The sequence below is a fragment of the Pseudomonas sp. ZL2 genome (genome assembly GCF_054788455.1).
On the sequence record NZ_JBGOGX010000011.1, the window covers coordinates 168,582 to 209,169 of the forward strand.

The window sequence follows — 40,588 nt, forward strand, 5'->3', positions numbered from 1 at the left end:
CGGCTGATCTGCAGGGTCAGCGGTTCACCCCAGGCGTCCTTGCTGGTCCATTTTCCGAGCAGAGCCTTGGGCGCGGGCTTGTTGGCCGGGATCGGCTCATTGAAGGTGACCAGACAACCGCCAAGCAGCAAGAACGACAATGCCAACAGCAGGGTTCTGGCTTTCATCAACCTCTCCTTGAAATAGGTTCGCGCCTTACACCGACGCCAATACCAGATGCAGGTACCGGGTAAGGATAGCGAGCATCGGCGCTTCAGCCTGGGCCTGTTCGCCGTCGAGCAGGCCCTGATATTCCATCTGCTCGATAATCGCCGTCAACACCAGAGCATCCTGTTGCGGCTGACGCGAGCCTACCACTTGCAGCATCTGTACGGCGCCGCGCAGAAGAATCTGCTCGTGCAGCTTGACCAGTTCGGCCAGGCGCGGGCACAACAGCGCCTCCTGGCGGAAGGCCTGCTCGGCCATGAGAAAGTCGCGGCGGTTGTGCAACTGGCGCTGTACATAGTCAGTGGTCATCTTCGCCACTTCATCGGCCAGGCGCGCCCGCCACTGCGGGCTGCCATCGCCCTGGGAGAGCAACTGGCGCAGCAGCACCTCGGTGTTCTCCCAGAGTTTGGCCATGTAGGCCGCACTGCGTTCCACGTACTGGGCGAAGGTGTCGGTGAGCAGGTCTTCGATGTCCTTGAAGTAATAGGTGGTCGCCGACAGCGGCACCCCGGCCTCGGCCGCCACCGCACGGTGACGCACGCCGCGCACACCGTCACGCACGACAATGCGCATGGCCGCATCGAGGATCTGCTGACGGCGCTGCTCGCTGCCTTCACGGCTGGCCTTGCGGCCCTGGTACTGCACGCTTTCGGCCACCGCTGTAGCCACGCCGGCGGCGCCTTGTTGAGTCATAGCGGGAGTCACTGCTGGTCTACCCCAAACGTTGGATCCGATCGATGAATTTCTTGCAGGCATGAAAAAGCCGCCCCGGAAGGCGGCTTGTTCAGTTCGCTCAGGCCTGTGGGCGCATGTGCGGGAACAGGATCACATCGCGAATCGATGGTGAGTTGGTCAGCAGCATCACCAGGCGGTCGATGCCGATGCCTTCACCAGCGGTTGGCGGCATGCCGTATTCCAGGGCGCGGACGAAGTCGGCGTCGTAGTGCATGGCCTCGTCGTCACCGGCGTCCTTCTCGGCCACCTGGGCCATGAAGCGCTCGGCCTGGTCCTCGGCATCGTTGAGCTCGGAGTAGGCGTTGGCGATTTCGCGGCCACCGATGAACAGCTCGAAGCGGTCGGTGACGTTCGGGTTGTCGTCGTTGCGGCGGGCCAGCGGCGAGACCTCAAACGGGTACTGGGTGATGAAGTGCGGCTGCTCCAGCTTGTGCTCGACCAGTTCTTCGAAAATCATCACCTGCAGTTTGCCCAGGCCTTCGAAGCCCAGCACCTTGGCACCGGCTTTCTTGGCGATCTCGCGGGCCTTGTCGATGTCCTGCAGGTCGGCGGCGGTGAGTTCCGGGTTGTACTTGAGGATCGAGTCGAACACCGACAGGCGTACGAACGGCTCGCCGAAGTGGAACACCTTGTCGCCGTACGGCACGTCGGTGCTGCCCAGAACCAGCTGGGCCAGTTCGCGGAACAGCTCCTCGGTCAGGTCCATGTTGTCTTCGTAGTCAGCGTGGGCCTGGTAGAACTCGAGCATGGTGAACTCGGGGTTGTGCCGGGTCGATACGCCTTCGTTACGGAAGTTGCGGTTGATCTCGAAGACTTTCTCGAAACCACCCACCACCAGGCGCTTGAGGTACAGCTCCGGGGCGATACGCAGGAACATCTGCATGTCCAGGGCGTTGTGGTGGGTTTCGAACGGCTTGGCCGCGGCACCACCGGGAATGGTCTGCAGCATCGGCGTCTCGACTTCGAGGAAGTCGCGGGCCATCAGGAAGTTGCGGATGTGGGCGATGACCTGCGAGCGGACGCGGAAGGTGTGACGGGTTTCTTCGTTGACCATCAGGTCGACGTAGCGCTGGCGATAGCGCTGCTCGGTGTCGGTCAGGCCGTGGTGCTTGTCCGGCAGCGGGCGCAGCGACTTGGTCAGCAGGCGCACGCTGGTCATTTCGACGTACAGGTCGCCCTTGCCGGAACGCGCCAGGGTACCTTCGGCGGCGATGATGTCGCCCAGGTCCCAGGTCTTGACCGCGGCCAGGGTTTCTTCCGGCAGGGTCTTGCGATTGACGTAGACCTGGATGCGCCCGGTCATGTCCTGGATCACCATGAACGAGCCACGGTTGAGCATGATGCGCCCGGCAACCTTGACCGGAATCGCTGCAGCTTCCAGCTCTTCCTTGGTCTTGTCGACATACTGTTTCTGCAGGTCGTTGCAGTAGCTGTCACGGCGGAAGTCGTTGGGGAAGGCATTACCCTTGGCGCGCTCGGCAGCAAGTTTTTCCTTGCGCAGCGCGATCAGGTTGTTTTCTTCCTGTTGCAGGTCTTGCGGGTCGAGTTGTAAGTCGCTCATGTCGTCACATTTTCCATCACGGGTTCATTGTCCCTCGCCTTGGGCAAGGGATCGCGGGGCAAGCCCGCTCCTTCAGGGAGCAGGCCGGGGCCGCGCGGTTACAGCCCTTGCTTGAGGCTGGCTTCCAGGTATTCGTCGATATCGCCATCGAGCACCTTGTCGCAGTCGCTGCGCTCGATGTTGGTGCGCAGGTCCTTGATCCGCGAGGCGTCGAGCACATACGAACGGATCTGGTGACCCCAGCCGATGTCCGACTTGCTGTCTTCCAGGGCCTGGGAAGCGGCGTTGCGCTTCTGCATCTCCTGCTCGTACAACTTGGCCCGCAGCATTTTCATGGCGGTGTCCTTGTTGGCGTGCTGGGAACGTTCGTTCTGGCAGCTGACCACGGTGTTGCTCGGTACGTGGGTGATACGCACGGCCGAGTCGGTGGTGTTTACGTGCTGACCACCGGCGCCCGAGGAGCGGTAGGTGTCGATGCGCAGGTCGGCCGGGTTGATCTCGATCTCGACCTTGTCGTCGATCTCGGGCGAGACGAACACCGCCGAGAACGAGGTGTGGCGACGGGCGCCGGAGTCGAACGGGCTCTTGCGCACCAGGCGGTGCACGCCGATCTCGGTACGCAGCCAGCCAAAGGCGTACTCGCCCTTGATGTGCACGGTGGCACCCTTGATGCCGGCGACTTCACCCTCGGACAGCTCCATGATGGTGGCGTCGAAGCCACGCTTGGCGGCCCAGCGCAGGTACATGCGCAGGAGGATGTTGGCCCAGTCCTGGGCTTCGGTGCCGCCGGAACCGGCCTGGATGTCCAGGTAGGCGTTGTTCATGTCCATCTCGCCGCTGAACATGCGACGGAACTCGAGCTTGGCCAGGGATTCTTCCAGGCCCTGGAGCACTTCGACAACGTCGTTGACGGCAGCTTCGTCGTTCTCTTCGACGGCCATGTCGAGCAGCTCGCGGGAGTCGACCAGGCCGCCGGACAATTCGTCCAGGGTATCGACGATCTGCGCCAGCATGGCGCGCTCGCGGCCCAGTTCCTGGGCGTACTCGGGCTTGTTCCAGACGTTCGGGTCTTCGAGCTCGCGGTTGACTTCGATCAGGCGGTCATGCTTGTGATCGTAGTCAAAGATACCCCCGAATGGACTCGGAGCGCTCGGTCAGGTCCTTGATGGTGTTCAGGATCGGTTGGATTTCCATGGGCGGGCAGCTCTCGTGCGTATTCTGTAGAAAAGCCGGAGAGTATAGCTGAGTTACAGCTTCAAGCGGCAAGCTACAAGCGACAAGAGGCCGGAGAAATGCCGGGCGCTGCGGTTTTTCTTGCCGCTTGAAGCTTGCCGCTTGTGGCTGCTGTCAATCCACCCCAACCTGGTTGCGGCCATTGTTCTTGGCCAGGTACAGGCCCTTGTCCGCCGCCGAGATCAGCTGCCGGCAATGACTGCCGATGCCCGGGGTCAGGGTCGCCAGGCCGATGCTCACGGTCAGGACCGAATCGGGGTTGGGCATGGTGTGGGCGATGTTCATGGACGCTACGGTCTGGCGCAGTTTTTCTGCGACCAGGCGCGCGCCGCCGGGCGAGGTGTTGGGCAGCACCAGGGCGAATTCCTCGCCGCCGTAACGGGCCGGCAGATCGCTGGGGCGGGCGCAGGAAGCACGTATGGCCTCGGCCACCTTGCGCAGCGCTTCATCCCCGGCCAAATGGCCGAAAGTGTCGTTGAACGACTTGAAATAGTCGACATCGATCATCAGCAGCGACAACTGCGCCTGTTCACGCATGGCCCGGCGCCATTCCAGCTCCAGGTATTCGTCGAAATGGCGGCGGTTGGAAAGCCCGGTGAGGCCGTCGGAGTGCATCAAGCGCTGCAGCACCAGATTGGTGTCGAGCAGTTGCTGCTGGCTGACGCGCAGGGCCCGGTAGGCCTCGTCGCGTTGCAGCAAGGTCAGGTAGGAGCGCGAGTGGTAGCGGATGCGCGCCACCAGCTCGATGGTGTCCGGCAGTTTCACCAGGTAGTCGTTGGCTCCGGCGGCAAAGGCCGCGCTCTTGACCAGTGGGTCTTCCTTGGTCGACAGGACGATGATCGGGATGTCCTGGGTGGCCGGGTTGTTGCGGTATTCGCGCACCAGGGTCAGGCCGTCCAGGCCAGGCATGATCAGGTCCTGGAGGATTACCGTGGGCTTGATCTGCACCGCCTGGGCCACCGCCTGGTGCGGGTCGGCACAAAAGTGGAAGTCGATGTTCTCTTCGTGAGCCAGGCCACGCCGCACCGCTTCGCCGATCATTGCCTGATCGTCGACCAAGAGGACCATCGCCGAATTTTCATTCATGGTCGGAAAACCGTCGAGCGGTAAATCATTCATGCGCTGTCACCTGGTCACTGCCGGCCAGCCGGCGTGGCTCAATACATATCGTCATTTTGGAAAAATTTCCATCAATCGCGAGGCGATTCGCTCCAGCGGGCGAACCTCCACGGCGGCGTCTATCGCGGCGGCTGCCTTGGGCATGCCATACACCGCGCTGCTCTGCTGATCCTGGGCGATGGTCAAAAAGCCCTGTTGGCGCATCAGCTTCAAGCCCTGGGCGCCGTCGCGGCCCATGCCGGTGAGCAATACGCCGACCGCGTCGCCGCGCCAGTAGCGGGCCACGCTTTCAAAAAACACATCGATGGAGGGCCGGTAGATCTCGTTCACCGGCTCCGCGGTGTAGGCCAGGTTGCCGTTCTTGAGCAGGCGGATGTGGTGATTGGTCCCGGCCAGCAACACCTGCCCCGGCTGCGGCGGCTCGCCTTCGCTGGCCAGGCGCACCGCCAGCCCCGAGGCGCTGCTGAGCCACTCGGCCATGCCGGCGGCGAACACCTGGTCAACGTGCTGGACCAGCACAATGGCCGCCGGAAAGCTCGTTGGCAAGGCCTTGAGCAGCACCTCCAGCGCTGCCGGGCCACCGGCCGAGGAACCGATGGCAACCAGGCCCTGACGTTGGGCGGCCTCACGCACCGGTGCGGCCATGGCCCGGGTCGGGCTGCTACGCTGCTGGCCGATCAGCCAGCCGATATTGAGGATCTTGCGCAGCAGCGGCGCTGCCGCCTCACGCGGATCGCCAGCGCCCAGCGCCGGGGTGTCGACCACGTCGAGGGCGCCGTGGCCCATGGCCTCGAACACCCGGTGGACGTTCTGCTGCCGGTCGACCGTGACGATCACGATGGCACAAGGGGTTTCGGCCATGATCCGCCGGGTGGCCTCGATGCCATCCATGATCGGCATGATCAGGTCCATGAGAATCAGGTCCGGCAATTGCTCGGCGCACAGTTTGACCGCTTCGGCGCCATTGCTGGCGACCCAGATCACCTGATGGGCCGGTTCAAAGGCCAACGCCCGGCGCAAAGCCTCTACGGCCATGGGCATGTCGTTGACGATGGCGATTTTCATCCCTGCGCTCCCCCGATCAACTCGACGACAGCGTCGAGCAAGGCATCATCGTGAAAACTGGCCTTTGCCAAATAGTAGTCGGCCCCGGCGTCCAGTCCACGGCGACGATCTTCTTCGCGGTCTTTGTACGAGACCACCATCACCGGCAGCGATTGCAGGCGGCTGTCGCGGCGCAGCAGGGTGACCAGTTCGATACCGTCCATGCGCGGCATGTCGATATCGGTGATCAACAGGTCGAAATCCTCGCTGCGCAAGGCGTTCCAGCCGTCCATGCCGTCCACCGCGACGGCCACTTCATAGCCTTTATTGCTCAGTAGCTTGCGTTGCAGTTCGCGCACGGTCAGCGAGTCGTCGACCACCAGCACGCGCTTGCGCGCCGCCTCGCGCACACTGCGCTGACCGCGCTCGATGCGCTCCAGGCGGCCGGTGCTGAGGAGCTTTTCCACCGAGCGCAGCAGGTCTTCGACGTCAATGATCAGCACCACCGCACCGTCGTCGAGCAAGGCCCCGGCAGAAATATCCTGGACCTTGCCCAGGCGCGCATCCAGCGGCATCACCACCAGCACCCGCTCGCCGATCAGGCGTTCGACCGCCACGCCGTAGAGCATCTCGCGCTCGCGAATCACCACGACCTTGATGCTCTGCCCGTCCGCCTGACTTGGCGGGCGATTGAGCAGCTGGCTGGCCGAGACCAGGCCGATATGCCGGCCCTCGTGCCAGAAATGCTGGCGGCCTTCGATCTGCACGATGGCTTCGGCCGGCAGCTCCAGGGTGCGTTCGATATGCGCCAGGGGGAAAGCATAGGCTTCAGCGCCGACCTCGACCACCAGACTGCGCACCACCGACAGGGTCAGCGGCACTTCGAGGTGGAAGCAACTGCCCTGGCCGCTGGTCTGGGTCAGCTCGATCGAGCCGCGCAGCTGGCGGACCATATGCTGCACCGCGTCCAGGCCGACACCGCGCCCCGACACTTCGGTCACCCGGTCGCGCAGGCTGAATCCGGGCAGGAAGAGGAAGGTCAGCAGCTCGGCTTCGCTCATCTGCTCCACAGTCTCGGCGGGCGACAGCTGGCGCTCGACAATGCTCTGGCGCAAGTGCGCCAGATCGACGCCGCCGCCATCGTCGCTGATCTCCAGCACCAGCAACCCGGCCTGATGCGAGGCACGCAGGCGGATCTGCCCTTCCATCGGCTTGCCGGCCAGCAGTCGTCGCTCCGGCAGTTCGATGCCGTGATCGACTGCGTTGCGCAGCAGGTGGGTCAGCGGCGCTTCGAGTTTTTCCAGCACGTCGCGGTCGACCTGGGTCTTCTCGCCTTCGATTTCCAGGCGTACCTGCTTGCCCAGCGAGCGGCCAAGATCACGGACCATTCGGCTTTGCCCGGTCAGCACATCGGCGAACGGGCGCATCCGGCAGGCCAGCGCGGTGTCGTAGAGAAGCTGCGCACGCTGGCTGGCCTGCCAACCGAATTCATCCAGGTCAGACGCCTGCTGCAAAAGGATCTGCTGGGTTTCCCCCAGCAAACGCTGGGCCAGGGCCAAGGCGTCCTGGACTTCCGGGCTCTGGCCAGTGCTTTCGAGTTGATGCTTGAGGCCATCCAGGGCACGGATACTCTGCCCGTGCATGCGCTTGAGGCGCTGCAGGGTGGCCAGGTAGGGCTTGAGCCGCTGGGTTTCGACCAGCGATTTGCTCGACAGGTCGAGCAGGCTGTTCAGGCGCTCGGCAGTAACCCGCAGGACCCGCTCGCCACCTTCGCCTGCGCGTTTGCCGCTGCGCACGGGCGCCGCTTCGACTTCAGGCTCAGGGTCGGCGGCTATGGGGTCAACCGGCAGCGGCTCGGGCAGCTGCATCGGCGGCGGCGCAAACGCAGGTGCCGGTACGGCGCTCGGGTCGAGCAGCGCAGCCATTTGCACCAGAAACCCCTCGACCGCGGCGTCGATGCTGACATCACCGGGCGTGGCGATGCGCATCAGCAGGTCAGTGCCCTGCAACAAGGCATCGATATGTTCCGGACGTAGCAGCAGCCGGCCTTCCTGAGCGCCGACCAGGCAGTCTTCCATCACATGGGCGACACTGACCCCGGCATCGACGCCGACAATCCGCGCCGCCCCCTTGAGTGAGTGAGCCGCACGCATGCAGGCTTCAAGCTGGTCGGCCTGGGTCGGGTTGCGCTCCAGCGCCAGCAGCCCGGCACTGAGCACCTGGGTCTGGGCTTCGGCCTCCAGGCTGAACAGCTCGAGCAACGAGGCGTCGCGCATTTGCTCTGGGGTCATGACAGGCTCCGGTTCACGGCAGACAGCACTTGATCTTCATCCAGCACACGGACACTGCGCCCGCGCCATTGCAGCACCGCTGCGGTAAAACGGGTTTCGCCCTGCTCTGCCGTCAGGCGGCCGGGGTCCAGGCCATGGATACCATCCACTTCGTCGACCTGGACCACCACCGAGCCGCCCGCAGCGGCAATGATCAACATGCGCGGCATGACCCGCGCCGAGGTCGAGGCCGGCGCCTGGGATTCAAGGCCGAGCAGATCGCCCAGTGACAGGCACGGCACCAGCGCACCCCGTACATTGGCCACGCCATGCAGCACCCGCGAGCGCTGGTGCGGCAAGGAATGCACCTGCTGCAGCGGCGCGACTTCGACCAGGCAGCGGGTGGCCAGTGCCAACCACTCCTCGCCCAGGCGAAACAGCAACAACGAGCGGCCGCTGCTGGCTTGCTCAGGCGCCTCGCTCTGCTCGTGGGCTTCCTGGGACAGCGAGTAACGGTCCAGCAGGCGCGTCGCTGCTGCCGCATAGACCTCGCAATTGCGGCAGTGAATATGTTCGTCGAGCAGCTGGCAACTCTTGTCGCCATGCACACCGATACGGTTCCAGCAGTCGTCGATGCTGGCGGCGTCACTGGCGACCAGTTGCACGTCGTTTTCACCCATCATTGTTCAGACTCCCGGTCGGCGCGCCGTGCGGCCCGCTCCTGCAGGCGCCTGGCACCTGCGACATCACCTTGAGAAGCCAGCAACGCGGCCAGATGCACCAGCGCCTCCGGATGCTGGGGATCGAGGTACAACGCCTTGCGGTAGTGGCCCAGGGCATCGCTGCTGTCGCCAGCAGTGTCACTGAGCAGGCCCAGCCAGTAGAACACCTGGGCGCTGGGCGGGTACTGCTGCAAATAGCGGGCGCAGGCGGCCTGGGCCTGAGCGCTGCTGCCTGCATTGGCCAGTTGGGCGATCTGCGCCAGCAATTCGCCTGCCGACTCCGGCTCGGCGGGCCTGGCAGGCGGCGGGGCAATCGGCTTGATCCTGCGCACCACGGCAGGCGCCGGACGCGGCACGCTGGCCGCCGACACCGGCACCGTCAACGGCAAAGGAATGGCTAACGGCTTGCTCGGCGGCGCCGGCTCCATTTCAGCCTGGCGTACATAGGCGAACGACTGAGCTATACCTACCGGGCGCATACCCATGCGCGCCAGCAAGCTGCCTTCGGCCGGGCCGATAAACAGCACGCCCTGCTCATGGATCAGACTTTTGAGCACCTCGAACACCCGCTGCTGGGTGGGTACGTCGAAGTAAATCAGCAGGTTGCGGCAGAAAACGAAATCGTAGCTGCCTTCTCGCGCCTTGAGCGCCGGATCCAGCACGTTGCCCGCCTGCAGCTTGACCTGCTGGCGGACCCGCTCGTCGAGGCTGTGGCCGTCACCGGTCTCGCTGAAATGCCGCTCACGAAAGTCCAGGTGCGAACCGCGGAACGAGTTGCGGCCATACAGCGCCTGTTCGGCACGGCTGATGGAATTGGGGCTGATGTCCATGGCGTCGACGCGAAAGCTGTGGCCAGCAATGCCGCCGTCGAGCAGGGCCATGGCGATCGAGTACGGCTCCTCGCCGGTGGAGCACGGCAGGCTGAGGATGCGCAGTGGGCGCAAGCCGCCCAGTTCGCTCAGACGCTTGCGCGCCAGGGTCACCAGGGCGTTGAAGGACTCCGGGTAGCGGAAGAACCAGGTTTCCGGGACGATCACCGCTTCAATCAGCGCCTGCTGTTCCTGGTTCGACTGCTGCAGCCGCAGCCAGTAGTCATCCAGGTCCCGGGCTTCCAGGGTCGCACAGCGCAGGCGCAAGGCGCGCTCGACCATTGGCGCGCCGACCGAAGCCACGTCCAGGCCGATGCGATCCTGCAAAAAGCGAAAGAACCGCTGTTCGCCACTCATGCCAGCCCCTCGCCACTTGCCGCAAGCTCAGGCGGGAACAACAACTGGCGCACCTCGGCGCTGAGCAAGTCCTGCACCCCGATTCGCTGCAGCAAACCCTGGGCATCCTCACGTACCGGTCCCAGGTAAGGCGCCTGCTGGTTGTCCAGGCCATAGGGCTGGAACTCGGCGGGGTCGCAACGCAGGGTATCGGTGGCCTGTTCGAGGATCAGCCCCAGCAGCAATTGCGGGCGCAAGGGGTCGACGCGGTAGTGCACCAGCACCAGGCGCGTGCTGGTGCGCACCGGCGCCGGCAGGCCGAAACTCAAGGCGCCGACGTCGATCACCGGCACCAGCGCACCGCGATGGGCGAGCACCCCGGCGACCCATGCCGGGGTCTGGGCGATCGGTTTGAGCGGCAGGCGCGGCAGCACTTCGGCGACCTCATGGGCGTCCAGGGCAAAGCGCTGGTCGCCGATGCGGAACACCAGGTACAGGGTGCCGTGGGAGGCCGCATCCTGATTGCGGCGAGGCTGAAGGTCGTTCATCGGCAGGTCAGACTTTGAACCGCGACACGCCGCCACGCAGGCCGGTGGCCACCTGGCTCAGTTCGTCGATGGCAAAGCTGGCCTGACGCAGCGACTCGACGGTCTGGCTGCTGGCATCGCCCAGCTGCGCCAGAGCGTGGTTGATCTGTTCGGCACCGGTGGCCTGGGCCTGCATGCCTTCGTTGACCATCAGCACCCGCGGCGCCAGGGCCTGGACCTGATGAATGATCTGGGTCAGTTGCTCGCCAACCTGCTGCACCTCGAACATGCCGCGGCGCACTTCCTCGGAGAACTTGTCCATGCCCATGACCCCGGCCGACACCGCCGACTGGATCTCGCGAACCATCTGCTCGATGTCATAGGTAGCGACGGCGGTCTGGTCGGCCAGGCGCCGTACTTCGGTGGCGACCACGGCAAAACCACGGCCGTACTCACCGGCCTTTTCCGCCTCGATGGCGGCGTTGAGCGACAGCAGGTTGGTCTGGTCGGCGACCTTGACGATGGTCACCACCACCTGGTTGATGTTGCCGGCCTTCTCGTTGAGGATCGCCAGCTTGTTGTTGACCAGATCGGCCGCGCCCATCACCTGGTGCATGGTCTCTTCCATGCGCGCCAGGCCCTGCTGGCCGGAGCCTGCGAGGATCGAGGCCTGGTCGGCGGCCGAGGTGACTTCGGTCATGGTCCGCACCAGGTCGCGGGAAGTCGCGGCGATTTCCCGCGAAGTTGCGCCAATTTCGGTGGTAGTGGCAGCGGTTTCGGTGGCGGTCGCCTGTTGCTGCTTGGAGGTGGCGGCGATTTCGGTCACCGAGGTGGTCACCTGCACCGACGAGCGCTGGGCCTGGGACACCAGGTTGGTCAGTTCGCCCATCATCTCGTTGAAGCCGCTTTCCACCGCGCCGAACTCGTCCTTGCGGTCCAGGTTCAGGCGCACGCTGAGGTCGCCGCCGCTGAGTTTGTCCAGGGCATGGACGATACGCTGCATCGGTGCGGTGATGGCACGCATCAGCACCAGCCCGCAGAGGGTCGCGGCAACAATGGCCAGCAGCAGCGAAACGATCATGCTGAACTTGGCCGTGGCCACGGCACTGACGATGGAGTCGGTGGCGCTCTCGGCGGAAAGTCGATTGCGCTCGATCACCCCGTTCAGGTGCTTGCGGCCATTGACCCAGGCCGGGGTCAACACCTCGGCGAGCAGGCGCTGGGCTTCGGGGTAATCTTTCTTGCGATAGGCCCCCAGCACGGTATCCACTGCTTTGAGGTAATCGGCCTCAAGCTGGCCGAACTGGTCAAAGCTGGTCTGATCGTCCTTCTCGCGAATGGTCGACTGGTAGCTGGCCATGTGCTGCTTGAGGCGCTCTTCAAAGCCCTTGTACAGTTCCATGTCGGCCGAGGTGATCTCGCGATGGTCGCTCAGGCCCACCAGCTGCTGGGTCAGCACATAGCTGTCGACCCAGGCGCTGCGGATCATGGAGCTGTAGTAGACCCCGGGGATGCTATCGGTTCGCACCGCTTCTTCACCGGACTCTATGGCCACCAGTCGCGAATAGGCGGCGACCACCATCAGCGACATGATGGCGATAATCACGGCGAAGCTCGCCAGGATCCGTTGGCGCAAGGTCCAGTTTTTCACAGTCAGCCCTCAAGTGTTCTACGCGAGCAGGAAAAATGGGCAGAGTATAGCCCAGCGGCTGCGCGCTTTTGAGGCTGACTTAAAAGCTGGATCGGGCCAAACGGGCTAGATACTGGCCATTAGCCCGATTTCATTGACTGGCGGCAAGTTTCACCTGGTTTTCCAGCTCGCTCTTGAGTGCAGGATCGAGCTTGAGCTGGCGCGCCAGTTCATCCAGGTAGGCACGCTCCATGAAATGCTCCTCGTCCACCAGCATGACGCTGGCGATATACATCTCGGCGGCCATTTCCGGGGTGCTGGCGGCGCGGGCGACATCGGCCGGGTCCAGCGGTTTGTTCAGTTCGGCGTGCAGCCAGTGTTGCAGCTCCTGGTCGCTGGACAGCTTGACGAACTCGCCTTCGATCAGCGCCCGCTCGCGCTCATCGACGTGGCCATCGGACTTGGCCGCCGCCACCAGCGCCTTGAGGATCGCCTGGCTGTGCTGCTCGACCTGGGCCGGCGGCAGGCGGTCAAGCGTTTGTGGCTCGCCCTGCACGGCAGCCCCCTGCTTGGCCTGCCAGTTGCCGTAGGCCTTGTAGGCGATGACCCCAAGGGCAGCCAGGCCACCATAGGTCAGGGCCTTGCCGCCGTACTTGCGGGCCTTCTTGTTACCCAGCAGCAAACCCATCGCACCTGCCGCCAGGGCACCGCCGCCAGCACCGGAGAGCAGGCTGCCAAGGCCACCGCCGCCCTTGCCGCCAAGCAGGTCGCCAAGACCGCCGGTTTTGCCGGCGAAGCCTTTGCCGGCCTGGTTCTGCAACAGGTCCTGGCCGGATTTGAGCAGTTGATCGAGCAAGCCACGGGTGTTCATTGGGCATCTCCATGGAGAGGAAAGAAAGCCGAAGAGTACTGCCCCAGGCTGAAGTGAAGCTGAATGCATTTGCTTCCAGATGTTGCCCAGAACCGGGCCACTCTGGACCCACGCAACAGCAACTACGCTTAAACCAGCTATACCTGCACTTTCACTGCCCCGACATAATTTGAACAAGAGGGAACACCATGTTCGTGCACAAGACCGCCACGCTCTGCGCCCTGAGCACCGCCCTGCTGGCCAGCGCCAGCCTGCAGGCCGCCGAACCCTTGAAAGCCGTGGGCGCCGGCGAAGGCCAGTTGGATATCGTTGCCTGGCCGGGTTACATCGAGCGCGGTGAAAGCGACAAGGCCTACGACTGGGTGACCGGCTTCGAGAAGGAAACCGGTTGCAAGGTCAGCGTCAAGACCGCCGCCACCTCCGACGAGATGGTCAGCCTGATGACCAAGGGCGGTTACGACCTGGTCACCGCCTCCGGCGATGCCTCGCTGCGGCTGATCGCCGGCAAGCGCGTACAGCCGATCAACACTGCGCTGATTCCCAACTGGAAGAACCTCGACCCACGGCTCAAGGACGGTGCCTGGTACGTGGTCAACAAGCAGGTGTACGGCACGCCCTACCAGTGGGGCCCGAACGTGCTGCTGTACAACACCAACGTGTTCAAGCAGGCGCCCACCAGTTGGGGCGTGGTCTTCGAGCCCCAGGACCTGCCGGACGGCAAGCCGAACAAGGGCCGGGTCCAGGCCTACGACGGGCCGATCTACATCGCCGATGCCGCGCTGTACCTGAAATCGACCAAGCCCGAACTCGGCATTCAGAACCCCTATGAACTGAATGAAGCCCAGTACAAGGCGGTGCTCGACCTGCTGCGCCAGCAACAGCCGCTGATCCACCGCTACTGGCACGATGCCACGGTGCAGATGAGTGACGTCAAGAACGAAGGCGTGGTCGCCTCCAGCTCCTGGGGCTACATGGTCAATGGCCTGCAAGCCGACAAGCAGCCGGTGGCTTCGACCATCCCCAAGGAAGGCGCCACTGGCTGGGCCGACACCACCATGCTGCACAGCGAGGCCAAGCACCCCAACTGCGCCTACAAGTGGATGGACTGGTCGCTGCAGCCCAGGGTCCAGGGCGACGTGGCGGCCTGGTTCGGTTCGTTGCCGGCGGTACCGGCGGCCTGCACCGGCAGCGAATTGCTCGGCGCCGAAGGCTGCAAGACCAATGGTTTCGACCAGTTCGACAAGATCGCCTTCTGGAAAACCCCGCAGGCTGAAGGGGGCAGGTTCGTGCCGTATAGCCGCTGGACCCAGGACTATATTGCGATCATGGGGGGCCGCTAGGGCCCTATCGCGGGGCAAGCCCGCTCCCACCTCAAGACGCGGGCTTGCTCCCATTTGCTGGAGCTTCGCACCATGACCCTTGCAGTGCAGTTCACCAATGTCTCGCGGGCCTTTGGCGAGGTCAGGGCCGTTGACCAGGTGTCGATCGACATCCACGACGGCGAGTTCTTCTCGATGCTCGGCCCCTCGGGCTCGGGCAAGACCACCTGCCTGCGCCTGATCGCCGGCTTCGAGCAACCCAGTGCCGGTTCGATCCGCATTCACGGCGAAGAGGCTGCGGGCCTGCCGCCCTACCAGCGCGACGTCAACACAGTGTTCCAGGATTACGCCCTGTTCCCGCACATGAACGTGCGCGACAACGTCGCCTATGGCCTGAAGGTCAAGGGCGTGGCCAAGGCCGAGCGCTACACCCGCGCCGAAGAAGCCCTGGCCATGGTCGCACTGGGCGGATATGGCCAGCGCAAGCCGGTACAGCTCTCCGGCGGCCAGCGCCAGCGCGTGGCCCTGGCCCGGGCCCTGGTCAACCGCCCACGGGTGCTGCTGCTGGATGAACCACTGGGGGCGCTGGACCTGAAACTGCGCGAGCAGATGCAGGGCGAGCTGAAAAAGCTGCAACGCCAGCTGGGCATTACCTTCATCTTCGTTACCCACGACCAGACCGAGGCGCTGTCGATGTCGGACCGGGTCGCGGTGTTCAACCGGGGTCGCATCGAGCAGGTCGACACCCCGCGCAACCTGTACATGAAGCCGGCGACGACCTTTGTCGCCGAGTTCGTCGGTACCTCGAACGTGCTGCGCGGCGAACTGGCACAGCAGCTCAATGGCAGCCAGCTGCCCTTCTCGATTCGCCCGGAACATATCCGCCTTGGCGACCAGCCGGCCGCCAGCAACGAAATCCAGGTCAGCGGCCTGCTCCACGACATCCAGTACCAGGGCAGCGCCACCCGCTACGAGCTGCAGCTGGACAACGGCCAACTGCTCAGTATCAGCCAGGCCAACAACCAGTGGCAGGAACACACCGTGCCCTGGCAGCCCGGCCAACGCCTGCAGGCGCGCTGGGCCCGCGAGGCGATGACCGCGCTGCAGGAAATCGTGCCCGACGAGGGCCGCTGAGATGAGCCTGACCGTGGAAAAAGCCGCGCCGGCCCCCATGCGGCGTTTCTCCAACCTGCTCTACCGGCGACCGAACCTGTACCTGGCGCTACTGTTGATACCGCCGCTGATCTGGTTCGGTGCAATCTACCTCGGCTCGTTGCTGAGTTTGCTGTGGCAGGGCTTCTACACCTTCGACGACTTCACCATGGCGGTCACCCCGGAGCTGACCCTGGCCAACTTCGCCGCGCTGTTCAACCCGTCGAACTTCGACATCATCCTGCGTACCCTGGGCATGGCCATCGCCGTGTCGATCGCCAGTGCCACCCTGGCTTTCCCGATCGCCTACTACATGGCGCGCTACACCAGCGGCAAGACCAAGGCGTTCTTCTATATCGCGGTGATGTTGCCGATGTGGGCCAGCTACATCGTCAAGGCCTATGCCTGGACCTTGCTGCTGGCCAAGGGTGGCGTGGCCCAGTGGTTCGTCCAGCAACTGAACCTGGGGCCAGTGCTGCAGTTCATCCTCGGTATTCCGGGGGTGGGCGGCAGCACCCTGTCGACCTCGCACCTGGGGCGTTTCCTGGTGTTCGTGTACATCTGGCTGCCGTTCATGATCCTGCCGATCCAGGCCTCGCTGGAGCGCCTGCCGCCGTCATTGCTGCAAGCCTCGGCGGACCTTGGCGCCAGGCCGTGGCAGACCTTCACGCAGGTGATCCTGCCGCTCTCGGTACCGGGCATCGCCGCAGGCTCCATCTTCACCTTTTCGCTGACACTGGGCGACTTCATCGTCCCGCAACTGGTCGGCCCGCCCGGCTACTTCATCGGCAGCATGGTCTACGCCCAGCAGGGCGCCATCGGCAACATGCCCATGGCCGCCGCCTTTACCCTGGTGCCAATCGTGCTGATCGCCGTGTACCTGTCCATCGTCAAACGCCTGGGAGCCTTCGATGCACTCTGAACGCGCCTCGATCGGCCTGCGCCTGGCGGCCTGGGGCGGGCTGGTGTTCCTGCACTTCCCGATCCTGATCATCTTCCTCTATGCCTTCAACACCGAGGACGCCGCCTTCAGTTTTCCGCCCCAGGGCTTCACCCTGAAGTGGTTCAGCGTGGCCTTCTCGCGCCCGGATGTGCTGGAGTCGATCACGCTGTCGCTGCAGGTCGCCTGCCTGGCCACGCTGCTCGCCCTGGTGCTCGGCACCCTAGCCTCGGCGGCGCTGTACCGGCGCAGTTTTTTCGGCAAAGAGAGCATTTCGCTGATGCTGATACTGCCCATCGCCCTGCCCGGGATCATCACCGGCATCGCCCTGCTCTCGGCGTTCAAGACCCTAGGCATAGAGCCCGGGATTTTCACCATCGTCGTCGGCCACGCCACCTTCTGCGTGGTGATCGTCTACAACAACGTCATCGCCCGCCTGCGGCGTACCTCGCAGAGCCTGATCGAGGCGTCGATGGATCTCGGGGCCGACGGCTGGCAGACCTTTCGCTACATCGTTCTGCCCAACCTCGGCTCGGCTCTATTGGCCGGCGGCATGCTGGCCTTTGCCTTGTCGTTCGACGAAATCATCGTCACCACCTTCACCGCTGGCCACGAACGCACCCTGCCGATCTGGCTGCTCAACCAGTTGAGCCGGCCGCGCGATGTGCCGGTTACCAACGTGGTGGCCATGCTGGTGATGCTGGTGACCATGCTGCCGATCCTCGGCGCCTACTACCTGACCCGCGGCGGCGAAAGCGTTGCCGGCAGCGGCAAATAACTCCTGGAGGACTGGAACCATGCAAACCCGACTGTTGATCAACGGCCAACTGGTTGAAGGCGAAGGCGCAGGCTACGCAGTGCTCAACCCGGCGCTGGGCACTGTGCTGGTGGAGGTCAATGAAGCCAGCGAAGCCCAGGTCGACGCCGCCGTGCGCGCCGCCGACCGCGCCTTCGAGAGCTGGTCGCAGACCACGCCCAAGGACCGCTCGCGGTTGCTGCTCAAACTCGCGGACACTATCGAGGCCCACGGCGAGGAACTGGCGCGGCTGGAATCGGACAACTGCGGCAAGCCCTATGCCGCCGCGCTCAACGACGAGATCCCGGCCATCGCCGACGTGTTTCGTTTTTTCGCCGGTGCCACCCGCTGCCTGGGCGGCTCGGCCGCAGGTGAGTACCTGCCGGGACATACCTCGATGGTGCGCCGCGACCCGCTGGGCGTGGTCGCCTCGATCGCACCGTGGAACTACCCGCTGATGATGGTGGCCTGGAAGATTGCCCCGGCCCTGGCCGCCGGCAACACCGTGGTGCTCAAACCGTCGGAGCAGACGCCGCTGACGGCCTTGCGCCTGGCGGAACTGGCCAGCGAAATATTCCCGGCCGGCGTGCTGAATATCCTCTTCGGCCGCGGCCCGAGTGTCGGCACGCCGCTGGTGAGCCACCCGAAAGTGCGCATGGTGTCGCTGACCGGCTCGATCGCAACCGGCGCCAACATCATCGCCAGCACCGCCGACAGCGTCAAACGCATGCACATGGAACTGGGCGGCAAGGCACCGGTGATCATTTTCGATGATGCCGATATCGACGCCGCGGTCGACGGCATCCGCACCTTCGGCTTCTATAATGCCGGCCAGGACTGCACCGCCGCTTGCCGTATCTATGCCCAGAGCGGCATCTACGAGCAGTTCGTCGAAAAACTCGGCAAGGCCGTCGCCAGTATCAAGCATGGTCTGCAGAACGACCCGGACACCGAGCTCGGCCCACTGATCACCGCCCAGCACCGCGACCGGGTAGCGGCCATGGTCGAACGGGCGCTTGCCCAACCGCATATCCGCCTGATAACCGGTGGCAAGGCGGTGGCCGGTGACGGTTTCTTCTTTGAACCGACGGTGCTGGCCGATGCCCAGCAGGATGACGAGATCGTCCGCCGCGAAGTGTTCGGGCCGGTGGTCTCGGTGACCCGCTTTGAGGATGAAGAGCAGGCCCTGGCCTGGGCCAACGATTCCGACTACGGCCTGGCGTCATCGCTGTGGACCGCTGACGTCGGCCGTGCCCATCGCGTCTCGGCGCGCCTGCAGTACGGCTGTACCTGGGTCAACACGCACTTTATGCTGGTCAGCGAAATGCCCCATGGCGGTCAGAAACTGTCCGGCTATGGCAAGGATATGTCCATGTACGGGCTGGAGGACTACACCTGCGTCCGGCATGTGATGTTCAAACATTAAGGTAAGGACACCCATGGAAATCACCCGACGCGACTTCATCAACGGAGTCGCCATCGGCGTTGCAGCGGGCCTGACCCCGCTGCAACTGCTTCAGGCTGCCCCCGGCGGGCGCTACTACCCACCGGCCCTGACCGGTTTGCGCGGCAGTCACCCCGGCGCTTTCGACGTTGCGCACCAGATGGGCTGGGAGAAAAAAACCTTCGTCACCGACGCCCTGCCGATCAGCGAAGAGTATGACCTGGTGGTGGTCGGCGGCGGCATCAGCGGCCTGTCGGCAGCGTTCTTCTACCGCGAGAAACACCCGGCTGCGAAGATTCTGATCCTCGAGAACCACGACGACTTCGGCGGCCATGCCAAGCGCAACGAGTTCAGCGCCGGCGGGCGGATGATCCTCGGCTACGGCGGCAGCGAAGCCTTCCAGTCGCCCAATCACCTGTACAGCAAAGAGGTCAACGGCCTGCTGAAAAAGCTCGGGGTGGACATCAAGCGTTTCGAGACCGCCTTTGACCGCAGCTTCTATCCCGACCTGGGCCTGTCGCGCGCAGTGTTCTTCGACCAGGAGACCTTCGGCGAAGACAAGCTGGTCACCGGCGACCCGACGCCGATGGTCGGCGATGACATCGCCCCTACGCAGCTCAACGCCCGTTCGATCGGCGATTTCATCAACGATTTCCCCCTGCCCGAAAGCGACCGCAAGGCCCTGATCGACCTGCACCAGGCCCCCAGGGATTACCTGGCCGGCAAGTCGCTGGAAGACAAGACCGCGTACCTCGAGCGCACCAGCTACCGTGATTTCCTGCTCAAGGACGTCGGCCTGTCGGCCAAGGCGGTCAAGTACTTTCAGGGCCGCAGCAATGATTTCATGGCCCTGAGCATCGATACCGTGGCCGCTGCCGACGCCTACTATGTCGGCTTCCCCGGTTTTGCCGCGATGAACCTGGAGCCGGTCAGCGAGGAAGCCAAGGCGGAGATGGAAGAGCCCTACATCTACCACTTCCCCGACGGCAACGCGTCGCTGGCGCGCCTGCTGGTGCGCAGCCTGATACCGACGGTGGCGCCGGGCCAGAACATGGAGGACATCGTCCTCGCCAATTTCGACTACAGCCAGCTCGACCGCGCCGGGCAGCCGGTGCGCCTGCGTCTGAACAGCACGGCGGTCAGCGTGCGCAACGTCGACGGAGGCGTCAATGTCGGCTACAGCCGCGCCGGGCAACTGGCCCAGGTGCGCGGCAAGCACTGCATCCTGGCCTGCTACAACATGATGATCCCCTACCTGCTGTGCGACCTGTCGGCCGAACAGGCCCATGCCCTGAGCCAGAACGTCAAGTTTCCGCTGGTGTACACCAAGGTCATCGTGCGCAACTGGCAGGCGTTCCAGAAGCTTGGCGTGCACGAGATCTACGCCGCCACCCAACCCTACAGCCGGATCAAGCTCGACTACCCGGTGAGCCTCGGCGGCTACGAGCATCCACGCGACCCGGCGCAGCCCATCGGTCTGCACCTGGTCTACGTGCCGACCAGCCCCGACAGCGGCATGAACAGCCGCGACCAGGCCCGTGCCGGACGCGGGCGCCTGTATGGCACTTCATTCGAAGTGCTGGAAAGCCAGCTGCGCGAACAGTTGCAACGCATGCTTGGCCCCGGCGGCTTTGACCACGACAAGGACATCCTGGCGATCACCGTCAACCGCTGGCCCCACGGCTACGCCTGCTTCAGCAACACCCTCTACGACGATCCCGAGCAGACCGAAAAGTGGATAGCACTGGCGCGCCAACCCGTGGGCAAGGTCAGCATCGCCAACTCGGACGCGGCCTGGAGCGCCTATGCCCACGCGGCGATTGATGAGGCATGGCGGGCGGTGGGGGAGCTGGGCTGAATCCAGGAAACCTCCTTCATCCGCAAAGTCCTCGTCCTACGGTCGTCCCATTGCTGCATGGATGACGGTATCATAATCTGATACCATGAATAATCATCAGCGCGGCACGTTGAAGTCGGTCTTCAGCAAACCGATACCCAACAATCTGGAATGGGCTCGCATCGAATCGTTGCTGGTCGGTGCGGGGGCCCGGGTAATCGAAGGCAGAGGTTCACGCGTGCGCTTCGAACTCAATGGTGTGATCGCGACGTTCCATCGCCCTCATCCGGATAAAGATGCCAAGCCTTATCAGATCCGCGATGCGCGGTTGTTTCTGGAACAGGCCGGAGTGACCCCATGAATGTCATGCACTACAAAGGCTATGCCGCCCGTATTGAATACAGCGATGAAGATCAATTGTTGATTGGCCACGTCGCAGGTATACGCGATGTGATCGGTTTTCACGCGCAATCGGTCGCGCAACTGCGCATCGCCTTCGAAGAAGCCGTGGATGACTACCTCGATACTTGTGCGCGCTTGGGGCGTGAGCCGCAGAAAGCTTATTCGGGGAAATTGAGCTTGCGCCTGGAGCCGACGCTGCATGCCAGCGTCGCGCAAAAGGCTGAGCTGGCAGACAAGAGCATCAATCAGTGGGTCAGTGATGTGTTGAGCCAGGCGGCACATGCCTGAGGCCCGCTCCCACAGAGGGTTTATGTACGCCGAACCTGTGGGAGCTGGCTTGCCTGCGATCGAGCGCGAAGCGCTCGCCATTCAGTCAATCGCGCAAATCAGACTCGTGTATCGGCTGGTCACGACTGGTAGCCCGTTGGTACTGCGCCGGCCACACTGCCTTGTTGCCCCCCAGGTCGTCGTCGGCGTGCAGCGGCCAGTACGGGTCGCGCAGTAGCTCGCGGGCGAGGAAAATGATATCGGCCTGCGCCGTACGCAAGATGGTTTCAGCCTGCATCGGGTCGGTAATCATGCCGACCGTCCCGGTGGCGATCCCCGCCTCCTCCCGCACCTTGGCCGCAAACTGGGTTTGATAGCCCGGCCCTGTGGGGATCTCGGCTTTTACCGAGGTGCCGCCGGACGACACATCGATCAGGTCCACTCCCAACTTTCTCAAGCGCTTGGCCAACTCCACGGTCTCATCCGGATTCCAGCCATCTTCCACCCAATCGGTGGCCGACAGACGCACGAACACCGGCAGCTCAGCCGGCCAGACCTCACGCACCGCTTCGGTCACTTGCAGGGTCAGGCGGATACGGTTTTCGAAGCAGCTGCCGTACTGGTCACGGCGCTGGTTGCTCAAGGGCGAGAGGAACTGGTGCAGCAGGTAGCCATGGGCGGCATGCACTTCGGCCACCTTGAAGCCGGCCTCCAGGGCACGCCGGGCGGCAGCGACAAAGGCCTGGATGATGTCAGCGATCTGCGCTTCGGTCAGTTCGGCAGGTGCGGTGTGCTCCGGGTCGAAGGCAATCTTCGAGGGCCCCACCGGCACCCAGCCACCATCGTCCACCTTGACGCTGCCATGCTTGCCCAGCCAGGGCCGATGGGTGCTGGCCTTGCGCCCGGCATGGGCCAGCTGGATGCCTGGCACCGCGCCCTGGGCGGTGATGAAACGGGTGATGCGTTGCAGCGCCGGGATCTGCGCGTCGTCCCACAAGCCCAGGTCCTGCGCGGTAATGCGCCCATCGGCAGTCACGGCAGTGGCTTCGGTGAAAATCAGGCCGGCGCCACCCACCGCGCGGCTGCCCAGGTGCACCAGGTGCCAGTCATTGGCCAGGCCGTCGACACTGGAATACTGGCACATGGGTGACACGGCAATGCGGTTGGGCAGGATCAGCTGGCGCAGGGTGTACGGCTCAAGCAGCAGGCTCATGGGGCACCTCTCAAATCAAGTGGTAAGGCTCCAGATGGTTGACCGGCCGACTACAGAATCTTCCCCGCAGGTTCTTCGACCCATCATCCGAAGCCTAGACCACTTTGCCCCGTCAGTTCAGCGCGGCTCGATATGGGCGATCATCAGTTGCACGCTTTCCTGCCCGCGGAACTCGTTGACGTCGAGCTTGTAGGCCAACTCCACCCAGCGCACCGTCGGGTTGGGCCAGACCTCGCGGTCGATGCCAAAGGCGATGCCATCGAGCTTGAGCGAACCGCATTCGCTCTTGAGCACCACCTTCAGGTGCCGCTCACCGACGACGCGCTGCTCGACCAGCTGGAACACCCCGTGGAACAGCGGCTCGGGAAAGTGCTGGCCCCAGGGCCCGGCATGGCGCAGGGCGCGGGCCAGCTCCAGGTGAAATTCCTCGACCGCCAGGGTGCCGTCGGACAGCAGACGGCCGGTCAGGTCCTCTTCGTGCAACTGGCGCCGGGTTTCTTCGTCAAACGCCTGGGCAAAGGCCGGGAAGTTGTCGGCGGGCAGCGATAGGCCGGCAGCCATGGCGTGACCACCAAACTTGCTGATCAACTGCGGGTGACGCGCCGCCACGGCATCCAGTGCATCGCGAATATGGAAGCCCGGCACCGAACGCGCCGAGCCCTTGAGCATGCCCTCGCCAGCATCGGCAAAGGCGATGGTCGGGCGGTGATAACGCTCTTTCAGGCGCGAGGCGAGGATGCCGATCACGCCCTGGTGCCAGTCCGGCTCGAACAGGCACAGGCCGAACGGCATCGACTCCAGCGCCAGGTCCTTGAGCTGGGCCAGGGCTTCGCGCTGCATGCCCTGCTCGATGGACTTGCGGTCCTGGTTCAGCTCGTCGAGCTGACCGGCGATTTCCCGTGCCAGGTTGGCATCGTCACTGAGCAGGCACTCGATGCCCAGGCTCATGTCGTCCAGGCGCCCGGCGGCATTGAGCCGAGGGCCGAGGATAAAGCCAAGGTCGGTGGAGGTGATGCGCGCATGATCGCGCCGGGCCACTTCAAGGATGGCCTTGAGCCCCGGCCGGGCCCGCCCGGCACGGATGCGTTCCAGGCCCTGATGGACCAGGATACGATTGTTGGCATCCAGCGGCACCACGTCAGCCACGCTGCCCAGGGCCACCAGATCGAGCAGCTCGCCGATGTTCGGTTGCGGCGCGTTGTCGTAATGACCGAGGCTGCGCAAACGCGCGCGCAAGGCCATCAGCACATAGAAGATCACCCCGACCCCGGCCAGCGCCTTGCTGGGAAACTCGCAGCCCGGCTGGTTGGGATTGACGATGGCGTCTGCCGCCGGCAATTCATGGCCCGGCAGGTGGTGATCGGTCACCAGTACTTTCAAGCCCGCAGCCTTGGCGGCTGCCACGCCTTCGACGCTGGAGATGCCGTTGTCGACGGTGATCAGCAACTGCGGCTGGCGTTGCAAGGCCACCTCGACGATCTCCGGGGTCAGGCCATAGCCGTACTCGAAGCGGTTGGGCACCAGGTAATCGACATGGGCGGCACCGAGCAGACGCAGGCCGAGTACACCGACGGTACTGGCCGTGGCGCCGTCAGCGTCGAAGTCGCCGACGATGAGGATGCGCTGGCGTTCTGCCAGTGCCGCCACCAGCAGGTCGACCGCCGCCTCGATGCCCTTGAGCTGCTGGTAAGGCAGCAAGCGCGCCAGGCTTTTATCCAGCTCGGCTGCCGACTGCACGCCGCGGGCGGCATACAGGCGGGTCAGCAACGGTGGCAGGTCGCCAAGGAATGGCAGCGTGGACGGCAACGGGCGGGGATCGATACGCATGGGGCGATTGGGGCTTCTCGTGAATCAGGAATGTTCGACCGGAACGGGCGCGCGATCAGCGCTCGCCCATCAGCCATTGAAGCTGGACTTCGTGCTGGCCGCGATCGTCGGTGACGAACACCGTGCCTTCGCTGATCATCACGTCCCACTTGATCGCCCGCGGCATGTCCTTGGCCAGGGTTTCCAGAACCTCCTGGGGCACGGCGGCGATGTTCAGGTTTTTCAGGTTCTTGACCGCTGGCACCACCTTGGTTTCCCACACGCGCAGGCTGCCATAGGCCAGCAGGCTGGTGCGCTCGGTGCGGCGCGAGCACCAGGTCAGGCGATCGGCATCCGGCTGGCCAACTTCGATCCAGTGCAGGATGCGGTCGTCCAGGCTCTTTTCCCACACTGCTGCTTCGTCCACATCCGACAGACCGCGGCCAAAGGCCAGTTGCTCGTTGTACCACAGGGCGTAGGCCAGCAGGCGCACGGCCATGCGCTCCTCGGTTTCCGACGGGTGACGGGCGATGGTCTGCTTGACGCTTTCGTACACGCCGCGGTCAAGGTCGGTGAGGTTCAGTTCAAACTTGTAGGTGGTGGACGGCTGGGCCATGGACGGGCTTCTTGCGGCAAGGAAAGTCGCCCAGTCTAACCGATCCGCATGTTCCTTGCGCCGCGGCAGTATCTGGGCGCGCCCAGCTATGATAAAAACGGGGGCCCTGACCAGCTGCCACGGACGCCTCATGCCTACGCCCAGCAAACCCCTCGCCGGCCTCAAAGTCATCGAACTCGGCACCCTGATTGCCGGTCCGTTCGCTTCGCGCATCTGCGCCGAGTTTGGCGCCGAGGTGATCAAGGTCGAGTCGCCCGATGGCGGTGATCCGCTGCGCAAGTGGCGCAAGCTGTACGAAGGCACGTCACTTTGGTGGTTCGTCCAGGCCCGCAACAAGCAGTCGCTGACCCTCAACCTCAAGCACGCCGAAGGGCTGGATATCCTCAAGAAGCTGCTGGCCGAAGCCGACATCCTGATCGAGAACTTCCGCCCCGGGGTACTGGAAAAACTCGGCCTGGGCTGGGACGTGCTGCACGCCCTCAATCCGAAGCTGGTGATGGTGCGCCTGTCCGGCTTCGGCCAGACCGGGCCGATGAAAGACCAGCCGGGGTTCGGCGCCGTCGGCGAATCCATGGGCGGGCTGCGCTACATCACCGGTTTCGAGGACCGCCCGCCGGTGCGTACCGGCATCTCCATCGGTGACTCGATTGCAGCGTTGTGGGGCGTAATCGGCGCATTGATGGCCCTGCGTCATCGCGAGGTCAACGGCGGCCAGGGCCAGGTGGTGGACGTGGCCCTGTACGAAGCGATCTTCGCCATGATGGAAAGCATGGTGCCGGAGTTCGACGTGTTCGGTTTTATTCGCGAGCGTACCGGCAACATCATGCCCGGCATCACCCCCTCCTCCATTCACACCAGCGCCGATGGCAAGCATGTGCAGATTGGCGCCAATGGCGATGCGATCTTCAAGCGCTTCATGCAGGCCATCGGCCGCGATGACCTGGCCGACGATCCGGCCCTGGCCAGCAATGACGGCCGAGACCTGCGCCGCGATGAACTGTACGGGGTGATCGACCGCTGGGCCCGGACCCTGCCGCTGGATGCGCTGATGCAGGTGCTCAATGACGCCCAGGTACCGGCCAGCCGCATCTACAGCGCCGAGGACATGTTCAGCGATCCGCAGTTCCTTGCCCGCGAGATGTTCCTCCAGGCCAAACTGCCCGACGGCAAGCCGTTCAAGATGCCGGGTATCGTGCCCAAACTCTCGGACACGCCGGGCTCCAGCGAATGGGTTGGCCCGGAACTGGGCGCGCACACCGATCAGTTGCTGACCGGGTTGGGCTACGACGCGGCGGCGATTGCCCGGCTACGCGCGCAAGGAGCGGTCTGAACGGCACATTGCTTGAATTCCGTGGCAACGGTGGAGACCCGAACATGACCTATCACTGGCAAGCGAGCGTGCGTCGTGGATTGCCGTTGTTGTTGGGTCTGCTGCTGAGCTTTGGCCTGCCGGCCTCGGCCTGGGCCAAGGAGCGTTTGTTCTGGCTATTGCGCGATTTGCCGCCGCTGACCATTTTTGAAGGCACGGGCAAAGGCCAGGGGGTGATCGACCGGTTGCTGCCGCTGCTGATCGACCAGATGCCCGAGTACGATCACAGCATTGTCCGGGTCAATCGGGCCCGGGGCATCCAGATGCTTCAGGAATCCACCTTCACCTGCGACCCCACATTGCTGTGGACGCCCGAACGAGCGCGCTACGTGCACTTCTCGATACCCAGCCTTGGCGTGTTGAGCAGTGGCCTGGTGGTGCGGCGCAAAGACCAGCGCCTGCTCGAACCCTATCTCCAGAACAATCAGGTCGACCTGCACGCGCTGCTCGGCAACACGTCGCTGAAGCTCGGAGTAGTCGCCCAGCGCAGCTACAGCGCAGCCGTTGATGAACTGCTCAAGACCCTGCCCGACACTACCCTCAGCCGTCATTACGGCAATGATGCGGTGACCAGCCTGTTGCAGATGCAGCAGCATGACCGCCTGCAACTGGTGCTTGGCTACTGGCCGGAGGTGCGCTACCTGTTACAGCAACAGGGCTGGCCGACGGATGACTATGCCTTCTACCCGATCCAGGGAGTCGAGCAGTACCAGTTGCTGCGGGTCGGCTGCTCCGACACGCCCCTCGGGCGCGAAGCCATCAGCCATATCAACAAGCTGTTGCTGCCCCTGCGCGACGACACCTTGCCCGACCTGTACGCCCAGTGGCTGGCCCCGGAAATGCGCGAGCAGTACCTGCACGACAGCCTGCGTCTGTTTGGCGAGCACCCTTGAGCCCTGATCCGCAGGCAAAAAGAAACCCCGAGCGGTGGGGAGGCCGCCCGGGGCTAAACAGAAGCCCATAGGGGCTTCGCACGACAGCTTCACGACATCGGAGCAAAATCCCGATCAGCTGTCCTTATAAGGTCTGATTGCCCCCACCGGCAAAGGTTCCATCACACCCCGGCGCTGATCGAGCGGCCTTGCTGCAGGTGACGCTGGGCAGCGATCACACAGGGCTGCAGGCGACCTTCGACGATCAGCAGGTCGCGCTGCAGACCATCGACCAGGTCGACCAGCAGGCGCTGGTCCTGCAGCTGGCTGGGTTTGACGGTGCGCCGGAGGACGGTGCGCGACGCCTCATCGGTCAGGCGCAGATCAAAATCACACCCCGCGCTCAAGCGCACCAGCCTGACCTGGTAAGGCGCCAATGCTTCGCCAAGCAGCAATCTGATACATTCCATCTCATTCATTGTTCATCTACCTGTCGAGAAGGGGTCTTTCACTGACCCTGAGGCAGCCGGAAAAGTTCTATCAGTGCGATTTCCTCGACCCAGCATGCCCGGTAAAAATGACAGATTGAAATCCAGCGGATTGATCGGAGCTTGCCTGTGACAGACCCTACCCCGGGTGAGCTGCGCATCATCCTTGCCGATGACCACCCGATCTTTCGCATTGGCCTGCGTGCCGTGCTGGAGCAGATTCCAGGCATTCGCGTGGTGGGCGAAGCTGGCGGTCCACTGGAGCTCACGACACTGTTGCAAGACGTGGAATGCGACGTGCTGGTGACCGACTTCATGATGCCGCTAGAGCAGCAGAACGACGGCCTGAAGCTGCTGGAACAGTTGCGTCGGCACCACCCTCAATTGCCGATCCTGGTGGTGACCATGATCAACAACGCCGGGCTGTTTCGGGCGATGCTGGCCCTGGGGGTCAATGGCCTGCTGAGCAAAGCCAGCCTGGCCGACGAGTTGCCCCAGGCCATCGTTCGCCTGCAGCGCGGCAAGATCTACCTGGCCGATTCTGTGCAGCAGTTACTGTTGCAGGAGGGTGCCGTGCGCGAAGACCTGGCCCGTGACCAGGCGGCCTTGTCGCCACGGGAACTGGAAGTTGCCCGCCTGCTTGCGGCAGGCCATACAGTCGGTCGGATCGCCGCCCTGCTCAACCGTAGCAAACAGACAGTGAGCAGCCAGAAGGTCAGTGCCATGCGCAAGCTGGGCCTGGCCAATGATGCTGCGCTGTATCTCTACCTGCAGGAACATGGCCTGGGCTAACGGTAGTTCAAGCCCTGCGCCGCTGTCTGGATTCGTCCGACTCACGCTCCAGCATCCACTGGCAAAGGTCTTCCCCTGCCATCGGCCGGGCAATGAAATAGCCCTGCATCACCGGGCTGCCCAGGGCCTTGATCGCCATCAGGTCATCAACCGTCTCGACCCCTTCGACCACCACCTTCAGATCCATGCGTCGGGCCATGATCAGGGCACCGGCCACCACCGCCGCCTTGCGGCCATCGTCGGCCATGCCACGGACAAACTCGCTGGGCAGTTTCAATTCGCTGAACGGCAGCTCCAGCAGGCGCTGCAGGTTGGACACCCCCATGCCGAAGTCATCGATCGACAGCTGGCAGCCAAGAATGCGCAGGTGCAGCAGCCCTTCGAGCTGGGTACTGTCGAGCTGGCAGCCATGGGTTTCGATGACTTCCAGGGTCAGGGCACTGGCCGGCACGTCATGGCGCTGGAGGGCAGCGATGACCTGCGCAGCGAAATCGTCGCGCACCAACATCTGCGGTGCGATGTTCACCGCCACCGGCAATGGCTGACCCTTGTGCTCCCTGAAGCGGACGCTGAAGGCCAGGGCCTGGTCGAGCACATGCCAGCTCAGCGTCTCCAGCAAGCCGGCGCCCTCGACCAGCGGGAAGAACTGCCCGGGGCCGAGCAAGCCAAGGCTCGGATGCTGCCAGCGTACCAGCGCCTCGACGCCTGCCAGAGTGCCGTCGAAACCGACCTTGGGCTGATAGTGGACCACCCATTGCGCCTTGCTCTGCGCTACTTCATCCGCTGAAAGGGCCAATAACTCGGCATGTACCGGTACCGCGACGGCCGGGGGCGTATCGCCGGGCTCATCCAGGTAGCGGCGCAACAACTTGTGCAGGGAAACGCTGCAGGCCGGCTTCTGCAGGCTGCCGAGGACCCTCAGGCCCAGTTGCCGGGCAAGGTCGGCAACGCTGTCGAGCACCCCACGTTCGGCACTGCTGAGGATGATCAGTGCCGCGGCAAGCCCGCTGTCGGCCAGGTGACGGATCAGTTCCAGGCCGTCCTGGCCGTCCATGTGCAGGTCGCAGATGGCGATATCGACCCGCCCACGCCGGGACAGGGTCTGCCGGGCCCCCTCGACCGACTCAGCCGTCAGCACATCGAAGACGCCATTGGCGTTGAGCATCTGATGCAAGGCCATCAGTTGGAAAGGATGATCCTCGAGAATCAGAACCTTCAGTGAGCGCATGAATATTTCCCCGCAGTAGCCGATCTGTACGACAGCACCCTGCAACTTTAGGAAAATCGGCCTAGGACGCCCATAGGACATGTCCTAAAGTTCAGGCGACATTTTCCACAGCTCTTGTTGAATGTCCTGCTGCAACTGGTCTATCGCAGCCTTCAGCGTTGTCCATGCCGATGTCGCCAATGCCGTGGAACGCCCTTGGCGGGCGCTTTCCAGCTGCGCACAAGCCTGCGCCAGGGGCAGCGCATCAATCAGGCAGGCAACGCCTTTGAGGCGATGCAACGCCACGCCGATGCGCTCCCAGTCCTGCGCCTCGACGGCAGATGCCAGCAAGGCGGACTCCTCGCACAGGTTTTTCAGCAACTCTTCCAGCATGCGTTGCAGCACGGCGGTATTGGCCTGGGTCATCTTCTGCAGGGTCTGCATCCTGAAGCTGTGCCGGGGAGCCAACTGCTCGATCACCGCGACCAGCTGGGCAAGTGCGACCGGCTTGACCAGGCATTCATCCATGCCGGCCTCAAGGCAGCGGGCGCGCTCTTCCTGCATGGCGTTGGCGGTGTAACCGACGATGGCGATGGCTGGGCTCTGGCTGCCGCGCTCCAGGCGGCGGATGCCGCGGGCCAGCGCATAACCGTTCATTACCGGCATGTTGCAGTCGCTGAGCACCAGGTCGAACTCGCCGCCCTGCCAGGCCTGCAGAGCGCTCTGACCGTTTTCCACGGCCACCACCTCATGGCCGAGAAACTCCAGTTGCTGGCTGAGCACCAGGCGACTGGCCGACAGGTCGTCGACCACCAGGATCCGTCGCGCCGGGCCGCTGGGCAACCTTGGCGCGGGGTCTTGCGGCGCAGGTTCGGCGGCCACGGCTTCGAGGGTAAGTTCGACACTGACTTCGGTGCCTTTGCCCAGCACGCTGCGCAAGGCAATGCTGCCGCCCATCAACTCGACCAACTGCCGGCAGATGCTCAGGCCCAGGCCCGAGCCACCATATTCGGCGCCGGCGCCTGCCTGAGCAAACGGCTGGAATAGCTCGCTTTGCTGTTGCGCGCTGATACCGATGCCGGTGTCGCGCACACACAGCCTGAGGCCAACGCCATGCAAGCTGTCGTGCCCACTGCGGCTAACCTGCAGTTCGACCAGGCCCAGGTGGGTGAACTTCAGGGCGTTGCCCAGCAGGTTGAGCAGCACCTGACGCAAGCGCAGCGGGTCGAACCAGTACACCCCTTGCGCCTCGCTGGCCAGTTGCAGGCGCAGGTCCAGCCCCTGACCGAGGGCCTGGGCGTGGAACTGCTCGACAATGGCGTTGAGGAATGGCTTGAGCGCCCGCGCCTGCGGTTCCAGTTGCAGGCTGCCGGCCTCGATGCGGGCAAGATCGAGGCTGTCACCGATCAGGGCGATCAGCTCGCGGGCTGACTGATGAGCCGTTTCCAGGCCTTGCGAAGGTACCTGGCCATGCGCCAGGGTCGTCTCCCGCTCAAGTTCAAGCAGGCCAATGATGACGGCCATGGGGGTACGGATTTCATGGCTCATGGTCGCCAGGAATGCACTTTTGGCCTGGTTGGCCTGCTCGGCCTGCTGGCGGGCTTCAACCAGCGCTGCTTCCAGCTGCTTGCGCTCGGTAATGTCGATCCAGCCGCCCAGCAGGCCCTGCAGTTGGCCGTCGGCACTGTAGAACGGCACGGTCCACTGGTAGGCGTCGGTGCGCTGGCCCTGGAATTCGATGCGCCGGTCAACGAATACCGGCTTGGGGTCCTCGAGCAGGCTCAGGTAATCGGCGTGCAGCTGTCTGGCCAGTGCCTCGGGAATGACTTCGATGTCCGTCAGGCGCCGGCCCTTGACGTCTTCCAGGCGCAACGAGAAGGCTTGCTCATAGCTTTTGTTGCAGGTGATCAATCGCCCTTCCAGATCACGTACGTAGATCGGATTGGGGATACCGTCGAGCAACGCGCGCTTGAAGGCCAACTGGTCGTTGAGGGCTTGCTCGGCCCTTTGCCGCTGACGGATCTGCACCCGCAGGCGGCTGCTCCAGACCAACGACACCAGCCCAAACAGCACCGCTGCAGCCACAGTCCAGTAGATCCACGGCGCAATCCGCTGCCAGGCCGGCGCTGGCGGCGCCAACGCGCCCAGCCACTTCATGCGTACGGCGCGCAACTCGGCGACCGGGAAGGCTTCCAGAGCCTTGTTCAGAATGCTTTCCAGCTCCGGAGCGCTGCGCCGCACCGAGAACCTGTCCGGTGCCCACTTGCCCTCAACCCCGCGCCCGACCTTGAGCACAGGGTCGTTGCCGATCACGCTGTAGGCACCGATTTCGCTGTCGATAGTCGCCAATGCTTCGCCGCTGCGCACCTTTTCCCGGGCTTGCTCCAGCGAGTCCACCAACAGCAGGCGAACACCGGGGTGGTCCTGGCGAATGGTGCCTTCCAGTGCGTGCTGCGCCGGCAACGCCAAGGTCTGCCCGGCCAGTTCATCCAGGGACGCCAGGCCCAATTGCGCCTGGCGAACGATGAACACCCAGCTTTGCCCGCCAATGGAATGGGTAAAGTCGAGAAACTCGCGGCGCTCCGGGGTTTCGCTCAAGGTGGTGCTCATGTCGGCCTGGCCGCTCCTGAGCATCTCCAGGCTCTGGGCTATCGATTCAGACGGCGCATAGACGAATTTCAGCCCGGTCATTTGCGCGACGGTCGCCAGTACATCGCTGTTAAGGCCAACCCAGGCGCCCTGACGATTGCGGAACAGATAGGGTGGGTACTGGCTGCCGACCACGGTGACCGCCGGGTGGCTGGCAATCCACTCACGTTCGGCCAGGGTCAACTCGACCCGGTGATGCGCCACGTCCGAGCCCAGCCCGGAGGTCCAGCGACCGAGAATCTCGCGCCGCACCGACTCATCGAGGCTGGCCAGGGCGTCGTTGAACATGTCCTGCAGCAGCCGATCCTCGGCGCGCACGGCAAAGGCGAAGCCGATCGGCGGCAAAGCGCTGGGGCCGACCACCTGCAAGCCCAGATACGGGCGCAAGGCATTGAAGGCGCGGATGATGATCTCGTTGCCGATAAACACATCCACCTCACCCTGGTTCAGCGCCTCCAGGGCACTGCTCAGGTTAGGCGCCAAAAGCACCTGACTGTCGGGGTAGACCCGATGCATGACCCGGGTGTCGGCGTAGCCATCGAGCAGCACCACTTTCATCCCGGCCAACGACGGTGGCGGCACTGGCGCGCCACCGCGTACCACGACCATCGAGCGATCGGGAATGTAGTCGTCGGAAAACGCCAGGCCCGCCACACTGCGCTCGAAGCCATTGGCGCTGGTCAGCACATCGATATCGCCATGGCGCAGCGCCTCGATGGCTTCCTCGCGTTTGGCGAAGGCCAGTACCTGGGTTTTCACCCCGAGGCGTTCAGACACCAGGCTCAGGTAGTCGGCGCTGATGCCCTGGTAGCGATTGCGGTCGATGGTGATGTCCACCGGCTCGTAATCGGCAAACGAGATGCCCACCCGCAACACCCGCGACGGCCCCAGCCACTGTTGCTGCGCGCGGCTCAAGGCCAGCGGCTCAAGCTCGGTGAACGGCGGCGCCAGGGTAAAGGACAGACTCTGCGCGGCCTGCACCATGTGCCCCATACCTAGCCCGAACAGGCAGACCAATACCAGCCCTGCTGCGCGACGACGTCCTGTGCTCATTGATACCCCTGATTCGTTGCTGCAAACCAATGCCAGTGTAGAAATAAAAAAGCCCGTCAGAGACGGGCTTTTCATGTGCCGATCAGTCGATCAGAGCGGCTTGCCGCGATTACCGTGCTGGCTGACGAAGGCCTGAACGGCTTTCAGGTCATTGGCCAGTACCGTGCATTTTTCTTCGCGGGCGAACAGGTCGCTCAGGTGCGCAGGCAATTCCAGGGCCTTGCCGACCCCGGCCTTCTCCACCGCTTCCGGGAACTTGACCGGGTGCGCGGTGCCCAGTACCACCATTGGCGTATCCAGGCTGCGGCGGCACTCGCGACCGGCCTTGACGCCGATCGCGGTGTGCGGGTCGAGCACTTCGCCAGTCTGGGCAAAGACTTCGGCGATGGTTTCGCAAGTCTGCGCGTCATCGACGGCCAGCGAATCGAACAGCTTGCGCGCTTCGGTCCAGCGGTCTTCTTCGACGCTGAAGCCGCCACCCTGCTTGAAGTTGTCCATCAGGCCGGCAATGGCCGCGCCGTTGCGCCCGTGCAGGTCGAACAGCAGGCGTTCGAAGTTCGACGAAACCATGATGTCCATGGACGGCGACAGGGTCGCGTGCAGGGTTTCCTTGACGTACTGGTTGCCGCTCATGAAGCGGTGCAGGATGTCATTGCGGTTGGTGGCGACGATCAGCTGGCTGATCGGCAGGCCCATGTTGCGCGCCAGGTAGCCGGCAAAGATGTCGCCGAAGTTGCCGGTCGGTACCGAGAACGCCACCGAACGCGCCGGGCCGCCCAACTGCAGGGCTGCGTGGAAGTAGTAAACGATCTGGGCCATGATCCGTGCCCAGTTGATCGAGTTCACCGCCACCAGGCGAGTGCCCTTGAGGAAGCCCTGGTCAGCAAAGCTGGCCTTGACCATTTCCTGGCAGTCGTCGAAGTTGCCTTCGATGGCGATGTTGTGGATGTTCTCGCCGAAGATGGTGGTCATCTGCCGGCGCTGAACTTCCGACACGCGCTGGTGCGGATGGAGGATGAAGATGTCGACGTTGTCGCAACGGCGGCAACCTTCGATGGCCGCAGAGCCGGTGTCACCGCTGGTGGCGCCGATGATCACCACGCGCTCGCCACGCTTGGCCAGCACATGGTCGAGCAGGCGGCCGAGCAGTTGCAGGGCGAAGTCCTTGAACGCCAGGGTCGGGCCGTGGAACAGTTCCAGCACCCATTCGTTGCTGTTCAGCTGACGCAGCGGCGCGACCGCGGCGTGGGCGAACTCGCCGTAGGTTTCTTCGAGAATCTTCTTGAAATCGGCATCGGCGATGCTGCCGGTGACGAACGGGCGCATCACCCGGAAGGCCAGTTCGTGGTACGGCAGGCCGGCCCAGGAAGCGATTTCTTCCTGGGTGAAACGCGGCAGGTTTTCTGGCACGTACAGGCCGCCGTCGCTGGCAAGGCCTGCCAGCAGCACGTCTTCAAAGTTCAGGGCCGGTGCCTGGCCGCGGGTACTGATGTAGCGCATTTTTGCAAACCTTCGGTTTGAGCTTCAAGCTTCAAGCTTCAAGCTGCAAGTCACCGCAGTCCCGCTGTGATCTTGCAGCTTGTAGCTTGCCGCTTGCCGCTGTTGTCAGTTGAGTTGTTCGACGCGGATACGCACCACGTTGCCGACCACATCCTGCAGGGCTTCCAGGGCGGTGATGGCATCATTCATGCGCTGTTCGACCACTCGATGAGTGAGCAGGATCATGGGCACCAGGCCGTCCTGTTCCTCGACTTCCTTCTGCATGATCGATTCGATGTTGATGCCGCGCTCGGAGAGGATGCTCGCCACCTGGGCCAGCACGCCCGGATGATCCTTGGCCTGGATGCGCAGGTAGTAGGCGCTTTCGCAAGCTTCGATCGGCAGGATCGGGTGGGCCGACAGCGAGTCTGGCTGGAAGGCCAGGTGCGGTACACGGTTCTCCGGGTCGGAGGTCATGGCGCGAACCACGTCGACCAGGTCAGCCACCACCGACGAAGCGGTCGGTTCCATGCCGGCGCCGGCGCCGTAGAACAAGGTGGAACCGGCAGCGTCACCGTTGACCATCACTGCGTTCATCACGCCATTGACGTTGGCGATCAGGCGATCGGCCGGGATCAGCGTCGGGTGCACGCGCAGTTCGATGCCGTTGGCAGTGCTGCGGGCCACGCCCAGGTGCTTGATGCGGTAGCCCAGCGCTTCGGCGTAGTTCACGTCAGCGGTGGTCAGCTGGGTGATGCCTTCGGTGTAGGCCTTGTCGAACTGCAGCGGGATACCAAAGGCGATGGACGCCAGGATGGTCAGCTTGTGCGCGGCATCGATGCCTTCGACGTCGAAGGTCGGATCGGCTTCGGCGTAACCCAGGGCCTGGGCTTCGGCCAGCACGTCGGGGAACGCACGGCCTTTTTCACGCATTTCGGTGAGGATGAAGTTGCCGGTGCCGTTGATGATCCCGGCCACCCAGTTGATACGGTTGGCCGAGAGACCTTCGCGGATCGCCTTGATCACCGGGATACCGCCGGCTACGGCCGCTTCGAAAGCGACGATGACGCCCTTCTCGCGAGCCTTGGCGAAAATCTCGTTGCCGTGCACGGCAATCAGCGCCTTGTTGGCGGTGACCACGTGCTTGCCGTTGTCGATGGCCTTGAGCACCAGTTCGCGGGCGATGGTGTAGCCGCCGATCAGCTCGATGACAATGTCGATTTCCGGGTTCGTTGCGACCTCGAACACATCAGCGGTAATGGGGGTACCGGTAATCTGGCAATTCGGGTTTGGCGAACGCATGGCAATCTGTGCCACTTCAATACCACGCCCGGCACGGCGGGCGATCTCCTCGGCGTTACGCTGAAGTACATTGAAGGTACCGCCACCGACGGTCCCCAACCCACAGATGCCTACTTTGACCGGTTTCACTGTGAACTCCCCATGAAACGACCGGCTGGCAGCCGATCGTGAAACTGCCGCCACCCCAAGGTGACGGCTTCAGATTGAATTACTTGGCCAGGGCCAGCTTGGCCACTTGCGGTGCCGGCTGGTAGCCCGGAATCACCTGGCCGTTTTCCAGGACGATGGCCGGCGTACCGTTGACGCCGATCGACTGGCCCAGGGCGAACTGCTTGCCGACCGGGTTGGCGCACTTGGCGGCCTTGATTTCCTTGCCGTCGATCATCTTGTCCAGCGCCGCCTTGCGGTCGCTCGAGCACCAGACCGCCTGCAACTGCTCGTCACCCGGCGAACCCAGGCCCTGACGCGGGAAGGCGACGTAGCGCACTTCGATACCGCGACGGTTGAGCTCAGGCACTTCGGCGTGCAGCTTGTGGCAGTACGGGCAGGTGGTGTCGGTAAACACCGTGATGTGCGACTTGGTTTCGCCCTTGGCAGGATAAACCACCATCTCGGCCGCTGGAATGGCATTGATGGTCTTGGCGATGGCCTGTCGTTCGGTCTTCTCGGTCAGGTTGACCGGCTTGCCGTCCTGGATCTGGAACAGGTAGCCCTGCATGACGAACTGGCCGTCGCCGCTGGCGTACAGCACGCGGCCGCCTTCGAGCTTGACTTCATACAGACCGTTGAGCGGGCTGGTGGCAACGCTGTCGACCGGCACGCCCAGTTCCAGGGACTGCAGGGTCTTGCGGATCGCCTGCTCGGCGTTGTCGGTGGCAGCGGCAAAAGTACTGACCAGCGCCAGGGCGGCGGCGGCGAAAATCTGGGTCACGCGCATGGGAACTCCTGAAGGCGGACAGGGGGCCGGATGCAGCACGCCCGTACTGAAAACGGGGTGTCATTGCGGCCCTCGGTGCAAACCGCCCAAGCCTACCACAGAAGCGGCGGTGGTCGGAGGCGTGCTCGATCGGGAGCGCAAGGCTGCGTGCGCCAGCGGTCAGCGTCTACCTCAGCTATCAATCACCGTCTGCCAGCAAGACCTCATCTGCATCACTGGAGACTTTCAGAAAATCAACAAAAGCAAACACATCGCGATCAATGTCCTGTAACAGCAGCGCAATCAACATCTTCTGCTGCCTGGGATAAATCCTGGATCGCCCATAAGGATCGATATAAAGCCCCGTCTTTTCACGCAATTCAATAAATGCGCCCTGCACACGCTTCACCTCAGCGTCACTCAGTTGAAGGTAGGGCTTGTCGCCTAGTACATCCGACAGATAGGAGATGTCTAGCATTTCAAAAAGCCTTAACCTTTACTTGAATCCACCGAAAAGCAGCTTTCGAGATCGCTGTCAAACGCATGGACAAACTTTAGTGAAAATGAACTCATCCAGTGGTTGATGAGCCTTACCGTGCTATGCCTATCCTGAGCTAACTGCTGCGTACTGAAGTAACTGTTTTTCGACTTGTTCTTGTACAAGGAAAAAGTGAGTTCATAGCTGACAAGCGATACGTCCCTGTCAGATGGACGACACCAGACATCAATGGTTGCTTTGATCTGACTGCGATCACCCGTAACGTATTCGCTGAACGCATAAAAAATATCGGAGTCGAAAAAATTCGCTCGAACCATCATTTGCTCAAGCGGGTTATCGATCCCATCAAGGATATTGGGATCAGCGTCAATGAAGCTATTCTTGACTACTGCCCAGCCAGCCGGCATCTGCAAAAAAGCCAACGGGTAATTTAAAGCCAGGCGTTGAACTATATTCATTTTTCAACCTTCGACAGCGGATACTCACCCAGCCGTTACAGCTGGAACAGCTAAACCACCTCAACCACTGCAACGTACCGTCTGCCTTCATACACTTTCAAAGAACACCCTTTTCTTAGTAAAGAGGATGGCGCGTTCTCCACCAGAAAATAGGCTTTACCAAGACCGGTTCTGCTACCGACATCTTCTGTATTGCTTTCTATTTCCAACACTAGACTCCAGTTCGTCTCTATCCCTGATTCATTTCGAAGCAGGTCGGTCGTAACATAGAAAGGTGTTTTGTGAGGCAGCACGGCTTTCCCGCCTAATTGCTCATCGACCCAACGCACTCTGACATCAACAATTTTTTTCATTTTATTTTCCTCCACAAGCTATCCGGCGAGTCCATTTCGGTTTGACTTTAGCTTTATTGAGATCACTGATCTCTATGTACCTAGCTTTACCAATTGCATCTAGGTTTGCACTAGAGAATGCCGCGTTAGCAATTTTGTCAGGTACTTTTACCTGAACAATCCGGAAATCACCGCCATGCCCCATCGTTTTCCCCCACGTCACAGCGTCTTTATAGGACTCAGCGAACCACTTTCCTTCCATGGTTCCGTGAGATGACCATGTTCCGGTTTTCATTAGGCTGGAATATTCATCAAGGCTCATGGACCTGTACAGGGTCGTTTCCAATCCTAGCGGGTCGATCCACCGTACTGGATTCTGAGCGTATTGATAGAGATTGGAGCCTCCCAACAAGCCAATCGGGTCGGGTTGGGTGAACCGCCCGATATCCGGGTCATAAAACCGAAACGTGTTGTAGTGCAGGCCCGTCTCACGGTCCAGGTACTGGCCCTGAAACCTGAGGTTCTGTTCCTCGATGAAATGCGCCTCGCGTACTTCCTGCAGGGTATTGCCCCAGACCTGATACCGCGCCTGCCAGACTGCTTCGCCACTGTCATCCGTCAGCTGTTCGGGCAGGCCATTGAGATCGTTATGGTAGTAGCGCACCTGCTGGTGCAGCCCCGTGCCGTCAACCCGCGCCAATGGCTCGTGACTGTCTTCGACATACAGGTACAGGCTGGTCTGGCTGTATCGATGCTCCTGTAGCAAGCGCAGGCCATCCCAGGCGAAGCGGGTCTGGTCGAGCAGATTGCCCTGATCGTCGTATTCGCTTTTCTCGACACGCCGCCCCAGCGGGTCGTAGCGCATGTTCAGCACTCGCTCACGACCACCGTGCTGGCTGCGCACCTGGATCAGGCGGTGCTCGGCGTCGTAGCTGAAGTGCTGGATGCCACGCCGGCTGCTGCGTTTCTCGATCAGGCGGCCGAAGCCGTCGTAGCGATAGCGTTTGTCCTGGTAGGTGAGCACGCGGTTATGGCGCACCAGGCCGATGCCGGCTTGCGGCCCATCGAGCAGGTTGGCGGCGGCGTCGTAGGCGAAGGCTTCACTTTGGCCCTGGCCGGCGTCCTGGCTGGCCATGATCCGCCCGCTGGCATCGTAATGCAGTAATTGCTGGTGCTGGCTACCGGGCTGCTGGTTGAAGCGGCTGATCAGGTTGTCTGCGGGATCGAAGTCGAAACGTTGCTGCACCGCAGCCGGCAGTTGCGGCGGCTGGTGGTTGGGGCGGCGCAGCCGTGAACGCAAACGACCGCTGCGGTCGTACTCGCTGCGGGTACTGATACGCCCCTGGGTGCGCAGCACTTCGCGGTGCAGGCGGTCGCGCTCGAAGTCGCTGATCACCTGGCCGTCGAGATTTAGCTGATGCAGGTGACCGCTGCCGTAATACAGCCGGTTGAGCCAGCGACCATCGGGCAGCTGGCTCTGGATCAGGTTGCCGAGTTCGTCGTAGTGATGCTTCAGCACACCATTGGCACTGTGTTCTTCGACAAGCTGGCCGAAAGCATCATAAGCGAAGGCCAGTTGTTCGCTGTTGCCCATGTTGTCGGTAAAGCTCACCGCCGTCAGTTGATCGAGAGGGTCATAAGCATACGAAGCAAGACCATCATCGGTATGCCTGGCGATCAACCGCCCCGCCGCATCCCGCTCCAGCTTGTGGGTGATTGGTTGCTGATGACTGCCATCCGGCGCCGGGATGAATTGCACCTGGCGGATGTCATCGAGGGCGTCATAGCAAAGGCGCTTGGCACTGCCATCCAGATTCTGCTGCAGCGTCAGGCGATCCCCCAGGTCCCAGGCAAACCGGTAGGTTTCACCATTTTCATTGGTCAGGGCCTGAAGACGACCGTAGGCATCGTAGGCAAGCTGTACGTTGCGGCCATGGGCATCGATTCGCTCGCATACCTGACCACGACGGTCATGGCGGTAATGAGTCGGATGCCCGGCCAGGTCGATGTAACGATCCAGCAGGCCGCGCGCATTGTGCAGGTAATGTTCACTGCGGCCGTCGGGCAGCACCCTTTTGAGCAGCCTTCCCTTATGGTCGTACGAATACTCCATGCGTTCGCCGAGGGCATCGGTGACAACCTGCAGATGCCCGCGCCGGTCATAACTGAAGCGGGTCGGATACCCCGAACAATCGACCTGTTCAATCAGCAGGCCCAATTCGTTCCAGCGCAGGTGCTTGTGCTTGCCCGCCGCAT

The 40,588-nt window shown here is 62.9% G+C and carries 36 protein-coding genes (1 of these 36 running past the window's edge); 11 read left to right on the plus strand and 25 right to left on the minus strand.

Annotated features, from left to right (window positions below):
- The 12 genes from ABM562_RS11745 to ABM562_RS11800 all read right to left on the minus strand — a co-directional run.
- A protein-coding gene (locus ABM562_RS11745) for a hypothetical protein (protein ID WP_115088421.1) crosses the window boundary here: on the minus strand, positions 1 to 167 show its start. Its footprint begins 379 nt before the window's first position; only the first 167 of its 546 coding nucleotides appear in the window; it begins with the start codon at positions 165 to 167; its stop codon lies beyond the left edge, outside the window.
- 28 nt (positions 168 to 195) lie between these two features.
- Positions 196 to 900 carry a TetR/AcrR family transcriptional regulator gene (locus ABM562_RS11750; RefSeq protein WP_115088422.1) on the minus strand — a complete coding sequence of 235 codons (705 nt, stop codon included), beginning with the start codon at positions 898 to 900 and terminating at the stop codon, positions 196 to 198.
- A gap of 100 nt (positions 901 to 1,000) precedes the next feature.
- A complete protein-coding gene (gene lysS, locus ABM562_RS11755) occupies positions 1,001 to 2,503 on the minus strand; it encodes a lysine--tRNA ligase (RefSeq protein ID WP_115088423.1) in 1,503 nt (500 codons plus the stop codon).
- Between the two features lie 98 nt (positions 2,504 to 2,601).
- Positions 2,602 to 3,697, minus strand: a protein-coding gene (gene prfB, locus ABM562_RS11760) for a peptide chain release factor 2 (protein ID WP_115088424.1) whose coding sequence is annotated in 2 segments (ribosomal slippage) — positions 2,602 to 3,624 and positions 3,626 to 3,697 — 1,095 coding nt in all. Because the reading frame shifts where the segments join, the coding sequence is not laid out codon by codon here.
- Between the two features lie 153 nt (positions 3,698 to 3,850).
- Positions 3,851 to 4,855: a response regulator gene (locus ABM562_RS11765; protein WP_115088425.1), complete on the minus strand. Its 1,005-nt coding sequence runs from the start codon at positions 4,853 to 4,855 to the stop codon at positions 3,851 to 3,853.
- Between the two features lie 51 nt (positions 4,856 to 4,906).
- Positions 4,907 to 5,920: a chemotaxis response regulator protein-glutamate methylesterase gene (gene cheB / locus ABM562_RS11770; protein WP_115088426.1), complete on the minus strand. Its 1,014-nt coding sequence runs from the start codon at positions 5,918 to 5,920 to the stop codon at positions 4,907 to 4,909.
- Positions 5,917 to 8,190, minus strand: coding sequence for a hybrid sensor histidine kinase/response regulator (locus ABM562_RS11775; protein ID WP_115088427.1), 2,274 nt, complete (start codon positions 8,188 to 8,190; stop codon positions 5,917 to 5,919). Before ABM562_RS11775 ends, cheB begins: the two co-directional genes overlap by 4 nt.
- Positions 8,187 to 8,852 (minus strand): chemotaxis protein CheW, encoded by a 666-nt coding sequence (locus ABM562_RS11780; RefSeq protein WP_115088428.1) that lies wholly within the window; start codon positions 8,850 to 8,852, stop codon positions 8,187 to 8,189. Before ABM562_RS11780 ends, ABM562_RS11775 begins: the two co-directional genes overlap by 4 nt.
- Positions 8,849 to 10,117 carry a CheR family methyltransferase gene (locus tag ABM562_RS11785; RefSeq protein ID WP_115088429.1) on the minus strand — a complete coding sequence of 423 codons (1,269 nt, stop codon included), beginning with the start codon at positions 10,115 to 10,117 and terminating at the stop codon, positions 8,849 to 8,851. Before ABM562_RS11785 ends, ABM562_RS11780 begins: the two co-directional genes overlap by 4 nt.
- Positions 10,114 to 10,644, minus strand: coding sequence for a chemotaxis protein CheW (locus tag ABM562_RS11790; RefSeq protein ID WP_134064039.1), 531 nt, complete (start codon positions 10,642 to 10,644; stop codon positions 10,114 to 10,116). The genes ABM562_RS11785 and ABM562_RS11790 overlap by 4 nt, the downstream gene beginning before the upstream one ends.
- Before the next feature lie 7 nt (positions 10,645 to 10,651).
- Complete coding sequence (locus ABM562_RS11795) at positions 10,652 to 12,274, minus strand: methyl-accepting chemotaxis protein (RefSeq protein ID WP_115088431.1); 1,623 nt, start codon at positions 12,272 to 12,274, stop codon at positions 10,652 to 10,654.
- A gap of 130 nt (positions 12,275 to 12,404) precedes the next feature.
- On the minus strand, positions 12,405 to 13,124 hold the full coding sequence (locus tag ABM562_RS11800; protein ID WP_460422043.1) for a tellurite resistance TerB family protein: 720 nt from the start codon (positions 13,122 to 13,124) through the stop codon (positions 12,405 to 12,407).
- Between the two features lie 188 nt (positions 13,125 to 13,312).
- Between ABM562_RS11800 and ydcS the strand changes: the two genes are divergently transcribed.
- From ydcS to ABM562_RS11840, 8 genes are all read left to right on the plus strand, one after another.
- Positions 13,313 to 14,464, plus strand: a complete 1,152-nt coding sequence (gene ydcS, locus ABM562_RS11805) for a putative ABC transporter substrate-binding protein YdcS (protein WP_115088433.1) — start codon at positions 13,313 to 13,315, stop codon at positions 14,462 to 14,464.
- A gap of 72 nt (positions 14,465 to 14,536) precedes the next feature.
- Positions 14,537 to 15,577, plus strand: coding sequence for an ABC transporter ATP-binding protein (locus ABM562_RS11810; protein WP_115088434.1), 1,041 nt, complete (start codon positions 14,537 to 14,539; stop codon positions 15,575 to 15,577).
- Position 15,578: 1 nt separating this feature from the next.
- Positions 15,579 to 16,517 carry an ABC transporter permease gene (locus tag ABM562_RS11815; protein ID WP_460422046.1) on the plus strand — a complete coding sequence of 313 codons (939 nt, stop codon included), beginning with the start codon at positions 15,579 to 15,581 and terminating at the stop codon, positions 16,515 to 16,517.
- Complete coding sequence (locus tag ABM562_RS11820) at positions 16,507 to 17,313, plus strand: ABC transporter permease (protein WP_115088436.1); 807 nt, start codon at positions 16,507 to 16,509, stop codon at positions 17,311 to 17,313. Before ABM562_RS11815 ends, ABM562_RS11820 begins: the two co-directional genes overlap by 11 nt.
- Positions 17,314 to 17,332: 19 nt before the next feature.
- Positions 17,333 to 18,757 (plus strand): gamma-aminobutyraldehyde dehydrogenase, encoded by a 1,425-nt coding sequence (locus tag ABM562_RS11825; RefSeq protein ID WP_115088437.1) that lies wholly within the window; start codon positions 17,333 to 17,335, stop codon positions 18,755 to 18,757.
- Positions 18,758 to 18,770: 13 nt separating this feature from the next.
- Positions 18,771 to 20,633, plus strand: coding sequence for an NAD(P)-binding protein (locus tag ABM562_RS11830; protein WP_460422048.1), 1,863 nt, complete (start codon positions 18,771 to 18,773; stop codon positions 20,631 to 20,633).
- Positions 20,634 to 20,718: 85 nt separating this feature from the next.
- A complete protein-coding gene (locus tag ABM562_RS11835) occupies positions 20,719 to 20,973 on the plus strand; it encodes a type II toxin-antitoxin system HicA family toxin (protein ID WP_115088439.1) in 255 nt (84 codons plus the stop codon).
- The gene (locus ABM562_RS11840) at positions 20,970 to 21,302 is read left to right on the plus strand and encodes a type II toxin-antitoxin system HicB family antitoxin (protein ID WP_115088440.1); all 333 of its coding nucleotides are present in this window, start codon (positions 20,970 to 20,972) and stop codon (positions 21,300 to 21,302) included. Before ABM562_RS11835 ends, ABM562_RS11840 begins: the two co-directional genes overlap by 4 nt.
- An 85-nt stretch (positions 21,303 to 21,387) precedes the next feature.
- On the opposite strand, the gene ABM562_RS11845 is transcribed toward ABM562_RS11840, so the two are convergent.
- The 3 genes from ABM562_RS11845 to ABM562_RS11855 all read right to left on the minus strand — a co-directional run bounded on the left by ABM562_RS11845 (position 21,388) and on the right by ABM562_RS11855 (position 24,916).
- The gene (locus ABM562_RS11845; protein ID WP_115088441.1) at positions 21,388 to 22,494 is read right to left on the minus strand and encodes an NADH:flavin oxidoreductase/NADH oxidase; all 1,107 of its coding nucleotides are present in this window, start codon (positions 22,492 to 22,494) and stop codon (positions 21,388 to 21,390) included.
- Positions 22,495 to 22,611: 117 nt separating this feature from the next.
- Positions 22,612 to 24,321 (minus strand): single-stranded-DNA-specific exonuclease RecJ, encoded by a 1,710-nt coding sequence (gene recJ, locus ABM562_RS11850; RefSeq protein WP_134064051.1) that lies wholly within the window; start codon positions 24,319 to 24,321, stop codon positions 22,612 to 22,614.
- 55 nt (positions 24,322 to 24,376) lie between these two features.
- Positions 24,377 to 24,916, minus strand: a complete 540-nt coding sequence (locus tag ABM562_RS11855) for a YaeQ family protein (RefSeq protein WP_038996805.1) — start codon at positions 24,914 to 24,916, stop codon at positions 24,377 to 24,379.
- A gap of 130 nt (positions 24,917 to 25,046) precedes the next feature.
- Between ABM562_RS11855 and ABM562_RS11860 the strand changes: the two genes are divergently transcribed.
- Together ABM562_RS11860 and ABM562_RS11865 are read left to right on the plus strand one after the other, a co-directional pair.
- Positions 25,047 to 26,246, plus strand: a complete 1,200-nt coding sequence (locus ABM562_RS11860; RefSeq protein WP_258578845.1) for a CaiB/BaiF CoA transferase family protein — start codon at positions 25,047 to 25,049, stop codon at positions 26,244 to 26,246.
- A gap of 44 nt (positions 26,247 to 26,290) precedes the next feature.
- Complete coding sequence (locus ABM562_RS11865) at positions 26,291 to 27,178, plus strand: TIGR02285 family protein (RefSeq protein WP_346616746.1); 888 nt, start codon at positions 26,291 to 26,293, stop codon at positions 27,176 to 27,178.
- A 161-nt stretch (positions 27,179 to 27,339) separates the two neighbouring features.
- On the opposite strand, the gene ABM562_RS11870 is transcribed toward ABM562_RS11865, so the two are convergent.
- On the minus strand, positions 27,340 to 27,627 hold the full coding sequence (locus tag ABM562_RS11870; RefSeq protein WP_115088518.1) for a DUF3509 domain-containing protein: 288 nt from the start codon (positions 27,625 to 27,627) through the stop codon (positions 27,340 to 27,342).
- Positions 27,628 to 27,774: 147 nt separating this feature from the next.
- Between ABM562_RS11870 and ABM562_RS11875 the strand changes: the two genes are divergently transcribed.
- Positions 27,775 to 28,437, plus strand: coding sequence for a response regulator (locus tag ABM562_RS11875; protein ID WP_115088445.1), 663 nt, complete (start codon positions 27,775 to 27,777; stop codon positions 28,435 to 28,437).
- Positions 28,438 to 28,444: 7 nt separating this feature from the next.
- Here the strand turns inward: ABM562_RS11875 and ABM562_RS11880 are convergent, their stop codons facing one another.
- From ABM562_RS11880 to ABM562_RS11920, 9 genes are all read right to left on the minus strand, one after another.
- Positions 28,445 to 29,665, minus strand: a complete 1,221-nt coding sequence (locus ABM562_RS11880) for an EAL domain-containing response regulator (protein WP_134064058.1) — start codon at positions 29,663 to 29,665, stop codon at positions 28,445 to 28,447.
- A gap of 84 nt (positions 29,666 to 29,749) precedes the next feature.
- Positions 29,750 to 33,346, minus strand: a complete 3,597-nt coding sequence (locus ABM562_RS11885) for a transporter substrate-binding domain-containing protein (protein ID WP_460422053.1) — start codon at positions 33,344 to 33,346, stop codon at positions 29,750 to 29,752.
- A gap of 90 nt (positions 33,347 to 33,436) precedes the next feature.
- Positions 33,437 to 34,846 (minus strand): threonine synthase, encoded by a 1,410-nt coding sequence (thrC, locus tag ABM562_RS11890; protein WP_233673325.1) that lies wholly within the window; start codon positions 34,844 to 34,846, stop codon positions 33,437 to 33,439.
- A gap of 105 nt (positions 34,847 to 34,951) precedes the next feature.
- Positions 34,952 to 36,256 (minus strand): homoserine dehydrogenase, encoded by a 1,305-nt coding sequence (locus ABM562_RS11895; RefSeq protein ID WP_036994034.1) that lies wholly within the window; start codon positions 36,254 to 36,256, stop codon positions 34,952 to 34,954.
- A gap of 79 nt (positions 36,257 to 36,335) precedes the next feature.
- Complete coding sequence (dsbC, locus tag ABM562_RS11900) at positions 36,336 to 37,064, minus strand: bifunctional protein-disulfide isomerase/oxidoreductase DsbC (protein ID WP_036994032.1); 729 nt, start codon at positions 37,062 to 37,064, stop codon at positions 36,336 to 36,338.
- Positions 37,065 to 37,242: 178 nt separating this feature from the next.
- Entirely contained in the window at positions 37,243 to 37,521 is a 279-nt protein-coding gene (locus tag ABM562_RS11905) for a hypothetical protein (RefSeq protein WP_258578840.1), read from the minus strand.
- A gap of 11 nt (positions 37,522 to 37,532) precedes the next feature.
- Entirely contained in the window at positions 37,533 to 38,000 is a 468-nt protein-coding gene (locus tag ABM562_RS11910) for a hypothetical protein (protein ID WP_258578839.1), read from the minus strand.
- Between the two features lie 50 nt (positions 38,001 to 38,050).
- Complete coding sequence (locus ABM562_RS11915) at positions 38,051 to 38,353, minus strand: hypothetical protein (RefSeq protein WP_258578838.1); 303 nt, start codon at positions 38,351 to 38,353, stop codon at positions 38,051 to 38,053.
- 1 nt (position 38,354) lies between these two features.
- Positions 38,355 to 40,588 (minus strand): RHS repeat-associated core domain-containing protein (locus ABM562_RS11920; RefSeq protein WP_460422056.1); only part of this gene is annotated, 2,234 nt, incomplete at its 5' end.

Bases quoted from the DNA above. Each gene is read 5' to 3' on its own strand.
- ABM562_RS11845 (WP_115088441.1), bottom strand. From the start codon at position 22,494: ATGAGCCTGCTGCTTGAGCCGTACACCCTGCGCCAGCTGATCCTGCCC.
- cheB (WP_115088426.1), bottom strand. From the start codon at position 5,920: ATGAAAATCGCCATCGTCAACGACATGCCCATGGCCGTAGAGGCTTTG.
- ABM562_RS11860 (WP_258578845.1), top strand. From the start codon at position 25,047: ATGCCTACGCCCAGCAAACCCCTCGCCGGCCTCAAAGTCATCGAACTC.
- ABM562_RS11750 (WP_115088422.1), bottom strand. From the start codon at position 900: ATGACTCAACAAGGCGCCGCCGGCGTGGCTACAGCGGTGGCCGAAAGC.
- ABM562_RS11855 (WP_038996805.1), bottom strand. From the start codon at position 24,916: ATGGCCCAGCCGTCCACCACCTACAAGTTTGAACTGAACCTCACCGAC.
- ABM562_RS11790 (WP_134064039.1), bottom strand. From the start codon at position 10,644: ATGAACGACCTTCAGCCTCGCCGCAATCAGGATGCGGCCTCCCACGGC.
- ABM562_RS11905 (WP_258578840.1), bottom strand. From the start codon at position 37,521: ATGCTAGACATCTCCTATCTGTCGGATGTACTAGGCGACAAGCCCTAC.
- ydcS (WP_115088433.1), top strand. From the start codon at position 13,313: ATGTTCGTGCACAAGACCGCCACGCTCTGCGCCCTGAGCACCGCCCTG.
- ABM562_RS11835 (WP_115088439.1), top strand. From the start codon at position 20,719: ATGAATAATCATCAGCGCGGCACGTTGAAGTCGGTCTTCAGCAAACCG.
- ABM562_RS11910 (WP_258578839.1), bottom strand. From the start codon at position 38,000: ATGAATATAGTTCAACGCCTGGCTTTAAATTACCCGTTGGCTTTTTTG.
- ABM562_RS11820 (WP_115088436.1), top strand. From the start codon at position 16,507: ATGCACTCTGAACGCGCCTCGATCGGCCTGCGCCTGGCGGCCTGGGGC.
- ABM562_RS11785 (WP_115088429.1), bottom strand. From the start codon at position 10,117: ATGAGTGGCGAACAGCGGTTCTTTCGCTTTTTGCAGGATCGCATCGGC.
- ABM562_RS11880 (WP_134064058.1), bottom strand. From the start codon at position 29,665: ATGCGCTCACTGAAGGTTCTGATTCTCGAGGATCATCCTTTCCAACTG.
- ABM562_RS11870 (WP_115088518.1), bottom strand. From the start codon at position 27,627: ATGGAATGTATCAGATTGCTGCTTGGCGAAGCATTGGCGCCTTACCAG.
- ABM562_RS11800 (WP_460422043.1), bottom strand. From the start codon at position 13,124: ATGAACACCCGTGGCTTGCTCGATCAACTGCTCAAATCCGGCCAGGAC.
- ABM562_RS11915 (WP_258578838.1), bottom strand. From the start codon at position 38,353: ATGAAAAAAATTGTTGATGTCAGAGTGCGTTGGGTCGATGAGCAATTA.
- ABM562_RS11765 (WP_115088425.1), bottom strand. From the start codon at position 4,855: ATGAATGATTTACCGCTCGACGGTTTTCCGACCATGAATGAAAATTCG.
- ABM562_RS11885 (WP_460422053.1), bottom strand. From the start codon at position 33,346: ATGAGCACAGGACGTCGTCGCGCAGCAGGGCTGGTATTGGTCTGCCTG.
- ABM562_RS11815 (WP_460422046.1), top strand. From the start codon at position 15,579: ATGAGCCTGACCGTGGAAAAAGCCGCGCCGGCCCCCATGCGGCGTTTC.
- recJ (WP_134064051.1), bottom strand. From the start codon at position 24,321: ATGCGTATCGATCCCCGCCCGTTGCCGTCCACGCTGCCATTCCTTGGC.
- thrC (WP_233673325.1), bottom strand. From the start codon at position 34,846: ATGCGCTACATCAGTACCCGCGGCCAGGCACCGGCCCTGAACTTTGAA.
- ABM562_RS11840 (WP_115088440.1), top strand. From the start codon at position 20,970: ATGAATGTCATGCACTACAAAGGCTATGCCGCCCGTATTGAATACAGC.
- dsbC (WP_036994032.1), bottom strand. From the start codon at position 37,064: ATGCGCGTGACCCAGATTTTCGCCGCCGCCGCCCTGGCGCTGGTCAGT.
- ABM562_RS11775 (WP_115088427.1), bottom strand. From the start codon at position 8,190: ATGACCCCAGAGCAAATGCGCGACGCCTCGTTGCTCGAGCTGTTCAGC.
- ABM562_RS11780 (WP_115088428.1), bottom strand. From the start codon at position 8,852: ATGATGGGTGAAAACGACGTGCAACTGGTCGCCAGTGACGCCGCCAGC.
- ABM562_RS11825 (WP_115088437.1), top strand. From the start codon at position 17,333: ATGCAAACCCGACTGTTGATCAACGGCCAACTGGTTGAAGGCGAAGGC.
- ABM562_RS11810 (WP_115088434.1), top strand. From the start codon at position 14,537: ATGACCCTTGCAGTGCAGTTCACCAATGTCTCGCGGGCCTTTGGCGAG.
- lysS (WP_115088423.1), bottom strand. From the start codon at position 2,503: ATGAGCGACTTACAACTCGACCCGCAAGACCTGCAACAGGAAGAAAAC.
- ABM562_RS11865 (WP_346616746.1), top strand. From the start codon at position 26,291: ATGACCTATCACTGGCAAGCGAGCGTGCGTCGTGGATTGCCGTTGTTG.
- ABM562_RS11830 (WP_460422048.1), top strand. From the start codon at position 18,771: ATGGAAATCACCCGACGCGACTTCATCAACGGAGTCGCCATCGGCGTT.